This is a genomic window from Streptomyces sp. NPDC006463 (assembly GCF_042870715.1).
Classification (GTDB): Bacteria; Actinomycetota; Actinomycetes; order Streptomycetales; family Streptomycetaceae; genus Streptomyces.
The window spans coordinates 354,728-410,744 of record NZ_JBIAHP010000004.1 but is presented as its reverse complement, the minus strand read 5'-3'; the positions used below and the strand labels follow the sequence as shown (position 1 = coordinate 410,744).

The following is a 56,017-nucleotide window of genomic DNA, read 5'->3' as shown; positions in this document are numbered from 1 at the left end:
CGGGTCCGAAGACGAACGAGATCTCGTCCAGGGTGCCTTCGAGCGAGTGGACGGCGCCCACCACGCTCTCGTCGGACTTGGCGCGGTGCGCCAGGGCCACGGAGCGGGTCCGGGCGAGCGGTCCGATCAGCGGTACGGAGGCGCCGGTGACGGCACCGATGGCGGCGAGCGGGACGGTGCCGAGGCCGCCCAGGGCTCCGGCGACCAGAGCGGCGGTCGCGACGGCGTTGACGGCCGCGGCGCCGAGTACGACGGGCCGCTGCCCGTGGCGGTCGGCGAGCCGGCCCAGGACGGGGCCGAAGACCACCTGCCCGGCGGAGAGGGTGCCTCCGACGATGCCGGCGGCGGCGAGGGATCCGCTGGTCTGCGCGACCAGCAGGACGCTTCCGAACTGGGACATCGCGACGGGCAGTCGGGCGAGGAAAGAGACGAGCGGGAGTAGGGGCCCGGTCAGGGCTATGACTCTTCGATAGGTGTTGACGGTTCCAACCACTTGATCAACACTAACCCGGCGCAGTCACCCGGATGCATTGGGTAATGGCACGGAATCCGGCAGGCTGGGTACGTACGTTCTCATGAGCCAGCCGCAGTCAAGCGTCCAATCGGAATCTGATGTTCCGACACCTGTCACTCCGGCGTCGACCTACCGCCTCCAGCTGCGCCCGGAGTTCCCCTTCGCGGCGGCCGAGGCAGCCGTACCGTACCTCGCCTCGCTCGGCGTGTCGCACCTGCACCTGTCCCCCGTGCTGGAGGCGGTGCCCGGCTCGGCGCACGGGTACGACGTCACCGACCACTCCCGGGTCCGCGAGGAGCTGGGCGGCGAGGCCGGTCTGCGCTCGCTCGGCGCGGCCGCCCGGGCGCACGGGCTGGGCCTCGTGCTCGACATCGTGCCGAACCACATGGCGGTTCCCGCGCCGCTGCGGCTGAACCGGCCGCTGTGGGAGGTCCTGCGGGACGGGCCGGACTCGCCGTTCGCGCGCTGGTTCGACATCGACTGGGAGGCGGGCGGCGGCCAGGTGCTGCTGCCGGTGCTCGCCGGGCCCGTGGAATCCTGCGACCTGAGAGCCGACGGTGAGGTGCTGCGCTACGGGGAGCAGGAGTTCCCGCTGCGGGAGGGCACCGCGGGGCTGGAGCTGCCCGAGCTGCTGGCCGCACAGTGGTACCGGCCCGCCTGGTGGCGGGAGGCCCGTACTGCCCTCAACTACCGCCGGTTCTTCACCATTTCGGAGCTGATCGGGGTCCGGGTGGAGGACCCGGAGGTCTTCGCGGCCACCCATGCGAAGGTGCTGGAGCTGGTCCGGGACGGGGTGGCCGAGGGGCTGCGGATCGACCACGTGGACGGACTGGCCGACCCGGAGGGGTACTTGCGGCGGCTTCGGGCGGCGGCGGGGCCGCACTGCTGGGTGGTGGTGGAGAAGATCCTGGCCCGCCACGAGCGGCTGCCGCCCGCGTGGCCGGTGGCGGGGACCACCGGATACGACGCGCTATACCGGGTGGACGGGGTGTTCACCGACCCGGCGGGCGCCGCCGAACTGGCCCGGCGGTACGAGGAGTCGACGGCGTCCCCGGAGTGGGAGCGGACGGCGGAGGCATGCGCGCGGGAGGTGCTGACCGGTGACCTGGCCGCCGAGCTGGGCGCGCTGGAGCGCCAGGCCGGTCCGGAACTGGCCGACGCGGTGCGGGAGTTGTTGATCGCCTACCCGGTATACCGGCCGTATCCCGGCGATGACGGGCCCGATCCGCGGGCCATGGAGCGGGCAGCCTCTGCGGCCGGTCCGGCCGCGGTGACCGGCGTACGGGAGCTGCTGCTGCGCGATCCCGCCTTCGCCGCCCGCTTCGCCCAGACCTCGGCCGCGCTGCGCGCCAAGTCGCTGGAGGACCGTGCCTTCTACCGGTACGCGCCGCTGCTGTCGGCCACCGAGGTCGGCGGGGATCCGGGGCGGCCGGCGGTGCCGACCGCGGAGTTCCACGCGTACTGCGCCCGCCTGGACCGGGACTGGCCCGGGTCGGGGACGGTGCTGTCCACGCACGACACCAAGCGCAGCGCGGACGTCCGGGCCCGGATCTCGGTGCTGTCGCAGGCACCGGGGCCGATGGAGGCGGTCAGCGGCCCGGATCCCCGGCTGGCCTGGACGGCCCGGCAGACCGCGCTGGGCCTCGGGGAGGTCCCGCAGGCCGCGCCGCGGCTGGCCGAGGCACTGCTCAAAGGGGTCCGCGAGGCCGCCCTGCGCACCAGTTGGACCGACCGGGACGAGGACTACGAGGCGACCGTGGCCGGGTACGCCCCGGGCCCGCTCGATCTGCCCGCGGACCTCGCGGAGGCGGCCCGCGCCAATCTGCTCGGCATGACGCTGCTGCACCTGGCGATGCCCGGGGTCCCGGAGGTCTACCAGGGCGCCGAGACCGAGTACCGGGCCCTGGTGGACCCGGACAACCGGCGCCCGGTCCGCTTCCCGCGGGAGGCGCTGGCCCGGCTGGACGCGGGGTCCGCCCCGCAGGGCCCGGCCGAGGAGAAGCTGGCGCTGACGGCCGCCCTGCTGCGGCTGCGCCGGGCCCGGCCCGGGCTGTTCACCGGCTACGCCCCGCTTTGGGCCCGGGGTGCGGCGGCGGAGCACTGCCTGGCCTTCGCCCGCCCGCCCGGCCTGGTGGCGGTGACCACCCGCCTCTCGCACCGGCTGGCGGAATCGGGAGGCTGGCGCGGGACCGCCCTGCCGCTGCCGCCGGGCCGGTGGACCCCGCTGCCGGGCCTGCCCGGCGGGCGGCGGGACGCGGACGGGAGCACGTCCGAGAACTCGTCCGGGAACTCGTCCGGCCTCGCGTACGAGGGCGAGGCGGACCTGGCGGACCTACTGGCCCTCTCGCCCGTGGGGGTCCTGCTCCGCGACGACTAGATCCGCGAACGCCGCCGCCGCACCGGTCAGCCGGACCCTGGAGAAGACGGCCAGGGGCCGGTGCCACGGCGGGTCGAGGGAGAGCAGTACGCAGTCCTCGCCGACGGCGCCCCGGACCATGTGGGCCGGGGCCATGACGATGCCCACCCCGGCGGCCGCCATCCGTACGGCCGTCGAGGTGTGTTCCGTACGCAGCACCGTGCGCGGGGTGAAGCCCACCGTGCCGCACGCCCGGTCGAGGACGAGCCGGCCCTCGACGACCGGTTCCATCGCGCAGCGGATCCAGTCGCGGTCGGCCAGCTCACCGAGGCGGACGGCGCCCCGGCCTGCGAGGGGGTCGTCGAAGGGAACGACGATGACGAGTTCCTCCCGGCCGACCGTGAGCAGCGGTCCGGTCCACTCCTTGGGTTCGGGTCCGACGGCGACATCGGCGACACCCCGCTCCAGCTGCTCCTCCAGGGCCTCGGTGGAGCCGTACTCCCGCAGCACCAGCGACACCCCCGGGTGCACGGCGCGCCAGCGCGCGGCGATGCCCGGGAGGAGTCCGACGGCCACCGCGTGGACGGTCGCGACGTGCAGTTCGCCGCCCGCCACGCCCGCGGCGGCGCGGGCGGCCCGCTCGGCCTGCCGGGCGCTGTGGACGGCCAGCTGGGCGTGGGGCAGGAAGGCGCGGCCCATGGCCGTGAGCCGGACCCCGCGCGGCATGCGCTCCAGCAGCGCGCCGCCCACGGCCCGCTCCAGGGCTTTGACCTGGTGGGAGAGGGCGGGCTGGGTGACGTGGAGACAGTCCGCGGCCCGGGTGAAGGAGGACTCCTCCACTACGGCGAGGAAGTACTCCATCTGGCGCAGACTCATGAGCGGGAAGCATAGAGAACGTGCATGGAGTCCAGAAGATCATTTCCTTGGACCGCGGGGGAACGGGCGGGTCAGGCTGGGCACATGAGCAACGACAGCACTGACGACAGCACGGTGGACGTGATCGTGATCGGTGGCGGTACGGGCGGCTACAGCACCGCCCTGCGCGCCTCCGCCCTCGGCCTGAGCGTCCTGCTCGCGGAGCGCGACAAGGTCGGCGGGACCTGCCTGCACCGCGGCTGCATCCCCAGCAAGGCCATGCTGCACGCCGCCGAACTCGTCGACGGCATAGCCGAGGCGCGCGAGCGGTGGGGGGTGCGGGCGAGGGTGGAGTCCGTGGACTGGGCGGCGCTGACCGCCACCCGCGACGACATCGTCGCCCGCAACCACAAGGGCGTGGAAGGGCACTTGGAGCACGCCGGGGTGCGTGTGGTGCGCTGCGGCGCCCGTTTGACCGGGCCGCGGTCCATCCGGACCGAAGACGGACGGGAGTTCACCGCCGCCCGGGGGATCGTGCTGGCCACCGGGTCCCGTCCGCGCACCCTGCCCGGTCTGGAGCCCGACGGGCGCACGGTGGTGACCAGCGACGACGCCCTGTTCGCCCCCGGGCTGCCGGCGTCGGTGGTGGTGTTGGGCGGCGGGGCGATCGGGGTGGAGTACGCCTCCTTCCATCGCTCCATGGGCGCGGAGGTAACGCTGGTCGAGGCCGCGGACCGGCTGGTTCCGCTGGAGGACGCGGACGTGTCCCGGCATCTGGCGCGGGGCCTGAAGAAGCGCGGCATCGACGTCCGGACGGGGGCCCGGCTGGAAGGGGCCGTGGTGGAGGGCGGGATCGTACGGGCCTCCGTGCGCACCGCGCGCGGGGAGCTGCGCGAGGTGACGGCCGAGCGGCTGCTCGTGGCGGTCGGCCGGGTCCCGGTCACCGACGGGCTCGACCTCGCGGCGGCCGGGCTGGCCACCGACGGGCGGGGGTTCGTGGCGCCGGCCGACTGGTCCCGGCTGGAGACGGCGGTTGCCGGGATCCACGTGGTGGGCGACCTGCTGCCGCCGCCGTCGCCGGGGCTGGCGCACGCCTCCTTCGCGGAGGGACTGCTGGTGGCGGAGACCCTGGCGGGGGTTTCGACCGTACCGGTGGACTACGCGGCGGTGCCGCGGGTGACGTACTCGGCGCCGCAGACCGCGGCCGTCGGCCTCACCGAGGAGCAGGCCCGGGCCACGGCCTACGACGTGGTGGTCAACTCGATGCCGCTGACGGCGGTGGCCAAGGGGATGGTGCACGGGCAGGGCGGCACCGTGAAGGTGGTCGCGGAGCGGGGCGGACGGGTGCTCGGGGTGCACCTGGTGGGGCCGCACGTCTCGGAGATGATCGCGGAGAGCCAGCTGATCGTGGGCTGGGACGCCGAGCCGGGCGATGTGGCCCGGCACATCCACGCCCACCCGACGCTGTCGGAGGCGGTGGGCGAAGCCTTCCTGACCCTCTCGGGCCGCGGCCTGCACCAGCAGTGACCACTGGGCGGGCCGTCCTGCGGCTCCGTACGCTTCACGCCCCGCCCGGGGCCCTCCCCGGACGGAAGTACGGGAGCTGCGGAGCGGTAGGCTGCGGGCCCGGCGGGCATGGCATCCCTTGTGACCCTCCTCCGTGACATGTGCTATCCCACACCGCGCGAACTCGCCCTGGCCGCCCGCGCACTCGCGGACGAACACCCCCGTGAGGTGCGGATCCGTCAGGCCGGCACCTCGCGGGCCGGGCAGCCCCTCTGGCTGCTCTCCGTCCAAGCGGTCGGCCCGGCCGGGCCCGGCCGGAACGTCCTGGTCGTCGCCGGGGCCCACGCCAACGAACCCGTCGGCGGCGCCACCGTCCTCTCCCTCGCCCGCCGCCTCCTGTACGAGCCGGCCCCGCGGGCGGGCTGCGGCTGGCACTTCCTGCTCTGCGCCGACCCGGACGGCGCGGACCTGCACCGCACGCCCCGCCCGTACTCGCTCCTCGACTACCACCGGCACTTCTACCGGCCCCCCGGACCCGAACAGCCCGAGTGGGCGCCGTCTTTACTGGCCCCGGACCGGCTGCCGCCCGAGACCCTGGCCCTGACCGGCCTGATCGACGAACTCCGGCCCGTCCTCCAGGCCTCCCTGCACGCCACCGACCTCGGCGGCTCCTGGGTCCAGCTCACCCGGGACGTACCCGGCCTCTGCGAGCCCTTCGGCAAATCGGCGGCCGAGCTGCGCATCCCGGTGGAGAACGGGGCCTCGGACGCCGCCGGCTGGCCCTCCCCCGGGCCCGGGATCTTCGTGATACCGCAGCCGGGGAGCGGGGCGGCCGGGGCCTTCCACCCCGAGGACACCCGGCTCAGCACCTGGTACCACCCCCACCGGTACGCCGGCACCACCGCGATCGTCGAAGTCCCCATGTGGGCCTCCGACCTGGTGGACGACCCGGCCCCGCACCCCGACCCGCGCCGCGCCCTGCGGATGCTGGCGGCGCGGCTCGACGGCGACTCCGCGCTCGTCGCCCGTGTCCGTGACGGGATCCCGCCCGGGCCGCCGCCGTACGCGGACCCGGCCGCCGCGGCCCTGCTGCGCGCGGTCGACTGGACGCTAGCGCTGATCCCCCGGATCACCGCGGAGTGGACCGGCCCCGCGGCCCCCACGGAGGCCACGGCGGCCTACATCGCCAGCATCGACGCCTTCGGGCGGCGCATGTCGCTGCGCGCCGCCGCGATGCTGCTGCGGGTGCTGCGCACGCAGGGCCACCCGGCGGCGCCCGGGCTGGACCGGCTGGTCACGGGGTGGTGCGAGGACTTCGCGGCCCGCTTCCAGGCCCGCTGGGTCCCGGTGGCCACCCAGGTGGAACACCAGTCCCGGACCGTCCTGGCCACGTACGAACGCCTCACGGCGGCCGAGCGGGCGACGTAGGACGGCCTAGTCGACGTCCAGTCCGTACCGGCGCTTGGGCAGGCCGGTGGCGCCGAGCCGGTCGTAGAACCGGATCGCGCCCTCGTTCCAGTCGGGGGTCTGCCACTGGACCTGGTCGAGGCCGAGCTCGCGGGCGAGGCCGCGCACTCCGTCCATCAGGGCGGCGCCGAGCCCGTGGCCGCGGGCCTCCTCGGCCAGGTAGAGGCAGTCCATGTGGAGGTAGTGCCGGGCGTCCCAGAAGGCGAACTCGGCCGAGCAGGCGGCGTATCCGACGACCGCGCCGTCCGGGGTCTCGGCGAGCAGCACCCACTTTCCCCCGGCTACCGCTGGGGACGCCCCCGAGGCCCCCTCGGCGAACAGCTGCGGCCCGAGCCGCTCGGCGAGGTCCGGCGGCCGCGGGGCCGACTTCTCGTACGCGACGTGCTCGTGGATGAGTTCGACCAGGCGGGGCAGGTCCCGGGCGCGAGCGCGGCGTACGACGGGTGTGTGTTCGGGGCTGTGTTCCATGCCCGCCATCCTGGGCCACGGCGCGGCACGCCGGGGGGCCGCCCTCGGCCTCAGCTCGACGACAGCCGGAAGGTCATCTTCCCGAAGCTCACCTGGTCGCCGTCCCGGACCACCGCGGAGCCCGTCACTCGACGCCCGTTGACCGTGGTGCCGTTGGTGGAGCCGAGGTCCTTGAGCACCCACATCCCGCCCTGCAGGCTGAGCTCCGCGTGCGCGCGCGAGACGGTCTCGTGGCTGAGCCGCAACCCGTTGCCGGGGTCGCGGCCGATCCGCAGGGCCGCCGCGGTCGGGTGCGGCAGCAGCAGTTTGGGCAGCTTCTCGGCGGCCCAGGCACGCCGGACGCCGACCGAGACGGCGGAGACCCGTCCCACCCAGCCGAACAGCCGACGGGTCCACGGACTTGCCGCCTCCTCGCGCGTCTGGAGGTCTGCGGTGAGGACGGCCAGGTCCTCGGAGCGGCGGGCGACCAGGGCGAGTTCCATCCGGCGCAGGAAGGTGTCATGGGACAGCTTGCCGACGGCAGCGCCCTCTCTCAGCTGGCCCAGCGCCCGGTCGCGCTCGGCGTCGGACAGCCGCGGCGCGGGGAAGGGTGGGAACTCAAAACTCGACGTCACAGGGTGATTGTCGGCCCGTCGGGGCCGGAGTGTCCAGAACTCCCCCGCCACGCCCGGAATGATGGGCAGGATACGCATGCTGGACACCGCCGGAGACGAGGGGAACGTCCGTGCAGTTCGAGGTGTGGGCACCGCTGACAGGTCACGTCGCCATGCGACTCGACGACGCGACGTACGACATGGCGCGCGATCCGGAGCGGGACGGCTGGTGGACCGTCCAGGCCCCGGCCTCCGACGGAAGCCGGTACGGGTTCCTGCTGGACGGCGATTCCGCCCCGCGCCCGGACCCGCGCGGCCGGCGGCTCCCGGACGGGCCGGGTGGCCTGTCGGCGGTGGTCGACTTCGGGGCCCTCCCCTCGCCGGGGGCCGGAGCGGTGCGCATCCCGCTCCAGGACGCCGTCCTGTACGAGCTGCACATCGGCACCTTCACCCCCGAGGGCACCTTCGACGCCGCCGCCGCCCGCCTCGGGCACCTCACCACCCTCGGCGTCACGCACGTCGAGCTGATGCCCGTCTGCCCGTTCCCCGGCCGGCACGGATGGGGGTACGACGGGGTCGCCCCCTGGGCGGTGCACGAGCCGTACGGCGGCCCGGCCGGACTGGCCCGCTTCACGGCGGCCGCGCACGCCGCCGGGCTGGGGGTGGTCCTCGACGTGGTCCACAACCACCTCGGCCCCTCCGGCAACCACCTGCCCGCCTACGGCCCGTACTTCACCGACACCCACCACACCCCGTGGGGCGCGGCGGTGAACCTGGACGCGCCCGGCTCGGACGAGGTGCGCTCCTACCTCCTGGACAGCGCGCTGGCCTGGCTGCGCGACTACGGGATCGACGGGCTGCGGCTGGACGCCGTACACGCGCTGGCCGACGGGCGGGCCCTGACCTTCCTGGAGGAACTGGCCGCGGCCGTGGACGAGCTGGCGGCCGAGACCGGCCGGCCGCTGTTCCTGATCGCCGAGTCCGACCGGTGCGACCCGCGCACCACCGCCCCGCGCTCGGACGGGGGCCTGGGCCTGCACGCCCAGTGGAACGACGACTTCCACCACGCCGTGCACTGCGCGCTGACCGGCGAGTCCCAGGCGTACTACGCCGACTTCGCCGAAGCACCGCTGGCGGCCCTCGCCAAGACCCTGACCCGGGCCTTCTTCCACGACGGGACCTGGTCCTCCTTCCGCGGCCGGACCCACGGCCGGCCCGTGGACCGGCGCCGGACCCCGGCCCACCGCTTCCTCGGCTACACCCAGACCCACGACCAGATCGGCAACCGGGCGCTCGGCGACCGGCTCGCCGCCTCGCTCTCCCCCGGGCTGCTGGCGTGCGCCGCGACGCTGGCGCTGACCGGGCCTTTCGTGCCGATGCTGTTCATGGGCGAGGAGTGGGGCGCGGGCACCCCGTGGCAGTACTTCACGGACCACCCCGACCCGGAGCTGGCCGAGGCGGTACGCAGCGGCCGGCGCCGCGAGTTCGCGGCGCACGGCTGGAAGGCCGAGGAGATCCCCGACCCGCAGGACCCGGCCACCCGGGACCGCTCCTGTCTGGACTGGGCGGAGCCCGAGCAGGCCGGCCACGCCCGCCTGCTGGACTGGTACCGCACCCTCGTGACGCTGCGCCGCGCCCATCCGGACCTGCGCGACCCGGACCTCGCGGCGGTCCGGGTCGCCTACGACGAGGAGCGCCGCTGGCTCACCTTCCGGCGAGGCGACGTACGGGTGGCCGTGAACCTCTCCCCGGAGCCGGCCACGATCGCGCTCGGCCGCAACGGGCTGCGGGTGCTGGCCGCCTGGGAGCCCCTCGAACACCCGGGCCCGGACGGGCGGATCCACCTGCCGGGCGAGTCGGCGGTCGTGCTGGGTCCGTGAGGGCCGCTATTCGACGACGGCGAGCTCTCGCGGCGCGTGGTTGAAGCGCCGCGCGCCGTCCTCGGTGACGGTCACGATGTCCTCGATGCGCACGCCGAACCGGCCGGGCAGGTAGATGCCCGGCTCCACGGAGAAGCACATGCCGGGCACGAGGGGCTGCTCCTCGCCCTCGACCATGTAGGGCGGCTCGTGGGTGGTGACGCCGATGCCGTGGCCGGTGCGGTGGATGAACCGGTCGCCGTAGCCGAACTCGGTGATCACCGCGCGGGCCGCGCGGTCGACCTCCTGGCAGGAGACGCCCGGCCGGACCGCCGCCACGCCGGCCTGCTGGGCCTCGCGGACGATGTCGTGGACGCGCTGCTCCTCGGCGCTCGGCTCGCCCACGTGCACGGTGCGGGAGATGTCCGAGCCGTAGCCGTAGCGCAGCCCGCCGAAGTCGAGGACCACCATGTCGCCGTGCTGGATGACCCGTTCGCCCGCCTCGTGGTGCGGGTTGGCCCCGTTGGGGCCGGAGCCGACGACCGTGAAGTCGACCTGGGAGTGGCCGTGCACGCGCAGCAGGGAGGCCAGTTCGGCGGCGACGTCCGTCTCCCGCCGCCCGGCGAACGGAAGATGGAGGATCTGCGCGTAGGCGGCGTCGGCGGCCGCCCCCGCCGCGGCGAGGGCCTCCAGCTCCCGCTCGTCCTTCACGGCGCGCAGCATGGGCAGCGAGTCGGTGAGCGGGACGTAGGAGGTGGTGGGCAACTCCCGCTGCAGTCCCAGGAGATGCAGGGCCCATGTGTTGTCGCTCACTCCGAAGCGCCCGGCCGCGTCCAGCAGCGGGGCGGTCACCGCGTACGGGTTCTTCCCGTCGGTCCAGTCCCGCAGGGTCAGCGCGGCGGCACCGGCGGCCTTGGCCGCGTCGGGGGCCTCCAGGGTGGGCACGACGAGCACCGGCTCCTGCCCGGCGGCCAGCACGAGCAGGGTGAGCCGCTCGGTCTCGGCGGTGGGGCGGTATCCGGTGAGGTGCGTGAGGTCGGGCCCGGGGGCGATCAGCAGTCCCGCGAGGCCCGCTTCGGCGGCGGTCTCGGCGGCCGCGGCCATCCGGGCGGCGTAGTCGGCGGCGGTGAAGGGGGCGGGGCCCGCGGCGTTGTCCGTGTCATCGGTCATACGGGGGATCCTGCCGTGAGCCGCGCGGCGAGGGCAGCGGCCGCGCCGGTCGGGGCGCCGGGCGAGAGCAGTTCCGTACGGTGCACCAGGCGGGGCGCGGACAGCGGTACGGCGACCCCCGCCGCGGCCGCTTCGGCGACGCGGCGCGGCAGCAGCACGAGGCCGTGCCCGGCGGCCGCGAGGGCGCACAGGGCGAGCACGTCGGTGCCGTCGTAGCGGGCGCCGGTGCGGGCGGCGGTCAGCGGCAGGCCTGCCCCGGGGGCGTCGAGCCAGCGCGCGTCGGCGAGATCGTCGAGCCGGACGCCGGCCCGCCCGGCGAAGGGGTGCCCGGCGGGCAGCAGGACGGCCAGTTCCTCCTCGCCGACGCCCGTCACGGTGAGCGGGGCCACGTCGGGCAGCCGCAGCGGGTCGCTGGGCGCGGCCGGGCCGTCCACGAGCCCGAGGTCGCAGCCGCCGGTGGCGACGGCGGCGGGCACTTCGGCCGGAGGCAGTACCCGCAGGGTGACCCCGGTGGCGGGCAGGGCCGCGAGCAGCCGGGGGCCGACGGCGAGCGGGGACGCGGCGAGGGTGATCCGCCCGGGCGGAGCGGCGGCCAGTCGCAGGACGTCGGCCCGTGCGGCGTCGAGCCGCAGCAGCAGCGGTCCGGCGTGCTCCAGCAGGCGCGCCCCGGCCGGGGTGGGTGCCACGGGCCGGCGCGTGAACAGTTCGGTCCGCAGGTCCCCCTCCAGTGCGGCGATGTGCTGGGACACGGCGGACTGGGTGTAGCCGAGCTCGCGGGCGGCGGCGGAGAAGGAGGAGAGCCGGGCCACGGCGACGAACGTGCGGAGCAGGTGCGGGTCCATGTGATCAGGGTGCCATCAGGACTGCTTATCGATCCAGCAGGAACAATCGTTGGCGCTGAAGTGGGGTCCGGGATCACCATGAACGACATGACCACCGCACCGATCGCCCGGATCGCCCTCGTCGGCGACCGCTCCCCGCACGTGAAGTCCCACACCCGGATCCCGGTCCTCCTCGACGCCCTCGCCTCCAGGGACGGACTGGTCCTCGACGCCTACTGGATCCCCACCGGCGACGCCGGGGCCGAGGCCGCCGCCGGGACGCCGGCCCGCTTCGACGCGGTGTGGGTGCTGCCCGGCAGCCCGTACGTCAGCGAAGCCGGGGTGCTGGCCGCGATCCGGGTGGCCCGGGAGGAGGGCATCCCCTTCCTCGGGACCTGCGGCGGCTTCCAGCACGCCCTGCTGGAGTACGCCCGTACCGTCTGCGGACGGGGCGACGCCGCGCACGCCGAGAACGACCCGGAGGCCGCCGACCCGGTGATCACACCGCTGGCCTGCTCGCTCGTCGGGCACGAGGGCCTCGTACGGACCGAACCGGGCTCGCTCGCCGAGGCCGCGCTGGGCGCGGAGCGGTCGATGGAGCGCTACCACTGCAACTACGGCCCCTCGCCCCGGCACCTTCCGGAGCTCGCCGCGCACGGGCTGCGGCTCTCGGGCCACGACGAGGACGGGCAGGTACGCATCGCCGAGCTGCCCGGCCACCCCTTCTTCCTCGCCACACTCTTCCAGCCGGAGCTGCACGGGGACGGGACGCGGCCGCACCCGATCATCCGGGCCTTCGCCGCGGCCGCCGTCGCGCACGCCGCCCGCCGCACGGGCAGCCTCTCCGGCCGGCTCGCCGCCACCCTCGTCGGCAGCCGGTCCGCCGGATAACACGTCGCGGGACCACCCATCTGATCGGCTATGCTGTGCTTGCACATCGAACGGGCGGTCCGCCGCCCTTCGTGGTGGGTGTAGCTCAGTTGGTAGAGCACCTGGTTGTGGTCCAGGTGGCCGCGGGTTCAAGTCCCGTCACTCACCCTTTCGATCCCGTGGGGGGTACGAGGTTTCCTCGTACCCCCCACGGGCTTTTGCGTGCCCGCCCGGCCTACCATCACCCGGTGGAACCGACATCGCGCACAGAGCCGCTGATCATGGGTGGTTCGTTCTCACGGGCCGACGGCGCCGTGCACCCGCACCATCCCCGGTCGTACGAGATAGGCGACCCGGCGGAGGCCGCCGAGGTCCGAGCCCTGCAGCCGCCCCACCGCGAGGAAGGCGCCGACGAGTTCGAGTGCATGTGCTGGGAGGACTCGGGGAGGGCGGTCGTCACCCCCGAGTGGACCCGGCTGCTCGACCCGCTGTCCCCCGACGGCATCCCTGCCCGGCACCGGGCCCGGTGGGCGGCCGCGGCGCCCGAGGGACTGCGGGCGTACGCCGAAGCCCTCGCCGCGGGCGAGGAGGAACCGGACCTGCCACGGGGAGTGCCACTGGGCGTGGTGTTCAGCTGGCTGGGCGCCGTGAGGAAGGAGCCCCGGGACGCGGCCTGGCTGCTCGCCGAGCGGGGTCCGCAGCGGCTGCTGGCCGGGGCGGCGACGGACGAACTGGCGTGGGCGGTGCGGGAGACGGACCGGGCCGGGCTGGAGGGCGCCGTGCGGTTCTTCGCGAGCGAGGAGTTCACCACCCGCCACCCGAAGCGGCGCCGGGTCGGGGACACCTCTCGCGACCTGCTGCTCCGGCACGCCCGCAGCCACCGCCCCCAGGACCTCCCGGTCCTGGAACGGCGGCTGCTGCGCGCACCGGAGGACCGGGTCAGACGGTCTTGATCGCCGGGTCGGAGATGCCCGGGGCGCCCGTCTCCACGTGGCCGGCGAACCGGCGCAGGAAAGTGGTGTCCGCGTCGGAGACGACCTTGACGTCGTACCAGCGGCCCGTCGTGCGCAGGTCCACCGTGTGGGAGACCGTGGCGCCGGGGTTGACCCTGAAGGTCTGGGCCGCGCCGCCGTAGGCGTTGGTCACCGTGAGGTTGACCGCGGCCGCGCCGGGGTTGGTCAGGGTGAGGGCCAGGTTGCCGGTGGCGTCCACGTGGCGGGCCGTGACCTCGGGGCCGGCCTTCTTCGCCGGGCCCTTCCAGGTGCGCAGGAAGCCGTTCGGGCCCCACACGGTGAGGTCGATCTGGTTGCCGGTGGAGCTGCTGGTGCTCCAGGTGTCGACAAGGGTCTTGCCCGCCTCGACCGTGTAGGGCCAGGGGCCGTCCGTACGGTTGCCCGAGGTGCTGTGGAAGTGGGCGCCGAGGGCGGAACCGCTGGCGAACGTCAGGGTGAACTTGCCCGTGGAGAAGGTGGCCTTGCCGTCCACGTACGGGCTGTAGCCCAGGGCGCGCGTCGGCTTGGAGCCGGCCTCCTGCTTGGGCAGGGTGCCCGTGGCCGGCGGCACCGGGTGGTAGGACGGGTGGGCGTTGTGGTCCGGCGGGATGTAGCCCGCCGTGGAGGGCAGGGCCGCGGGGGTCGCGTCCGCCTGGCTGAAGTCGAAGGCCGAGGTCAGGTCTCCGCAGACGGCGCGGCGCCACGGGGAGATGTTGGGCTCCTGCACACCGAAGCGCTTCTCCATGAAGCGGATCACCGAGGTGTGGTCGAAGGTCTCGGAGCAGACGTAGCCGCCCTTGCTCCACGGGGAGACCACGATCATCGGGACGCGCGGGCCCAGGCCGTACGGGCCTGCCGCGTAGCCGCCGCCCCCGGAGTACAGGTCCTTGGACACGTCCGCCGTGGACAGGCCCCAGGCCGACGAGGCGGGCGGGTACGGCGGGACGACGTGGTCGAAGAAGCCGTCGTTCTCGTCGTAGGTGATGAACAGGGCGGTCTTCGCCCACACCGCCGGGTTCGCGGTCAGCGCGTCCAGGACCTGCGAGATGTACCAGGCGCCGAAGTTCACCGGCCAGTTCGGGTGCTCGCTGAAGGCCTCGGGGGCGGCTATCCAGGAGACCTGGGGCAGGGTGCCGTTCGTCACGTCGGCGCGCAGCCGGTCGAAGTAGCCGTCGCCCGCCTTGACGTCGGTGCCCGTGCGGGCCTTCTCGTACAGGGCGCTGCCGGGCTGGGCACTCCGGTAGTTGTTGAAGTACAGCAGCGAGTTGTCGCCGTAGTTGCCGCGGAAGGCGTCGCTGATCCAGCCCCACGAGCCGGCCGCGTTCAAGCCGTCGCCGATGTCCTGGTAGATCTTCCACGAGACGCCGGCCGACTCCAGGCGCTCGGGGTAGGTCTTCCAGCCGTACCCGGCCTCCTGGTTGCCGAGGACCGGCCCGCCGCCCACTCCGTCGTTGCCCGTGTAGCCGGACCACATGTAGTAGCGGTTCGGGTCGGTGGCGCCGATGAAGGAGCAGTGGTAGGCGTCGCACACGGTGAAGGCGTCGGCGAGGGCGTAGTGGAACGGGATGTCGTTCCGGGTCATGTACGACATGGTGGTGGCCGTCTTGGCCGGCACCCACTTGTCGTACTTGCCGTTGTTGTACGCCTGGTGGCCGCCGGCCCAGTCGTGGTTGAGGCCCTCGACGAACTGCATCCCCAGGTCGTTGACCTGCGGGTTGAAGGGGAGGATGTCCTTCGTCCCGTTGGACTGGTAGAAAACGGACTTTCCGTTGTCCTGGAGGACCGGCCGCGGGTCGCCGAAGCCGCGTACGCCCTTCATCGCGCCGAAGTACTGGTCGAAGGACCGGTTCTCCTGCATGAGGACGACGATGTGCTCGATGTCCTGGATCGTGCCGGTGCTTCCCTGCGCCGGGATGGCCGCGGCCCGCGCGATGCTCTCGTTGAGCATCGCGGCGGCGGCGGTACCGCCTGCGATCTGCAGGAACCTGCGGCGATTGAGTTCTGCCATGGCGTGACGACCTCTGCGGGTAAGGGGGTGTCGAGGGGCGCCCCAAGGACAGCGGCCCGGGGGTACCGGAGGGAGATCCTTGTCTGACACGTGGCCGTACAGCCGGAGAACGGAAAGGTGGCCCCCGAACCGGCCGCTCGGCTGGCGAAGACGGTAGGCGAACGGTCCTGCGGACAACAGCCCCCGGAGTCACTGCACTTCGGGGCCGGAACGCCGGCCGGGGTACTCATTCCGGCCTTTACGCCGATCTGAGCATCCGTACTCAGGCCCGGGAGAAGGCGGCTTGTCATCGTGTGGGCATGTCCTTTCAGCCAAGTGACCAAGGGCCGCGCGCCGGGATAACCGCCGTCGGCAGCCTGTTGCCGGAGGAGGTCCTCTCCTCGGACTCCCTCCAGCGGGAGGTGGCCCGCCGCAGCGGCCTCACCCTGCCGCCGACGCTGCTGACGCAGGCCACCGGGATCGTCTCCCGCCGCGTCGCCGGTGAGGGGGTGTACGCCTCCACGCTCGCCGTGGGCGCGGCCCGCCGGGCCCTGGACACCGCCGGCCTGTGCCCCCTCGACATCGACCTGCTGGTCTTCGCCTCGGCCTCCCGCGACATGGTGGAGCCCGCCACCGCGCACATCGTGCAGGCGGAGCTGGGCTCGCGGGCCCACGCGGTGGACGTCACCAACGCCTGCAACAGCTTCGTGAACGGGATCGACCTCGCCCGGTCGATGGTCATGGCCGGGCGGGCCCGGCGGGCCCTGGTGGTCACCGGGGAAACCCCGAGCCGGGCGGTGCGCAAGGATCCCGCCGACTTCGCCGAGTTCCGCAGCGGCTTCGCCGGCTACACCTTCGGCGACGCGGGGGCGGCGGTGGTCGTGGAGGCCGTGGAGCGGGGCGGGATCCTCGACGTGGACACCGAGACCCACTCGGAGCACTGGGAGGTCGGGGGCATCCCGGGCGGCGGTTCGCGGCACCCGCGCGGGGACGAGCACACCTACTTCCGCGGCGACGGGCACGAACTGCGCGGAGTCTTCGAGAAGGTGGGCACCGCCGTCATCGACCGGACGCTGCACCGGACGGGCATGGACTGGGACGGCTTCGCCAAGGTGCTGGTGCACCAGGTGACGGTGCCGTACCTGGAGCGGTTCGCGGAACTGACCGGGGTACCGACGGGGAAGCTGGTGGTGACGGTGCCCGAGCTCGGCAACATCGCGAGCGCGAGCATCGGGGTCCAGCTGGACCGGGTCTTCGCGGAACTCACCGCCGGGGACCGGGTGTTGTTCGTCGGCCTCGGCGGCGGGATCAGCATCATGACGATGGTCTGGGAGAAGTCGTGAACGGTCCGATGTGGGTGGTGGTGCCCGCGCACGAGGAGGAGGCCCGCCTCGCGCAGACCCTGCGGGCCCTCGCCGCGCAGCGGGACCGGGACTTCACCCTGCTGGTCGTCGACAACGCCTCGGCGGACCGGACGGGTGCGATCGCCCGCGAGTTCGCGGCGGGCGCGCCGTTCCCGGTGGAGGTGATCGAGGAGCCGCAGAAGGGGGTCGGCTCCGCCGTGGACACCGGTTTCCGGTACGCGATCGACCGCGGCGCGGCCCTGCTCGCCCGCACGGACGCCGACTGCCTGCCCCGCCCCGGCTGGACGCGCGCCGCGCGGACCGCCCTCACCCGGAGCCCCGGCCTGGTGTGCGGGCGGATCACCGCGCGGCGCGACGAGCACGGCCCGCTGGGCCGGGCCGGTTTCGGCCTGCTCGTGGCGCTCGCCGCGCTGTTCGGGCGGCTGCGGCCCGGGCACGCGCGCCGCAACGGCTTCCGGGCCCCGTACCGCATGCACGCCGGGAACAACATGGCCATCACCGCCGAGCTGTACCTGGCGGTCGGCGGCATGCCCCGGCGCCCCTCGCCGACCGACCGGCTCTTCCTCAACGCCGTACGCCGCCACACCGACCGGATCGTCCACTGCCGGCAGATGGTCGTGGAGAACTCCACGCGGCGCCTGCGGGCCTACGGGATCGCGGGCACGGCCCGCTGGTACCTCGACCAGGGAAGCGGCAGCCACGGAACGGATCCCCGCTGATGCTCGACCGTCTCGACCACGCACTGCGCAGCCGCCCCGAGCGGCCGGCCGTACTCGCCTCCACCCGTACGGGCACCTCCCGGATCCGGGCCACCCGCGGCGAACTCGCCGAGCTGTCCGACGCGTTCGCCGCCGCCCTGCACGCGCGCGGACTGCGCCCCGGGGACACCGTGGGCGTCGCCGTACGGCCCGGGCCGCGGGCCCTGGCCGTGCTGCTCGCCCTGTGGCGGCTGGGCCTGCGCGGGGCCGTGCTCGACCCCGGCGCGGGGCCCGACGTGCTGCGCGCCCGGCTCGCCCTGGCCCGGCCCTCGCTGGTGCTGGCCGACGCCGCCGCGCAGGCGGTGGCGGGCTGGGCCCGGCCGCTGGCCCGCCGGGCGCGGCTCGCACTGCCCGACCTCGCCGAGCTGGGTCCGGTGGCCACCGTCGGGCCGCGGCTGCCGGGCTGCGCGCCCGCGCTGGACCTGGCGGCGCCCCGTACGGGCGTACCCGTCCACCGGGACCACGACGGCGACGCGGTGATCGTGTTCACCTCCGGGACCACCTCCCGGCCGCGCGCCGTGGTCCACACCCGGTCGAGCCTGGCCGCCGGAATGGCCACGGTCCACGCCCTGTTCGACGCGGCCCCGGACCGGCCCGTGCTCGGCGGCACCTTCTTCGTCCTGGTCCCCTCCCTCACGCGCGGCGCCCCCGTCGCCCTCCCGGCCCGCGACCCCCGGGTACTGGCCCGCCAACTGCACCGGCTGCGGCCCCAGGACGCCTATCTGACCCCGCCCGTGCTGCGCGACGCGCTGGGCGCGGGCGCCCGCTTCCACGGCCGGGTCTGGACGGGCTCGGCCCCGGCCGGGGCCGGGCTGCTGGAACGGGTGCGGGCGGCGGGCGCGGCGCAGGCCTGGGGGGTGTACGCGCTCACCGAGCTGTTCCCGGCCGCCGCGGTCGAAGCGCGGGAGAAGTCCGCGTTCGACGGCCCGGGCGACCTGGTCGGCACCCCGCTGCCCGGCGTCACCGCCAAGCCCGACGCGGACGGGCAGCTGCTCCTGGCCGGGGCCGCGGCCCGCCACCGCTACCTGGGCGAGGAGCCCGACGCGTGGGTACGTACGGGCGACCGGGCGCGGCTGGACGGCGCGGGCCGGATCGTCCTCGAAGGCAGGGCCAAGGACATGGTGCTGCGGAGGGCGGAGAACATCTACCCGGGGCTGTACGAACCCGCCCTGCACGTACCGGGGGTGGAGCTGGCCCTGCTCGTGGGGATCCCGGCGGGCGAGGGTGACGAGCGGCTCGTCGCCGTCGTGCAGCCCGGGCGCGGGGTACGTGAACCCGCGCTGCGCGCCGCGCTGTCGGACCCGCTGCGGCGGATGGGCACCGCCCGTCCCGACGCGCTGGTGTTCGCCCGGATCCCGTTGTCGGGGCGCTCGCGCAAACCGGACCGGGCGGCGACGGCGGCCCTGGCGGCCCGACGCCTGGGCGGGTCGGCATGAGGGGGCAGGCGCGGGCCCGCAGGCGCGACCGGCGGGTCTATCTGGGCGCCCATCCGCTGCTGTTCGCCCTGCTCGCCGCCACGCGCGGGCGGGCAGTGCGCCGGCTCGGGCGGACCCTGCTGGTGCACGACGCGGGCGCCTACCGCCAGGCGTTGACCCGGCTCCCGCTCGACCGTACGGCGGCGGGGACGACGGGCGGCGCCGTGCGCTCGGCGCTGCGGGGCGATGGGGGCGTGCTGTTCGACCAGGAGGGCGGGGAGCACCGGGCCGAACGGCGCGCTCTCGCGGGCGGGCTCGGGGCGGAGGGGGTGGAGGACCTGCGGTCGGTGTGGCGGCCGTTGCTCGTGCGCCGCCTCGCTCCGCTCGCTCGCGGCGCCGAGGTGGACCTCGTCGGGCTGGCGCGGGAGCTGGCCGGGACGGTGGTGGGCGCCCTGCTGGGCTCCGCCGCCGATCCGCGGGAGCTGGCGGAAGCGGCCGGCGAGGCCGCGGCCGCCTCCGTACGCAGTCACCTGCCGGGCCCGCGCCGCCCGGGCGCCGAGGCAGAGGCCGCCCGCTGCGCGGAGCGGCTGCGACGGCTGCTCGGTGCGGGTGACGGGGCCCTGTCCGCGATGGTCGCGGTCGCCGCCGTCAACACCACGGTCGCCGCGCTGCCCCGGGCGGTGGCGTGGTGCGCCGACGCGGACCTGTGGGACCAGGCCGCCGACGAGGCGCTGCGGCCGGTGCTGGCCGAAGAGCTGCTGCGGGTCACCGCGGCCTCGCCGCTGCTGCCCCGGGTGGCCGCGGCGGACGGGACGGTCGGGGGCTGCCCGGTGCGCGGCGGCGACCGGCTGCTGCTGGTGGCCCGGCACGCCGCCCAGGCGCACCGGCGCGACCCGGACGCCCTGCGGCCGGCCGGTGCGGGTACCGCCCGGCTGGTGTTCGGGGCCGGATCGCACGCCTGTCCCGGGGCCCGGCTGGCCCAGGTCCAGCTGGCCGATGTCCTCGGGGCGCTGGCCCCGTACCGGCCGGTGGTGGCCCGGGCGCGGGTGGACCGGCGGGCCGCCCTGCCCGGCTGGCGTTCCCTGACCGTGCGGGCGGCATCGTGATCGCCGTCACGGGTGCCAGCGGCTTCTGCGGCGGGCACGTCGCCCGCGCGGCCGCGGCGGGCGGGGAGCAGGTGGTGTGCCTGGGCCGCAGACCGGGACCGGTGGGCGAACACCGCTTCTGGGACGCCGCGTCGGGCGCACCGGATCTCTCGGGCGTGGAGGTCGTGGTGCACTGCGCGGCGGCCGTGGGAGATCCGGCGCCCGGCTCGCGGGCCGAGGCTTCGATGCGGGCGGTCAACGTGCACGGTACGGAGCGGCTGCTCGCGGCGGCGGGCGGGCGGCCGGTGGTGTGGGTGAGCAGTGCCAGCGTCTACGACCCGCGCCGGGACCGGAGCCTGGTGGCCGAGGACCATCCGTGCGGCGGGCAGCTCAACGCGTACGGGAGGACCAAGGCGGCGGGCGAGGCCCTGGCGCTGGCCGCGGGCGCGGTGGTTCTGCGGCCGCGGGCCGTCTACGGGCCCGGGGACACGCAGTTGCTGCCCCGGCTGCTGTCCCGGGTCCGGGCGGGGACCCTGCTGTTGCCGGGGCCGGACGTCCGGCTGAGCCTGACGGCGGTGGAGAACCTCGCCGACGCCGCTCTGGCGGCGGCGCTGTGGCCCCCGGGCGCCTACAACGTGGCGGACGCCGAGCCGTACGGCCGCGACGAGGCCGTACGGGAGGTCCTGCGGGCCCACGGCGTACGGGCCCGGATCCGGCACCTGCCGCTCGGGGTGGCCCGTACGGCGGCCCGGCTCGCGGAGGCCCTGGCGGGCGCGGGCCTGGGCGCCGAACCGGCACTGAGCCGCTATGCGGTGGACCAGCTCGCCCACTCGGTGGTCCTGGACACGGGCAGGGCCCGGTCCCAGGGCTGGACCCCGGGCCGGAGCCTGGAGGACCACCTCCGCTCGGTGCGCAGGTGAGCCCGCGGGGCGCCGGGATCCGGTCGGGGTCGCTCCGGACGGCGGTCAGCCGGGAGGACTTCAGGCAGGATCTCCCTGACCGACCCGAGGGACAGGGAGATTCACAACGTGATCAACCGGACAACTCTCAGCGTTGCGGAGCTTGAGGAAGCGGCACGCGAGCGTCTGGACTGCGCCGCCTACGACTTCTATTCGGCGGGTTCCGGCGAGGAGATCAGCCTCGGCGAGGCCCATCGGGCCTGGCAGGAATACCGGCTGAAGCCGCGCATACTGCGCGATGTCTCCGAGCTGGACACGTCGGTCGCGATACTCGGCACCGAGCTGGCCTCGCCCGTGATCGCCGCCCCCACCGCCTTCCACTCGATGGCGGACCCGGCGGGCGAGGTCGCGACCGCCCGGGGCGTGGCCGGGGCCGGCTCGCTGCTGGTCCTCTCGTCCAGGGCCACGCGCGAGGTGGAGGACGTGGCGGCCGCTGCCGGACCGTGGTGGTTCCAGGTGTACGCCCTGCGCGACGGGAAGCTGACCCGGAGCCAGGTCGAGCGGGCCGCGGCGGCGGGCGCCCGGGCCCTGGTGCTGACCGTCGACGCCCCGTACGTGGCCGCCAAACCCCGGGTCCGGCGGCCGCTGCCGCTGTCCGCGCAGGACCGGCTCAGCCGCGACGTGGGCCTGGACACCCGCAGCAGTTCATGGGAACAGGACCCCTCGATCGGCCCGGAGACCATCGCCCGGCTCGCCCGGGAGTCCGGTCTCCCCGTGCTGGTCAAGGGCGTTCTGCGGCCGGACGACGCCACGGCCTGCGTGGACGCGGGAGCGGCGGGCGTGATCGTCTCCAACCACGGCGGCCGCCAGCTGGACCGCTCCGTGTCCACGGCCGCAGCCCTGCCCGAGGTGGTCCGTGCGGTCGGCGACCGCGTCCCGGTCCTGGTCGACGGCGGGATCCACACCGGTACGGACGTGCTGACCGCGCTGGCCCTCGGCGCGCGGGCCGTCCTGGTGGGGCGGCCCGTGCTCTGGGCCCTGGCGACCGGCGGATCCGAGGGGGTCCGATCGCTCTTCGAGTCCTACCGGGCCGGCCTCGCCGAGTCCATGGCCCTGGCGGGCGCCCCGTCGGTGCACGCGATCACGCCCGACCTGGTGTCTCCCCCGCACCGGGCCGGGTGACCGCAGGCCCCGCCCGCCCGGCCCGCCAGGCCGGTCCGGGTCCCGTCCGGCCCGTTCCTGCGGGTGGCGGGCGGCCTGGGGCCGCCCGCCGTGCCCGCGGGCCCTCAGCCCTCCGCGGGGGTGAGCCGCAGGGAGATGGAGTTGATGCAGTACCGCTGGTCCGTCGGGGTCGGGTAGCCCTCGCCCTCGAAGACGTGGCCGAGGTGGGAGCCGCACTTCGCGCAGCGGACCTCGGTGCGGACCATGCCGTGCGAGGTGTCGGCGATCAGCTCGACGGCCTCGGTGTCCTTCGGGTCGAAGAAGGACGGCCAGCCGCAGTGCGACTCGAACTTCTCCGAGGAGCGGAACAGCTCGGCCCCACAGCCGCGACAGGAGTAGACGCCTTCCGTCTTGGTGTCCGTGTACTCACCGCGGAAGGCCGGCTCGGTGCCCGCGAGGCGCAGCACCTGGTACTCGGACGGGGTCAGCTCCGCCTGCCACTGCTCGTCCGTCTTCTCGACCTCGTACGCCATGACGTTCCCGCTCCCTCAGTTCGACAGGCGGGCGAGGATCTGCGGTCCCAGATCGGTGACGTCGCCCGCGCCCATGGTGAGAACGAGATCACCGGGCTTGGCCATTCCCGCGATGACGTCGGCGACGGCCTCCTTGGAGTGCTCGGCGGTGACGTCGGCGCCCGCGGCCCGGGCGGCGGCGATGATCAGCTCGCTGGTGACGCCGGGGATCGGGTCCTCGCGGGCCGGGTAGATGTCGAGGACCACCGAGGCGTCGGCCAGGGCCAGGGCCTGGCCCATCTCCTTGCCCAGCTCCTGGGTGCGGGAGAAGAGGTGGGGCTGGAAGACGACCAGGATGCGGGAGTCCCCGGCGGCGCCGCGGATGGCCTCCAGGTCGGCGGTCATCTCCGTGGGGTGGTGCGCGTAGGAGTCGATCACCTGGACGCCGGCCGCCTCGCCCTTGAGCTGGAGGCGGCGCTTGACCCCGGTGTACTTGCCGAGGGCCGAGGCGAGGTTGTGCGCCGGGATGCCGAGGGCCACACCGGCGGCCAGCGCCGCGACGGCGTTGTGCGCGTAGTGGCGGCCGGGCACGGAGACGGTGAAGGTGAGCATCCGGCCGTCGAGGACGACCGTGACCTCGCTGGTCAGCCCGCGCGGGGTGACCTTCGTGATGCGGACGTCGGCCTCGGGCTCCTCGCCGTACGTGACGACGCTCAGGCCCTCCCGGCCCGCGACCCGGCGGGCGATCTCGGCCGCGCCCTCCTGGCCGTGGGCGACGACGAGCGTGCCGCCGGGCACGACCTTGGAGACGAAGGTCTCGAAGGACTCGTAGATCTCCTCGATCGACGCGTAGTTCGCGTGGTGGTCGAGCTCCGCGTTGAGGATGATCGCGACCTGCGGGCTGTACTTGTGGAACGTGCGGTCGCTCTCGTCCGCCTCGGCGACGAAGATGTCGCCCTCGCCGTGGTGGGCGTTGGAGCCGGGGGCGTCCAGGTCGCCGCCGATGGCGTACGAGGGGTCCAGGCCCAGTGCCGACAGGGACACCGCCAGCATCGAGGTGGTGGTCGTCTTGCCGTGCGTACCGGCGACGGCGATCGGCCGCAGCCCGTCCATCAGCGCGGCCAGCGCGTCGGAGCGGTGCACCACGGGGATGCCGAGCTCGGCGGCGCGCGCCAGCTCGGGGTTGTCGGCGCGGATGGCGCTGGAGACGACCACGCAGGTGGAGTCGTCGGCGAGGTTGCCGGGGGCGTGGCCGCCGTGGACCGTGGCGCCGTGCGCCCGCAGCGCCTGGGCGGTCTCGGAGTCCCCCTTGCTGTCGCTGCCGGCCACCTGCGCGCCGCGCTGGGCCAGGATCTTCGCGATGCCGGACATGCCGGCGCCGCCGATGCCGATGAAGTGGGGCCGTTCCATGGCGGTCGGCAGGCCGGGCTTCATTCAGGTCGCTCCAGGATCGAGTGCTGTACGTGTGCGCGTGGGCTGTGCCCGCCCAGCCTATTCGTTGTGGGCGAAGAGCTTGAGCACCGGAACGCCCACCTTGTGGCGGGCCCGGGAGGCCCAGTCCCGGTGGAAGAACTCCTCCACGAAGTGCGGGGCGGTCAGGACGATCACCTCGTCGGCCCCGCTCTCCTCCACGACGGTCTTCAGTTTGTCGAGCGGGTGGTCCCCGATGAGCTGCCCGGTGGCGTTGGCGCCCTTCTGGCGCAGGGCGTTCAGGGAGTGCGCGAGGGCGTGCGCCGCGGGGCCGCGGGCGGCCTCGCCCTCGGGCTCGTCGCCCTCGCGGATGGCCTCGGGGAGCTCGCCGAGCGCTACGTCGTCGATGGCGCGCAGCAGTCGGTCCTGGTCGCCCCGGGGTTGCATGAGGACGACGAAGGAGACCTGGTCGTCTCCGTGCAGGGTGGTGACGAAGTCCACGTCCACCGTGGTCAGCGGCTGCTCGATCATCAATACGCTCGTGAACACGGACGCCCTCTCCTTCATGGGCCGAGGCCGGCCGGCCGGCCCCTGCGGAAACCATCCTGCCCCGCTGTCGCACGGGGCCTGCGCAGGTATATGTGCCCAGCGAAAGCTAAGCGGAACGACAAATTCCGCCCCTTGTCAGATCCGACGGTAGCTCGTGAAGAGGAACCCGGCCTCTTCCAGTACACACGCCGGCGCGAGCCGGTGCGGAACCGTGACGGAGGGGCCGCCGGCGATCCGCTGGGCGTCCCCGGCGGTGAGCATCGGCGAGATCGTCAGGCACAGCTCGTCCAGCGCGTCGGCGGCCACGAACTGGCCCAGGAGCCGTGGCCCGCCCTCGGTGAGCTGGCGGCGCAGCCCCCGCCCGGCGAGCTCCCGTACCGCGCGGGCCGGGTCCACGCCCGCCCCGTCGCCCGCCACCACGACCTCGGCACCGGCCGCGCGGGCCGCGGCCACCCGGTCCGCGGGCGCGGCGGCCCCGGTGACCACCAGGGTCGGCGCGAGCGGGGAGGTGAACAGGGGCAGCGTGAAGTCGAGGTCCAGGCTCGCGGTGACCACCGCGATGGCGGGGGCGGGGCCCTGTCCGGCGGCCGCACGGCGGGCGGCGAAGGCCTCCCGCGCGCGGGCCGGGCGGTAGCCCTCCTGGCGAACCGTTTCCGCGCCGACGACCACCACATCGGCCAGCGCCCGCAGGGTGCCGAAGATCCGCATGTCGGTCTCGCCGGAGATGGGCTGCGAACGGCCGTCGTGCTGGGCCGCGCCGTCCAGGGTGGAGACCATGTTCGCCCGCAGCCAGTGGGCACCCTCGCCCAGAGCGGGGTACTCGTACGCCTCCGCGAGCTCGTCCAGCGACCACTCCCGGTCGGCCGGGGCCTGGGACGAGGCTGGTGTCTGATCGGTCACAGGGAACAGGCGTCGCATCGGTGCAGTGTGCCACGCCCCGTAGAGTTAAGTGCTGTGTCAACATCACTCTCCACCTCCGGTGCCCCGTCCGGTCGTCCCCCGATAGCCGATGCGGGACCCCAGGCCCTGTGCGCCCGCGAGCCGCGGGTGCCCGCCGAACGGCTGGTGGCCGAGATGGTGCCGCCCCCGCGTTTCGACTCGGTGCGCTTCGACACGTACAACCCGGACCCGTCCCAGCCGAGCCAGGCCGAGGCCGTCACGGTGCTCAGCGGTTTCGCGGCGGGCCTCGGCGGCGCGCACGCCACCGGCGCGGGCAAGCGGCGCTGGTTCGCCAAGAAGCCGGCCGCCCCCACCGCCCCGCGCGGGGTCTACCTCGACGGCGGCTACGGCGTCGGCAAGACCCACCTGCTCGCCTCCCTGTGGCACGCCACCCCGGCCGAGCCCGCGCTCAAGGCCTTCGGCACCTTCGTGGAGCTGACCAACCTGGTCGGCGCGCTCGGCTTCCAGCAGACGGTGCAGACCCTGGGCGGGCACCGGCTGCTGTGCATCGACGAGTTCGAACTCGACGACCCGGGCGACACAGTCCTGGTGTCCTCGCTGCTCAGCCGCCTGGTCGAGCAGGGCGTGGCGCTGGCCGCCACCTCCAACACGCTGCCCGGCAAGCTCGGCGAGGGCCGCTTCGCCGCCGCCGACTTCCTGCGCGAGATCCAGGGGCTGTCGGCGCACTTCCGGCCGCTGCGGATCGACGGCCAGGACTACCGCCACCGCGGCCTGCCGGAGGCTCCGGCCCCCTTCTCCGACGAGCAGGTCACCAAGGCCGCGTACGCGACCGAGGGCGCGAGCCTGGACGACTTCCCCGGCCTGCTCGACCACCTGGCCCGGGTCCACCCGAGCCGCTACGGCGCGCTGACCGACGGGATATCCGCGGTCTGCCTGACCGACGTCGGCCCGGTGCCGGACCAGTCGACGGCCCTGCGGCTGGTGGTACTGGCCGACCGCCTGTACGACCGCGAGGTCCCGGTCCTGGCCTCCGGGGTCCCCTTCGACCGGCTCTTCAGTGACGAGATGCTGAACGGCGGCTACCGCAAGAAGTACTTCCGCGCCATCTCGCGGCTCACCGCGCTGGCACGCGACGCGAAGCCCCTGGTCTCGCAGTAGGTTTGGGCACGCCGGGCCGTTCGTGGGGTCCGGCTGTTTCCACTTCTGCGAAGGGATCCACCATGGCCGCCACACGCAACGCACACGCCGTCTGGGAAGGCGACCTGCTCCAGGGCAAGGGCGTCGTCACCCTCGACTCGTCCGGCCTCGGCAACTACCCCGTCTCCTGGCCCGCACGCACCGACGAGGCGGCGAACGGGCGGACCAGCCCGGAGGAGCTCATCGCCGCCGCGCACTCCAGCTGCTTCAACATGGCCTTCTCGAACGTACTGGCGAAGGCCGGCAATCCGCCGGCCAAGCTGACCACCTCGGCCGCGGTCACCTTCGTGCCCGGCAAGGGCATCACCGGCATCCACCTCACCACCGAGGGCGAGGTCCCGGGTCTGGACAGCGACGCCTTTGTCGCCGCCGCCGAGGACGCGAAGAAGAACTGCCCGGTCAGCCAGGCCCTGACCGGCACGACGATCACCCTGAGCGCCAAGCTCGTCTGATCCGCCACGGCTCCGGCGGGGCGCGCCCCGCCGGAGCGTGCCCCGTGGTACCACGGGCCAGGGGGGCACCCCCAGCGGCAGCTGGGGGAACATCTCCAGTTCCGCCACGGGGAGTTGCCCATGTCCGTGACCCGACGCAGCCTGCTCGCCGCGGGCGGGATCGTCTTCAGCGGGGCGCTCGGCGCCCTCTTCACCGGACGGGCCGGAGCCGCCCGGCCGACCCGGGGGTACGGGCCGCTCCTGCCCGATCCGCGCGGGCTGCTCGACCTGCCCGCGGGGTTCACCTACCGGGTGCTCTCCCGCGCGGGCGACCGGCTGCGCTCCGGCGAGGGCGCCGTCCCCGCCAACTGCGACGGCATGGCCGCCTTCGGCGCCGGCGGCGGCCGCGTGCGGCTGGTCCGCAACCACGAGAACCGCACCACGGCCGCCTTGCGCGTCCCCGCCGTCGACGGGCTCACCTACGACCCCCGCGCCCTCGGCGGCTGCACCGTCCTGGAGCTCGACCCGGCGGGCGCGGTGACCGGCGAGCGGGTCGCCCTCGCCGGTACGGCCGTCAACTGCGCGGGCGGCCGGACCCCTTGGAACACCTGGCTGAGCTGCGAGGAGACCGAGGACCGCGCGGGCACCTCGGGCTACACCGAGGACCACGGCTACGTCTTCGAGGTGGACCCCGCGGACCCCCACCGCTGCGGCCCGGTCCCGCTCACGGCGATGGGCCGTTTCGCGCACGAGGCCGTCGCCGTGGACCCGTACCGCGGGGTCGTGTACGAGACCGAGGACGCCTTCGTCGAGCCGTTCGGTCTGTTCTACCGCTTCCTGCCCGCCCGCCCCCTCGGCGGACCCGGCTCACTGCGGGCCGGCGGCGCCCTGGAGGCGCTGCGCGTGCCGGGGCTGGCGGACCTGGCGGTGGTGGACGAGCCCGGTGCCGAGTTCCCCGTGGAGTGGGTCCCCGTACCGGATCCCTCGGCGGCCGGGACCTCGATCCGGTTCCAGGACTTCGGGCCGGGCGGGATCACCCACGCGCAGAAGCTGGAGGGCTGCTACTGGGGCACCGCCGCGCGGCGGCCGGGCGTCCACTTCGTCTCCAGCTACGCCCGTACCCGAGAGGGCGCGGGAGCCGACCACCACGGGCAGGTGTGGTTCTACGACCCGCTGCGGGCCCGACTCCGGCTGGACGTGCTGTTCGGCCCGGCCACCGACGTCCAGCTGCCCGGGGACTCCCCAGACAACATCTGCCTGGCCCCGGACGGCGGGCTGATGGTGTGTGAGGACGGCGGCGGGGCGCAGTACGTGTTCGGGGTGACGGTCGGCGGCGAGGTCTATCCGGTGGCCCGCAACGCCGAGGACATCGGGCGGCCGGGCACCCCGGAGTGGGGCGAGTTCGCCGGGGTCACGTTCTCCCCCGACGGGCGGACGATGTACGTCAACGCCTACGCCCCGGGGACCACGTTCGCGGTGACCGGCCCCTGGCAGTGACAGGGTGACGTCCGTTTGACCGCCTATCGTGAGGCTTCTTATCGGATAGTCATATAGTTTGCGTACGTGACCATTTCCGTACGAAAAGTTGCTGCCACGGCTGTCACGGCGGCGCTGGGTGCCGCCCTCGCGGGCTGCGGGGGCGGCACCGCGTCGGACGCCGGCCGCGAAGCCCGTATGGGCACCCCCGCCGCCTCGGCCCCCGCCGCCCCTGCCTCCGGCGCGCCCACCGCGTCCCCGCAGAACAGCGCCTCCGCCGCCCCGCAGCCCGGCGCACCCGGCAAGGCCCCGACCATGGCACCCGGCCCGGGCGGCCTGACCCCGGTGTTCGAACGGGCGAAGCAGAGCGGCGACAAGACCGTGGCGCTGACCTTCGACGCCGACATGACCGCCGATCAGGGGCCGCGCGCCGCGGACGGGGAGCACTTCGACAACCCTCAGCTGATCTCCACTCTGCGCACCCTGAAGGTGCCGTCGACGATCTTCATGACGGGCCGCTGGGCCGAGGAGTACCCGGACCAGGCGAAATCCATCGGCACGGACGCGAACTTCGAGATCGCGAACCACTCGTACAGCCACTACGCCTTCAAGTCCCCCTGCTACGGGCTGCCCGCGCTCGACGGCGCCGCCGCCCGCGCCGACGTGGACCGGGCCTTCGCCGCCTTCCACAAGGCGGGGGCGGTCAACACCGTCCCGTACTTCCGCTTTCCCGGCGGATGCTACGACGACCAGGCGTTGCGGGCCCTGTCCACGGCCAAGGTGACGGCCGTCCAGTGGGACGTGGTCAGCGGGGACGCCTTCGCGAAGGACCCGGCCGCGGTGGCCGAGCAGGTGCTCGCGGGCGTGAAGCCCGGCTCGGTGGTGGTCATGCACTGCACGCGCAGCGCGGCGCCGGTCACCGAGGAGGCCGTCCGGAAGATCGTCCCGGAGCTGCGCAAGCGCGGCTACCGCTTCGTGAAGGTCTCCGAGCTGATCGGGAAGTAGCGAGCCGGTTTCAGCCGGAGCAGGCAGTGCGCTGCGCTTCCTGCCATTCGCACACGGGGCAGAGCACCACGCCCGGGGTCGCGACCCCGTACTCGGTGGGCCGGCCGCACTCCACGCAGTCGGCGTACGGCGGCCCCGCCACGGCCGGGGCGGGGGCCGCCGGGGCGGGGCAGTACGACGCGTCCTGTTCAGGCTGGTCCATGCGTACGAGCGTACTCAGCCCCGCCGCGCGGCGGCCCGGCAGGCCAGGGCGCCCGCAGCGCAGGCCAGCGCCAGCGCCCCGGCCAGGGCGCCCGCCGCCGGCTGCGCCGAGCCCGTGACCAGCCCCGTCACCGCCACCCGGGCCGGGGAGCCCGCGGTGACCACGGCCAGCAGGCAGCCGAGGCCCGCCGCCGGGACCGCGTAGCCGGGGGCCCTCAGCAGCGGCCGGCTGCACAGCGCGCCCACGGCCACCCCGGTCAGGGCGCACACCAGTACGCCCGCGGCCCCGGCCAGGGCGGCCGCGGCCGGGCCCGCCCCGGGCTCCCGCCGGCCGATCAGCAGCACCGCGGCGGTGGCCGCCGCCCCTGCGAACAGAGCACCGCCCAGCGCGGTGAGCAGGGCCGCCGCGTGCACCCGCAGCGGACCGGCAGCGGCGGCGGCGCAGTCACGGGCGGCGTCGGGTTCGTTGGTCACGCAGACCCGCACCAGCCAGGCGGCCACCGGGACCAGCGCCGCGGCCGCGTACCCCAGCGAGTCGAGCACCGGGTCCCCCGGGCGCACCCCGACGGCCACGAAGGCGGCGTACAGCAGCACGGGCGCGAGCCAGCGCTGCGAGCGCAGCAGCAGGGCGCCCTGGTAGCGCAGCAGACCGGTCACGCCGGCTCCCGGACGTCGCGGATGTGCCAGGACGGGCGGGCGGTGAGCAGTTCGCGCAGCACCGCGTCGGACCGGGCGGCGGGCACGGTCAGCCGCAGGCCGCCGCCGGGCGCGGGCTCGGCGGCCAGGCCGGGGGGCGGTTCGGCGCCGGGCGGTCCGACGGCCTCGATCCGTACGTACGGCCCCGCATGGGCGGGCTCCCGTACGGGGACCAGCGCGACCCCCTCGACCCGGTGGTGCGCATCGGCCGCCCCGGCGAGCCGCGCGGGGTCGTGGTCGACGAAGACCACGGTGCCTCCGGCGGCGGTCCGCTCGGCGACGGCCCGGTCCAGCTCGGCGCGGGCCGGCGCGTCGAGCCCGGTCCACGCCTCGTCGAGGACGAGCAGCCCGGGTTCGGCGAGCAGGGCCTGGGCGACGGCCACCTTCTGACTGCTCCCCTTGGAGAGTTCGGCCAGGGGGGTGTGCGCGTACGCGGCGGCCCCGAACCGCTCCAGCCACTCGGCAGCCCGGTCCGCCGCCGCCGCGCGAGCGAGCCCGTGCACGCGGCCCATGTGAATCAGGTAGGCCGTCGCGGTCAGCGGCAGCGCCGCCGGGAAACGCTCGGGCACGTACGCCGTGCGGCGCGGGCGCCCGATGATCCGCCCCTCGGTCGGGGTGTCGATCCCGGCCACGAGTCGCAGCAAGGTGGACTTGCCGCCGCCGTTGCGGCCTTCGATGCGCACCAGGGCGCCGGGCGGCAGGTCCAGTGCGACCCCGCGCAGCACCCAGGGCCGCCGCAGTCCGTAGCGGCGGCCCACTGCGGTCAGCTTCAGTGTCCCGCCGCCACTTCGGTCACCTCGCTGGGCCGGACGATGACGAAGCCCTCGCCGCTCAGCTTCAGCTGGACGGCCTCGCCGGAGCCGCCGCGGATCATCGAGCCGACCGACTGGGAGCGGTGCAGGCCGGTCTCCAGCTTGGCGCTCCAGCCGACCACCGCGTCCGTGTCCACGTACACGGGGGCCTGCGGGGTCACCGGGATGATGATCGGGTTGCCGTCGCAGACCACGGCGAGCTTGCCGGTGCCGGTGAAGACGCTGTTGAAGAGTCCGCCGCCGGTCATGCCGGCGCCCTTCACCATCTTGATCTCGTAGGACAGGGTCGGGTCGAAGCAGAGCACGTTGCGGCCGTTGATGGTCAGCGCGTCGCCCGGCTCGAAGTCGATGATGAAGCAGTTGCCCGCCTCGTGGGCGAACCAGGCCTCGCCCTGGCCGCGTACGGACATCAGCGCCAGGCCCTCGCCCGTGACGGCGCGCTTGAGCATGCCGCCTATGCCCTGACCCTTGCGCTCGAACTGGAGGTTCCCGCGGAAGGCCACCATCGAGCCCTGACGAGCCAGCATCTCGCCGTTGACGGCGTACTTCACGGACTTGGCGTTCTGCAGGGTCATCCCGGGGGCGACGGCTGCCTGGACGAGGTTCTCGGACGCGAAAAGATCACTCTTCATGGACCCGATCCTCACCCGGAGCGCCCACCCGGGGCATCATCCTGAAGGCGGAGCCTGGCATCCTTGGCGGGATGAGCAGCCAGCACACCGACGACACCACCGGCGTACCCGCGGTCGGGGCGGACAGCCCCTTCCGGCAGGAGCACGTCCTGCGCGACGAGGCCCCGCAGTTCGTCCTGCCGCTGGTGGTGCGGATCGAGAAGACCGAGCCGCCCGCCCGGACGGACGCCCTTCAGACGGCGGCCCGCGCGGTGCTGGTCCTGCTGGCCGACGAGCGGTCGCGGGGCGAGGGCGAGTGGGCCGAGGTCGTCCGTGACTGGCAGGACGCTCGGATCCGCAAGGTGGTCCGGCGGGCGCGCGGGGCGGAGTGGCGCAAGGCGCAGACGCTGCCCGGCGTCACGGTGCACGGTGACACCTCGGAGGTACGGGTCTTTCCGCCGGTGCCCCTGGACGGCTGGCCCAAGGAGCTCGCCAAGCTCCAGGTGTCGGGCACCGACCTGGACGATCCGGAGCCGGTCACCGCGGCCACCGGGCCGGACCTGCCCGTGCTGTGGCTCAACCCCGATGTCGACATGTCGGCGGGCAAGGCGATGGCCCAGGCCGGGCACGCGGCGCAGCTGGCGTGGTGGGAGCTGACGGAGGAGGAGCGGGCCGCCTGGCAGGAGTCCGGCTTCGCACTGGCCGTACGGACGGCGTCACGCGAGCGGTGGGCGGAGCTGAGCACCAGCGGTCTGCCGGTCGTCCGCGATGCCGGTTTCACCGAGATCGCTCCCGGCAGCGCCACGGTGATCTCCGACCACCCGGCCCTGCGGGCCCGGCTCTGACGCACTTCCCCGTTCGAACGGACTTCCCGGTCCGGACAGACTTCCCGGTCCGGCGGAACCTCAAATGTTGCTCTGAACGTCCCTCTTCGCGGTTGGCTCGACTCCGCCGGGGCCATCACTTCGGCACACGGCGCGATGAGATGCGCCGGGAGGGGGGCGAAAGAGATGAAGCCCATGGCACACCTGGGGGTGGGCATCGGCTGGCGGCCGGAGATCGCTGACGCCGTCGAGCGGCTGCCCGGCCTTGACTGGGTCGAGGTGGTGGCCGAGAACATCTGCCCGGGCCACCTGCCCGAGGCTCTGCTGAGGCTGCGCGAGCGGGGCACCCGCGTCGTACCGCACGGGGTCTCGCTGGGCCTCGGCGGCGCCGACCGCCCCGACCCGGCGAAGCTGGCTGCGCTCGGGGAACGGGCGGTGGCGCTGGGGGCGCCGCTCGTCACCGAGCACATCGCCTTCGTCCGCACCTCCTCGCCCGCGCTGGAGGCCGGCCACCTGCTGCCGGTGCCGCGCACGCGCGACGCGCTGGACGTGCTGTGCGAGAACGTACGCGTCGCGCAGGACGCGCTGCCCGTACCGCTCGCGCTGGAGAACATCGCCGCGCTGATCTCGTGGCCGGGCGAGGAGCTGACGGAGGGGCAGTTCCTGACGGAGCTGGTCGAGCGCACCGGCGTGCGGCTGCTCATCGACGTGGCCAACCTGCACACCAACCGGGTCAACCGGGGCGAGGACCCGGCCGCCGTGCTGGAGGCGATCCCGCTGGAGGCGCTGGCGTACGTGCACGTGGCGGGCGGGGTCGAACGGGGCGGTGTCTGGCACGACACGCACGCCCACCCGGTGCCGCCGGTGGTCCTCGACGTGCTCGCCGAGCTCCGCTCCCGGGTTGACCCGCCGGGCGTCCTCCTGGAGCGCGACGACGACTTCCCGCCGGAGCCGGAGCTGGCGGGCGAGCTGGCGGCGATCCGCGCGGTACTGACGGCGGGTCCGGCCACGGCACCCGCCGCCCCTGCCGGACCCGCCGCCTCCGTCGCACCCTCCGCACCCGACCGGCCCGTTGCCGCAGCGGAGCCCCGCCCTGCCGGGGACGACGGGGCCGCGCGTACCCGCGTAGGGCTCGGGCAGGCCGCGCTGCTGTCGGCGCTGGTGGCCGGAACCCCCGTGCCCGAGGGGTTCGACCGGCAGCGGATCCGGGTGCAGGCCCGGGCACTGGCCGCCAAGCGGGCCGACGTGGTGGCGAGGCTGGCTCCGGAGCTGCCCTCGATCCTGGGCGGTGACGAGCCGTACCGCACCGCCTTCCTCGCCTACGCCAAGGGCCGTCCCATGACCGGCGGATACCGCCGGGACGCGCTGGACTTCGCCGAGCACCTGCTGATCCAGGACCTGCCGGCCGACCCGGCCGCCCGGCGCCGGCTCACGGCGTGGTGGCGCGACCGGGCAGGGGCGCGACCGCCCCGCCGGATGACCCGCTGGGCCCGGGCCCTCGTGGGGAGGGCGGCATGAACGTCCTCGCCCTCGCCATCTGGATCGCCGTCGCCGCCTCCAGCGGCGTGCTGTTCCTCGGCCTGCGCCGGGCCCGGCCCCGGTCGGCCGGACCGGCGCCGGTCCTCCACGACCTGTCCGAGGCCGCGTTCATGACGGGCGGCCCCGGCAACGTCGTGGACACCGCCCTCGTCTCGATGCTCGGGGACGGCAGGCTGATCATGGGCGGCCCCGGGATCGTCCACGTGAGCCCCGGGGCGCGGGCGGGCGACCCCGCCGAGCGCGCCGTCCTGCAGGCCCACCACGGCGCGCCCTCGGGATGGCTCTACCAGCTGCGCTACGCCGCCATGCTCGACCCGGCCGTCCAGGAGACCGGAGACGCGCTGGCCGCCCGCGGGCTGCTCTCGCCGCCCGGATGGGGGCGGACGTGGCGGCGCTGGGGTCTGACCCAGGCCGTGGTCTGCGGATTCCTCGTGCCGATGTCGCTGCCGCTCACCTTCGTCGGGTTCGCCGTCGAATCCGGCACGCAGGTGCCGTTCATCGTCAAGGTGCTGCCCGTCCTGCTGCTCGGAATCGTGGTGGGCGGGATCTGCGCGGCGCGGGCCCGGCAGCGGACCACCCCGGCCGGGCGGCGGGCGCTGCGCGACATCCGCGCGCGCCACGTGAACGACCGCACCCCGCACGTGCAGACCGCGTTGTTCGGCCTGCGGGGCCTGCGGGACCCGTACCTGCGCGGGCACCTGGTGCCCGCCGCGCGCGGCACCCGGCTGGCCGCGGCCCAGTCGCGGTCCCGTCCGCACGACTCGGACCGGGGATCCTCGTACACGTCCTCCGCCGAGGTCCTGCCGGTGGTCTGGTGTGCCGGCAGCGACGGCGGCGGGAGCGGCGGGGGCGGTTCGAGCTGTGGCTCGGGATCGGGCTGCGGCTCGTCCGGCAGCAGCTGTGGGGGCAGCGGCTCCAGCTGCTCCGGAAGCAGTAGCTCCAGTTGCTCGGGCGGCAGTTCCAGCTGTTCCGGGGGCAGCAGTTCCAGTTGCAGCAGTTCGTCCGGCTCCAGCTGTTCCAGCAGCAGCTCCTGATCCCCGTACGGCTTTCCGGTACACGGCGCCGCCGATCCGCCAGTATCGCCGAGCTCGACGGCCTGAAGGAGGAGCGCTACGGCAACCGGGGGCGGATCGCGTGGCAAGGGGGGGTACGGATCCCGACACCCGGCGCCGGGCCTGTACAGGGAGGCGGCCCTGGAATTTCATCGGACGGACCGATGAGATGAAGGGGTCGCCATGTGGACGGCACTCGTACGCCACGGAGCCGCAACGGCGGTCCTCTCCCTCACGCTGTGCGCCACCGCCACCGCCACCGCCCCCGCCACCGCCGCCGAACCCCACCCCGCCGAGTCGGCCGGCGCCGGCCTCGCCGCCCGCCGCGCCGCCGCCTCCGGCCTCCGCTTCGGGGCCTGCCCCGCGGCCGAGGAGCTGCCCGCGCCCGTGCGCTGCGCGATCCTGCGCGTACCGCTCGACTACGCCCGCCCCGACGGCCCGCAGATCTCCCTGACCGTCAGCCGGGTACCGGCGAGCGGTGCCCGCGGCGCCGCCCGCCAGGGCGCGCTCGTCCAGAATCCCGGCGGACCCGGCGCCTCCGGCATGTACTTCCCGCTCGTCGCCGGACTCCCCGGGTGGGAGCGGATCGCCGCCGCCTACGACCTCGTCGGCTACGCCCCGCGCGGCGTCGCACGCTCCGCCCGGCTGTCCTGCCGGGACCGCGCCGCACGCGCCGGGGGCCCCACCCAGGTCCCGGTCCGGCCCTCCCCCGCGTACAAGGAGCGGCGCGTCGCCGAGGCGCGGGCGTACGGACGCGGCTGCGCGCGGCGGGCCGGCGCCGCCCTGCCGTACTACACGACGCCGGACAACGTCCGCGATCTGCACGTGCTGCGCGCCGCGCTCGGCGAGGAGAAGCTGACCTTCATGGGCGCGTCGTACGGGACCTACCTCGGCGCGGTGTACGCCACCCTGTACCCGGGTCACGTCCGCCGCATGGTCTTCGACTCGGCGGTCGACCCCGACCCGCGCCGCGTCTGGTACCGCAACAACCTCGACCAGGCACTCGGGTTCGAGCGCCGCTGGTACGACTTCCGGGCCTGGGTCGCCCGCCACCACGCCACGTACGGCCTCGGCTCCACGCCGGAGGCCGTGCGGGCGAGCTACGAGCGCGTCCGGGACGCGGTGGCCCGCACCCCCGCCGACGGCCGCGTCGGCACCGGCGAGCTCCAGGGCGCCTACCTCAAGGCCGCGTACTACGACGACGTGTGGCCGGACCGCGCGGCGGCCCTGGCGTCGTTCCTGCACGGTGATCCGGCGGAGCTCGTACGGCAGGCGGCTCCCGACCCGGCGGCCGCGGCCGAGGCCGAGAACGCGACGGCCGTCTACACGGCGGTGCTGTGCAACGACGCCCCCTGGCCCGCGGACTGGGAGACCTGGGACCGCGACAACACCGGACTGGCCCGTACGGCCCCCTTCGAGACCTGGGCCAACGCCTTCCTGAACCTGCCGTGCGCCGACTGGCCGGTGCGCGCGCGGCAGCGGCCGGTGGACGTCGGGGCGCAGCCGGACCGGCTTCCTCGCACGCTGATCGTCGCGGCGGAACGGGACGGGGCGACCCCGTACCCGGGCGCGCTGGAGCTCCAGCGGCGGCTGGGCGCCGAGGCCACGCTGGTCACGGAGAAGGGGTCCGGCACCCACGGAGTGGTCGGCGGACGCAATGACTGCGTGGACCGTCACGTGGAGCGGTATCTACTGACAGGTGACACGGCGGGATGGCGTGTCACGTGTCCGCCGCATCCGGAGCCCGCACCGGTGTCGCTGGACGACCGGGCAGCGAGCGCCCACAGGGCACCGCTGCCGCCAGTCGTCTGAACTTCCGGGCGGGATCTCCGGCTGCGTCGTTTCGGGGGCAGGGCCTCCCGATCCGCCGGAGGAGTCAGTCAGTTCCTCCGGCCCTTCCCCCCAGGGGAGGTATCAGGCGAGCCCGGCCACCAGATCGGCGACGGACTTGCGGCGTCCGGTGTAGAAGGGCACCTCTTCACGGACGTGCATACGGGCCTCGGAGGCACGCAGGTGACGCATGAGGTCGACGATGCGGTACAGCTCGTCGGCCTCGAAGGCCAGCAGCCACTCGTAGTCGCCCAGGGAGAACGAGGCGACGGTGTTGGCGCGCACGTCCGGGAAGCCACGGGCCATCTTGCCGTGGTCGGCGAGCATGCGGCGACGGTCCTCGTCGGGCAGCAGGTACCAGTCGTAGCTGCGCACGAAGGGGTACACGCTGACGTAGTCGCGGGCGGTCTCGTCGGCCAGGAAGGCCGGGATGTGCGACTTGTTGAACTCGGCCGGGCGGTGCAGGGCCATGTTCGACCACACCGGCTCCAGCGCGCGGCCCAGCTTGGTGCGGCGGAACAGGTTGTACGCGGTCTGCAGCTCGTCCGCGGTCTCCGCGTGCCACCAGATCATGATGTCCGCGTCGGCGCGCAGGCCGGAGACGTCATAGGTGCCGCGGACGGTGATGTCCTTGGCGGCCAGCTGGTCGAACAGCTCCTGGACCTCGTCGGCGAAACCGGCGCGGTCCTCCGGGAGTACGTCCTTCAGCTTGAAGACGGACCACAGGGTGTAGCGGATGACCTCGTTGAGGTCCTTCGCCTTCTTCCCCGCGTTGGGAATCTTCTCTGGAGCAGTCATGTGCCTATTGTCCCGTGTGCCGATCAGTGGTCTGTGCCAGGGGTACCGAACCCGCCCCCAGTGAGACGATCACCGCGTCCGCCGCCTTCTCCGCGCTGGCGATGCACGCCGGGATGCCCACCCCGTCGTAGAGCGCACCGCACACCGCGAGGCCGGGCAGGGCCGCGACGGCGGTGCGGATCCTGGCCACCCGGCCGAGGTGGCCGACCGGGTACTGGGGCAGCCCGCCGTCCCAGCGGGTGACCGTCGAGGCCACCGGCCGGGCCGCGAGGCCCACGGCTGCGCCCAGGTCGCCGAGCGAGACCTCGACCAGCTCCCCGTCCTCCCGTTTCAGATCCGCCTCGTCGGCGTACCGGCCCACGGAGGTGCGCAGCAGGAAGAGCTCGGGATCGGCCCCGGCCCAGGCCCACTTGTTGCTGGAGAAGGTGGAGGCCTTGATGGTCCGGCCGTCGACGGGCGGTACGAGGAACCCGCTCGCGTCGCCCCCGGTAACGGAGACCGGCAGGTCGGAGCGCCGGAAGGCCATGGTGACCAGGGCCATGGAGGCGTACTCGACCCCGCGCAGCTCGGCCGCGGCGGCCGGTGCGAGCCCGTCCAGCAGCCGGGCGGCGGGGCCGGCGGGGGTGGCCACGATCACACCGTCGGCCTCGATGGCCTCGGAGCCCGCGACGACCCGCCAGCCTTCAGCCGTACGGAGGACCTCGCGTACGGGGGTACCGGTGGCGATCCGGGCTCCGGCGGACCGGCAGGCCTCGGCCACGGCGAGCGGGAGCCGTCCGACACCGCCGTCGATGCCGGCGAAGACCGGACCGGCCGACTGGGGCTGTGCCTGCACCCGGAGCTGCAGTTCCCGTACTCCGTCGCCCAGCAGCGCGTGCGTCCGGGCGGCCTCGAAGAGCTGGGGCACCGCCGCCCGCATGGAGATGCGGTAGGCGTCGCCCGCGTAGACCCCGCCGAGCAGGGGCTCCACCAGCCGGTCGACGACCTCGCGGCCCAGGCGGGCGGCGACGTACTCGCCGACGGCGACGTCCTCGCCGATCTCGGCGGGCGCCAGCGTGCGTTCGGCCTCGGCCCGGGCCAGGCCCTCCGCGGAGAGCACCCCGGAGGCGGCGAGCGGCGCCAGGTCGCCCGGCACCCCCATGACGTGCCCGCGCGGCATGGGCCGCAGCGCGCCGCGCGTCCACAGGTGGGCGGTGGCCGTGGCGGGCGGCTGCAGGGCGTCACCCAGGCCCACGGCCCGGGCGAGGGCCACGGCTTCGGGGCGGCGGGCGAGCACGGATTCGGCGCCGAGGTCGACGGGAGCGCCGACGAGCTCACCGGCGTACAGCTTGCCGCCGAGCCGCGGTCCGGCTTCCAGCAGCGTGACCCGCACGCCGTCGGCGAGCAGCCGGTGGGCCGCCGCCAGGCCTGCGATGCCGCCGCCGATGACCACGACGTGCCGGGCCCGGCCGGGGCGATCCGTACGCATGTCCGCTTCGTGCATGGACACATCGTCTCAGACCCATCACCGACGCCGGACCGTGACCGCATCGGGACCGGCCCGGGACCGTGGAGGTGAAACCCGCGACGGGACTCTGTACGTCGAAACGGCAACACCAGCCGAACCTCGGGGGTTTGACACGATGCGCACTCCGCACAGACAGCGCTCCGCGGCGGCCCTGGCCGCCCTGTCCCTGGCCGGGGCCCTCGCGCTCACGGGCTGCGGCGCCGACGGGAGCCGGGCCGGCGTCGCCGGCGACAAGGCGGCGGCCCGGCCCGCCCAGGGCGGCAAGGCCCAGGAGGGCGCGCAGGGAGCGGCGGCGGCTCCCCCCGCCTCGGCGCCCGGAGCGGCCGACAAGAACGGGCAGCAGCAGCCCGCGGTCCGCCCCAACGTCATCCGTACGGCGACCCTCGGCATCGAGACGGCGGACGCCCAGAAGACCCTCGCGGCGGCCCGTTCGGCGGCCGACGGCGCGGGCGGCTACGTCGGCAACGAGTCGACCCGGCGCGGCGCGGACGGCCGGATGACCTCCACGCTGACCCTCCGGGTGCCGGGCGAGCGCTACGACGCGGTGCTCAGTGCCATGGAAGGCAGCGGCAAGCTCCTGCACCGCAAGGTCGACGCGCAGGACGTCACCGAGAAGGTCGCCGACATCGGCAGCCGCGTCGCGTCCCAGCAGGCCAGCGTGGCCCGGGTGCGGGAGATGATGGGCAAGGCCTCGGCGCTGAGCGAGGTGGTGATGCTGGAGAGCGAACTCAGCCGGCGCCAGTCCGATCTGGAGTCGCTGCTCGCTCAGCAGACGGCGCTGAAGGACCAGACCTCGCTGGGGACGATCACCCTGGAGGTCTCGGAGCCGGCCCCGCCGCGGGTGGAGAAGGAGAAGAAGGAGGAGCCGGGCTTCGGCGACGCCCTCAGCGGCGGCTGGAAGGTGTTCTCCACGCTCGTGCGGTACCTGGTGCTCGCCGCGGCCGCCGTGCTGCCGTTCGCACTGGCGGCGGGCCTGCTGGCGCTCGGGTTCCGGGTGTACCGCAAGCTGCGCCCGGCGGAGCCGAAGGCGACGACGGGGCTCGCCCCGGCCCGGCTGCCCCGCCAGTCCGCCCCGGCGGCGCCGGCCGCTGCGGAACGGACCGGGGCCGAAGTGGAGGACTGAGCGCACCCGCGCCCGTAGCGTGTCCCCCTAGACGACGACGGCGGCTGAGGACGGTGCGGGCGATGGCGACGGAACGACTCGTGGTGGTCGGAGGTGACGCGGCGGGCATGTCCGCCGCGTCACAGGCCAGGCGGCTCAAGGGCTCGACGGAGCTGGAGATCGTCGCCTTCGAGCGCGGGCACTTCACCTCGTACTCGGCATGCGGTATCCCGTACTGGATCGGCGGCCTGGTCGGCGAGCGGGACGACCTGATCGCCCGTACCCCCGAGGAGCACCGGGCGCGCGACATCGACGTGCGCACCCGGACCGAGGTGGTGGACCTGGACCTCGCGGGCGGCCGGGTCCGCGCCCGCGATCTGGACAGCGGATCCGAATCCTGGACGAGCTACGACAAACTCGTCCTCGCGACGGGCGCCCGCCCGGTCCGTCCCCGGATCCCGGGCATCGGCGCGCACGGGGTCCACGGCATCCAGACCCTGGACGACGGCCGACGCCTGATGGACACACTGGAGCGCACGGAGGGCCGCCGGGCGGTCGTCGTCGGCGCGGGCTACATCGGCGTGGAGATGGCGGAGGCCCTGGTCGGGCAGGGTTACGAGGTCACCGTCCTGCACCGCGGCGAGCAGCCGATGGCCACGCTGGACCCGGACATGGGCGGCCTGGTGCACAGCGCGATGAACGGCATGGGGATCCGTACGGTCTCCCGCGCCGAGGTCACGAAGGTCCTGACCGACGAGGAGGGCCAGGTCCGCGCGGTGGCCACGGCGACGGGGGACGAGTACCCGGCGGACGTGGTCGTGCTCGGCATCGGCGTGGAGCCGCGCACAGCCCTCGCGCGCGCCGCCGGTCTCCCGCTCGGCCCGTCGGGCGGCATCCTCACGGACCTCTCCATGCGGGTCCGCGGCCACGAGAACATCTGGTCGGGCGGTGACTGCGTGGAGGTCCTGGACCTGGTCGCGGGCCGCACCCGGCACATCCCGCTGGGCACGCACGCCAACAAGCACGGCCAGGTCATCGGCGCGGGCGTGGGCGGCGGATACGCGACCTTCCCCGGAGTGGTCGGCACGGCGGTCAGCAAGGTCTGCGACCTGGAGATCGCCCGTACGGGGCTGCGCGAGCGGGACGCGCTGGAGGCGGGCCTGCGCTTCGTGACGGCCACGATCACCTCCACCAACACCGCGGGCTACTACCCGGGGGCGGTGGAGATGACGGTGAAGATGCTGGCGGAACGCCGCACGGGCCGCCTCCTCGGCGTCCAGATCGTCGGCGGCGCGGGCTCGGCGAAGCGGGTGGACATCGCGGCGGTCGCCCTGACGGCGGGCATGACCGTGGACCAGATGGTCACCCTGGACCTCGGCTACGCCCCGCCGTTCTCGCCGGTCTGGGACCCCGTCCTGGTGGCGGCCCGCAAGGCCGTCTCCGCCGTCCGGGCCGTGGGCGTCTAGCGCTCCGCCCGGAGTTCGGAGCGGACCAGTTCCAGGAGGCGGCCCGTCCAGTTCCGGCCGCCGCGGGGGCCCTCGTCACGCCAGAAGGGGGCGTCGGAATGCCCGGTGTAAAGGATTCCGGCCTCCCCGGTGGCGATCAGGAGTTCCGCGAGCCGCTGGTGCTGCCCGAACTTGGCCCGCAGCAGTCCGGCCATGACGGCGAGGCGCACGGCGGCCCAGTCCTCGCGCCGCGCCGCCCGGCCGCCCCTCTCCTGCGCCTCGCGGGCGGTGACGGCGGCGCGGACGCGGTCGTGGTCGTCCCGGCGGGCGGCGGAGCGCGCCCAGTACCCGTGGACCACGGTGGGGTAGGTCTCCCCCTCGTACGTGAAGGGGGCGTCGTAGTCGTTGCGCAGCGCGAAGTCGCCGAGCTCGTCCGGCCAGCCGTTCGGGTAGGTGGTCTCGTGGAGGACTACCGGGGGCTGCGGGGCGCCGGCCGGGTCGTCCGCGTACCGGAGGGCCTGCTGTTCCTCGGCCAGAGCGACGTTCTGGTCCCGGTCCGTGAAATAGGCGAGCGCGTCGTGGTACATCGCCCGCGTCACCACCGGACCGTCCCCGTCCACGGACTCGCCGAGGTCGGTCACCAGGATCCGCAGCGGCCGGTCCTGGCGGTCATGTCGCCCAGGACGTAGACCCGCAGGTGAGCGGGGACGGCGAGGTACGCCGCCCGGAGCAGGGCCCGGTTGGTCTCCGTCGTCTCCCGCTGGTAGCACCGGATGGCCTCGCGGAGCAGGTCGCCGGCCGTCGGACGGCCCGCGAGCCGGGCGATCTCGTCGGCGGTCTCCAGGAGGAAGCTCTCGTCCGTCCGCGGCTCGGGCGAGCGGGACTCCCACTTCGACGGCTCGGCGGGCCACTCGCGCGCGTCCGGCCGGTCCAGTGCGATCTTCCCCGAGGCCAGCTGCTTCGCCAGCCCGGCCAGGTCCGTCGCCGCGTACTGCCCGAGGGTGATCCTTCCGTCCGCGTAGACGAAGAGGTGCTCGGGGTAGTGCTCGTCCAGTCGGTCGTACTTGCGCCAGACGAGGCACCAGGCCCCGGCGATGGTCCGTCCGTCGGATATGCGAAACGTCGGCCTGCGCCATGTCATGCACGGCACAGTACCGACGTTTCGATCTTGTTCGCTCCGGGCCGTCCGGCTCAGCGGGCCGTCTTGGTGTGGACGTAGTCCACCAGGCGGGTGAGGGCGTCCGGGTCCGTCGTCGGGAGGACGCCGTGGCCCAGGTTGAAGACGTGCCCCTCCAGGCCGGCCGCGGCGGCGAGGACCTCGTCCGTCTTGGCCTCCACGGCCTCCGGGGTGGAGAAGAGCACCGCCGGGTCCAGGTTGCCCTGCAGCGCCTTGCCGGGGCCGACCCGGCGGACGGCCTCGTCGAGCGGGACCCGGTAGTCGACGCCCATGACGTCCGCGCCGGCCTCGCCCATCAGACCGAGCAGCTCGCCGGTGCCCACGCCGAAGTGGATGCGCGGGACTCCGTACGAGGCGACGGACTGCAAGACCTTCGCCGAGGCCGGCATCACCGAGCGGCGGTAGTCGGCCGGGGGCAGCGCGCCGACCCAGGAGTCGAAGAGCTGCACCGCGGACGCGCCGGCCTCGATCTGGACCTTCAGGAAGGCGGAGGTGATCTCCGCGAGGCGGTCCAGCAGGTCGGCCCACAGCTCCGGGTCCCCGTACATCAGGGCCTTGGTGTGCTCGTGGTTCTTCGAGGGACCACCCTCGACCAGGTAGCTCGCAAGAGTGAAAGGCGCACCCGCGAAACCGATCAACGGCGTGGAGCCCAGTTCACCCGTGAGCATGCCGATAGCCTCGGTGACGTACGAGACGTCTTCCGGGGTGAGGTCGCGCAGCTGTGCGAGGTCCTCGCGGCGGCGGATCGGCTGGGCCACGACCGGGCCGATACCCGGCTTGATGTCCAGATCGACGCCGATGGCCTTCAGCGGGACCACGATGTCGGAGAAGAAGATCGCCGCGTCCACCTTGTGGCGGCGCACCGGCTGCAGTGTGATCTCGGTGACCAGGTCGGGCCGCATGCACGACTCCAGCATCTGGGTCCCCTCGCGCACCTTGCGGTACTCGGGGAGCGAGCGCCCGGCCTGCCGCATGAACCACACCGGGGTGTGAGGCACCGGCTCCCGCCGGCACGCCTTCAGGAAGGCGGAATCGTACGTCTGACTCGGCTGGCCCTTGGGGCGTTCGTTGGCACTCACGACCCAAATCTTCGCACGTATGAAGAGTTGCCCGGCTCGGCGCGGGTGTCCCTGCGCCGTACGGGCGCTCGTTCCGCCTAGTCTTCCCCGCATGGCTGCGGCTCAGGGACGATTTTCAGATGGCGCTGACGGTATGGACAGCGCGAAGGAGAGCTCCGTCCCGCTCCCGTTCCGGCGGGCGGTCGACGGCTTGAAGAAGGCGAGGCTGCGTCCGGGAATCGAGATCGACCCGACGAAGCCGCCGCAGAGACTGGCCCCGTACGCCTACGCGCTGGAGGCGGCGGTGGTGGACGGCGAGGACGATCTGGCGGACGGCCGCCTCATCCTGCTCCACGATCCGGCCGGGCACGACGCCTGGCACGGGACCTTTCGGCTCGTGACGCTGGTACGGGCGGAACTGGAGCCCGAGATGGCCACGGACCCCCTCCTCCCGGAGGTGTGCTGGTCCTGGCTGACGGGGGCGCTGGAGGCGCGCGGGCTGGCGTACGGGGAGGCGAGCGGGACCGTGACCATGGCGAGCTCGCACTACTTCGGCGGGCTCGCGGAGCGGCGGCCGGCGACGCAGATCGAGATCAGAGCCTCCTGGACGCCGCGCGAGGGCGTGGGCGGGGTGCCGGACACCTCCGGGCACCTGTCCGCCTGGTGCGAGCTGCTGTGCCAGATCGCCGGGCTGCCGCCGGTCGGGCCCACGGACAGCGTCACGGGCGTGGTCTCCCTGCCACAGCGCCGCGGCCCGCACCACCCGTAGGACGGGGACCGTACGGCCGCGCGAGCCGACCCGAAAGAGCGCCCACGGCGGGGAACGCCCGAGCGAAGTCCGTAACGGAGTGTCGCAACGGGGCATCCATTGTGGGGTTCTGATCACCCTATGATCGATCGTGCGTCCGAATTGCCCGAATTGTTACTCACCAAATCGTGATCATTCCCTAAAGCCGGGCGGGTGACGTGCCGAAGGAGTCAGTGACCATCCGCACGGTTCGCACCGGCTTCCTTCCCCGAGCCGGCCGTGCCGCCACTCCCCCAGGAGGCCTAGGTGTCCGTTCTTCTCGAGCAGCCCGCAAGCCTGGTCGCCTACCGCCCGAACAAGCCGACGGCCATGGTCGTCGTGGCCGACCCGCGCGTGCGTTCCACCGTGACCCGCCATCTGTGGGCCCTCGGAGTACGTGACGTGATCGAGGCTTCGTCCATCGCGGAGGCCCGCCCCCGAGTCGGCAGCCCGCGCGACATCTGCGTGGCCGACGTCCACCTGCCCGACGGTTCCGGTCTCACCCTGCTCTCCGAGACCCGCGCCGCGGGCTGGCCGAACGGCCTGGCCCTGTCCGCCGCCGACGACATCGGCGCCGTACGCAACGCCCTCGCGGGCGGGGTGAAGGGCTACGTCGTCACCGGCACCCGGACCAACATCGGGCTCCCCAGCCGGCCCGGCGCCGCCCCCATCGGCGCCGCCGCCGCCCGTATGCACCGCCGCCCCCCGGGTGCCCCGAGCCACCCGGGCGGCTACCGAGAGCTCTCCGGCCGCGAGGTCGAGGTCCTGCGCCTCGTCGCGGAGGGCCAGTCCAACAAGGCCATCGGTGTCTCGATGGGCCTGTCCGCCCTGACCGTCAAGTCCCACCTCGCCCGGATCGCCCGCAAGCTGGGCACCGGCGACCGGGCCGGCATGGTCGCCGTCGCCCTGCGGACCGGAATCATCCACTGACCCCTGCCCCGAGGTTCCCGGGCAAATCCCCGGTGAACCCCGGGCGAACGTCCGCCCCGCCACCCCGCGCCCGTCGCCGGAACGTTCCGGCGACGGGCGCATTGCATCCACGGATACCCTTGACCGGTGACCGACGCCCAAGAGACCGCAGCAGACCTGCGCACCACCACCGGGGGCGGCCCCCCGGACGAAGTCGTCAGTTCGTCCGATGGGCCGCCGATTCCGTTGCTCGAACCCCGTGAGGGGATCCCTCCGGTGGTCGCCGACGCCGACGCCCTCGCCGAAGTGGTCGCGGCCTTCGCCGCGGGCACCGGCCCCGTGGCCGTCGACGCCGAGCGCGCTTCCGGATACCGCTACGGCCAGCGCGCCTATCTGGTACAGCTGCGCCGCGAGGGCGCGGGCTCCGCGCTCATCGACCCGGTGGGCTGCCCCGACCTCTCCTCACTCGGCGAGGCCCTGACCGGCACCGAGTGGATCCTGCACGCCGCCACCCAGGACCTGCCGTGCCTGCGCGAAATAGGCATGCTGCCCACCTCCCTGTTCGACACCGAACTGGCCGGCCGCCTCGCCGGGTTCCCGCGGGTCGGACTGGGCGCGATGGTCGAGAGCGTGCTCGGCTACGCCCTGGAGAAGGGCCACTCCGCCGTCGACTGGTCGACCCGCCCGCTTCCCGAGCCGTGGCTGCGCTACGCCGCGCTCGACGTGGAGCTGCTGGTGGACCTGCGGGACGCGCTGGAGGAGGAGCTGGACCGGCAGGGCAAGCTGGAATGGGCCCACCAAGAGTTCGCCGCCATCGCCGCCGCCCCGCCCGCGCCGCCGCGCAAGGACCCGTGGCGCCGTACGTCCGGCATGCACAAGGTGCGCCGCCGCCGGCAGATGGCGGTCGTACGGGAGCTGTGGGAGTCGCGGGACCGGATCGCGCAGCGGCGTGACGTGTCGCCCGGCAAGGTGCTGGGGGACGCCGCGATCGTCGAGGCCGCCCTCGCCCTCCCGGCGAACGTGCAGGCCCTGTCCGCCCTGCCCGGTTACGGGCAGCGGATGGGCCGGCGCCAGCTGGAGCAGTGGATGGCCGCCGTGGACCGGGCGAAGGCTCTGCCCGAGAACGAGCTGCCGCAGCCCGGGGCGACCCCGGCCGGTCCGCCCCCGCCGCGCTCCTGGGTCGACAAGGACCCGGCCGCCGCCGCGCGGCTGTCGGCGGCCCGCGCGGCCGTCTCCGCACTGGCCGAGGGGCTGAACCTGCCCCAGGAGAACCTGATCACCCCGGACACGGTCCGCCGGCTGTGCTGGGAACCCCCGGTGCGGGTGGACGAGGACACGGTGGCGCAGGCCCTCACCGCGTACGGCGCCCGCCGCTGGCAGGTCGAGCAGGTGACCGCGCTCCTGGCGACGGCCCTCCGCGAGGCCGCGGTCTGAGCCGATGTCCGCCGGGCGCCCGGTGCGGGGTCCTCACTCCAGAGGGGTGAGGACCCCGTCCTCGTCCCTGTCGTAACTTCCGCTGGTGGCGCCCTCGACCTTGCCGTGCTTGAGCCATTGCTCCGACATGCGGTGCACCGTCTTCTCCATCACGAAGACGTCGAAGCCGGCCTTCGCCAGCTCCTCGGCCCAGCTGTACTTCTTGTACTGCAGGTCGCAGCCCGCCAGGGCCGGGACACTTCTGCCGTGCAGCATGAGAACGGGTTTGCGCGGGCCGCCGTTGGCGCCGTTGCGCACCGGCATTCGCCGGGATGGTCGACGTCCATGGGACGAGATGGTCGGTGAGGACAGGTGCGGGCATCGCGTTGCTCCGTTCCGTGATCCGGCCCGGGATGGGCACCCGGGCCGGCCCAGGGTCGGCGCGGGCGGGCGGCCGATGCCGTTGACGTGACCGTGCCGACGGGCGGCCAACCCGATCGGGTAGGCCGCGTGCGCTCCGATCGGCCGGGCGCACGGCGGGGCGTACGGGGGAGGGCCGCGCGGCGCCGCGCCGGGCCCGGATCCGACCCCGTCGGGGTGGCCCGCCGTCCTGATCGGACGCCGCCCCGGGTGTGACCTTCGCCGCTCCTCGGGGAGGGGGTGTGCACATTGGTTACCCGCAAGTAGCATGGTCGGGTGAGCGGGCGCTCAGTGACGTAAGCCGAGCATGCCCCCGCGCAGCAGTGCACACCCGCACCTGGAGGAGAGCCAACGTGCCTCGTACCGTCAGGGACGTCGTCTTCGTCGACGGCGTCCGCACCCCGTTCGGCAAGGCGGGCCCGAAGGGCATCTACCACGAGACCCGCGCCGACGACCTCGTCGTGAAGGCGATCCGGGAGCTGCTGCGCCGCAACCCGGACCTGGACCCCAAGAAGATCGACGAGGTCGCCATCGCCGCGACCACGCAGATCGGTGACCAGGGCCTGACGCTGGGCCGTACCGCGGGCATCCTCGCGGGCCTCCCGCAGTCCGTCCCGGGCTACTCCATCGACCGCATGTGCGCCGGCGCGCTGACCGCCGTCACCGCCGTCGCGGGCGGCGTGGCCTTCGGTGCGTACGACGTCGCCCTCGCCGGCGGTGTCGAGCACATGGGCCGCCACCCCATGGGCGAGGGCGTGGACCCGAACCCGCGATTCGTCTCCGAGAAGCTGGTCGACGAGTCCGCCCTGTTCATGGGCATGACCGCCGAGAACCTGCACGACCGGTACCCGACGATCACCAAGCTCCGTGCCGACGAGTACGCCGTGCGCTCGCAGGAGAAGGCCGCCAAGGCGTACGCCGACGGCAAGATCCAGCAGGACCTGGTCCCGATCTCGGTGCGCAACACCAACGAGGCGGCCGGTGAGACGGGCTGGGGCCTGGTCACCACCGACGAGCCGATGCGCCCGGGCACCACCCTGGAGAACCTGGCCGGCCTGAAGACCCCGTTCCGTACCCACGGCCGGGTCACCGCGGGCAACGCCGCCGGTCTCAACGACGGTGCCACCGCTGCGATCATCGCCTCCGAGGACTTCGCCCGGGAGAACAACCTCCCGGTCAAGATGCGCCTGGTCTCGTACTCCTTCGCGGGTGTCGAGCCGGAGGTCATGGGCTACGGCCCGATCCCGGCCACCGAGAAGGCCCTGGCCCAGGCCGGCCTGTCCATCGAGGACATCGGCCTCTTCGAGATCAACGAGGCCTTCGCCGTCCAGGTGCTCGCCTTCCTGGAGCACTACGGCATCGCCGACGACGACGCCCGCGTGAACCAGTACGGCGGCGCCATCGCGTTCGGCCACCCGCTCGCCTCCTCCGGCGTCCGTCTGATGACGCAGCTGGCCCGCCAGTTCGAGGAGCAGCCGCACGTCCGCTACGGCCTGACCACCATGTGCGTCGGCTTCGGCATGGGCGCCACGGTCATCTGGGAGAACCCGCACTTCACCTCCGAGGGAGACGCCAAGTGAGCACCACCACTGAGCTCCTGAAGGGCGCGGCCGAGCTGTTCCCGGACGAGGTCGTCACGTCCGCGCACGTCCGCCACCTGGACCTGCCGTTCGGCGCCGGGCGCTTCGCGCTCATCACGCTGGACAACGGCTTCGACCACACCAAGCCGACCACCTTCGGCCCGCAGTCCCTCGCCAACCTGAACGCGGCGATCGACCAGGTCGAGCAGGAGGCCCTCGCGGGCTCCATCGTCGGCGCCGGCATCACCGGCAAGCCGTTCATCTTCGCGGTCGGCGCCGACCTCAAGGGTGTCGAGCTGCTGAAGAAGCACGACGAGGCGCTCGCCATCGGCAAGGGCGGCCACGACGTCTTCAAGCGTCTTTCCGCGCTGGCGGTCCCGACCTTCGCGTACTACAACGGTGCGGCGATGGGCGGCGGTGTCGAGGTCGGTCTGCACTGCACCTACCGCACCGTCTCGAAGGCCATCCCGGCCTTCTCGCTCCCCGAGGTCTTCCTCGGCCTGGTTCCCGGCTGGGGCGGCTGCGCCATCCTGCCGAACCTGATCGGCGCCGAGCGCGCGGTCTCGGTGATCATCGAGAACTCGCTCAACCAGAACAAGCAGCTGCGCGGCAAGCAGGTCTTCGACCTGGGCATCGCGGACGCGCTGTTCGAGGGCGCGGACTTCCTGGAGCAGTCGCTCCTGTGGACCGCGAACGTCCTGAACGGCACGACCGAGGTCGTCCGCGCCGAGATCGACCGCGGCGAGGCCTGGGACGCGGCCGTCGCCAAGGGCCGCTTCATCGCGGACTCCAAGGTGCACGGCGCCGCTCCGGCCGCCTACCGCGCGCTGGACATCATCGCCGCGGCCAAGGACGGCGACCTGCAGGCCGGCTTCGACGCCGAGGACACGGCCCTGGCCGACCTCATCATGGGCGGCGAGCTGCGCTCGGGCATCTACGCCTTCAACCTGGTCCAGAAGCGCGCCAAGCGCCCGGCCGGAGCCCCGGACAAGTCCCTGGCCCGTCCGGTCACCAAGGTCGGCGTCGTCGGCGCGGGCCTGATGGCCTCGCAGCTGGCGCTGCTCTTCCTGCGCCGCCTGGAGGTGCCGGTGGTCCTCACCGACATCGACCAGGAGCGCGTGGACAAGGGTGTGGGCTACGTCCACGCCGAGATCCAGAAGCTGCTCGGCAAGGGCCGCATCAACCAGGACAAGGCCAACCGCCTGACCGCCCTGGTGACCGGTGTCCTGGACAAGGCCGAGGGCTTCGCGGACGCGGACTTCATCATCGAGGCCGTGTTCGAGGAGATGTCCGTCAAGCAGAAGGTGTTCGCGGAGGTCGAGGCGGTCGCCCCGGCGCACGCGATCCTCGCCACCAACACCTCCTCGCTGTCGGTCTCCGAGATGGCCTCGAAGCTCCAGCACCCGGAGCGCGTGGTCGGCTTCCACTTCTTCAACCCGGTCGCGATCCTCCCGCTGCTGGAGATCGTCCGCGGTGAGCAGACCGACGACGCCTCGCTGGCCACGGCCTTCGGTGTCGCCAAGAAGCTGAAGAAGACCGCGGTCCTGACGAAGGACGCTCCGGCGTTCGTCGTGAACCGCATCCTGACCCGCTTCATGGGCGAGATCCAGAACGTCATCGACGAGGGCACCCCGGTCGTCACGGCGGAGAAGGCCATCGAGCCGCTCGGCCTGCCGATGTCCCCGCTGGTGCTGCTGGAGCTCGTCGGCCCGGCGATCGGTCTGCACGTCTCCGAGACCCTGAACCGCGCCTTCCCGGAGCGCTTCACCGTCTCCCCGAACCTGGCTGCCGTCGTCAAGGCCGGCAAGCGCGGCTTCTACGTCTACGACTCCGGCAAGCCGGAGCTGGACCCCGAGGTCGCCGCCCTCCTGGTGCAGGGCGACTCCGTCCTGACGGAGGAGCAGGTCCGCGACCGCGTCCTGGACGCGGTGGCGCAGGAGATCGGCCTGATGCTGGAGGAGGGTGTCGTGGCCGAGGCCCAGGACATCGACCTCTGCCTCATCACCGGCGCCGGTTGGCCCTTCCACCTGGGCGGCATCACGCCGTACCTGGACCGTGAAGGCGTCTCGGAGCGCGTGAACGGCAAGAAGTTCCTCGCTCCCGGTCTGGCGAGCATCCCGGCCTAGTCCGGCTCGCAGACGGGCATCTGACGGCCTGGCCCGCCCCTTCCCGGGGGCGGGCTTCGGCCGTTCGAATATCTGTCTAAGATTCACCCCCATGACGGACACGCACGCGCGGCCCAGGCGCCGCCGACGCCGCATTCTGCGGATCACCCTGTTGCTGGTCGCCGTGCTGATCCTGGGCGCCGCCGGGGCCGGCTGGTGGACGTACAGCCATCTCAACGGCAACATCGACAGCGTCGACCTGGACCAGGCCATCGGCGTCGACAACCGGCCGCCGAAGGTGGTCGCCAACGCCCAGAACATCCTGGTGCTCGGCTCCGATTCGCGTGCCGGAGCCAACGCCGACCTCGACCACGGCGATGTCAGCGGCGCCCGCTCGGACACCGCGATGCTGGTGCACATACCCGAGGGCCGGGCCAAGGCCACCGCGGTGAGCATCCCCCGCGACACCCTGATCACCCGGCCCGAATGCAAGGACGCAGACGGCAAGACCGTGCCGTCCGCGAAGCGGGTCATGTTCAACTCCGTCTACTCGCTGGCCGGTCCGGCCTGTGTGGTCAACACCGTGGAGCAGATGTCCGGCGTTCGCGTGGACCACTTCGTCGAGGTGGACTTCGCCGGCTTCAAGGGCCTGGTGGACGCGCTCGGAGGGGTCACCGTCACCCTGGACAAGCCGATGAGCGGGGCCAAGGGCGGGCTGAAGCTGGACGCGGGCACGCACCGGCTGAACGGCACGGACTCGCTCAAGTTCGTCCGTACCCGCTACGGCTACGGGGACGGCAGCGACCTCGGACGCATAGGCCTGCAACAGCAGTTCATGATGGCGATGCTGACCGAGATCAAGAAGCAGGACGCGCTCGGCAACCCGGCGCGGCTCTACAAGCTCGCCGACGCCGGTACCAAGTCGCTGACCACCGACTCGGACCTCGCCTCCCTCACCGCGCTCTCCGACTTCGCCAAGAGCATGAAGGGCGTGGACCCGGACACGATGGAGACCATCATGCTGCCGGTCGCCTACGACAAGGTGGACCCGAACCGGGTGGTCGTGGCCGAGCAGCAGGCCACCCAGTTGTGGGAAGCCCTCCGCACGGACCAGAAGGTCCCGGCCTCCGCGAAGGACTCCCCCGCCAAGGGCTGACGGAGCCGGCACCGGCGAAGCCGGCCGTACGGGTGACCCGTACGGCCGGCTTCGCCGTTCCGTGCCCTGCTCCGCAACTAGAACTTCGCGTCCTGGCCGAGCTTGCCGAGGCGGCTGTGGCTGCGCCCGTACAGGAAGTAGACGATGAAGCCGACGACCATCCAGATGCCGAACCGGATCCAGGTCTCGGCCGGCAGGTTGAGCATCAGCCAGAGCGAGGCCGCGATCGACAGGATCGGGACGACCGGCACCCACGGGGTGCGGAAGGCCCGGTGCAGGTCGGGGCGGGTCCGGCGCAGGACGATGACGCCGAGGGCGACCACCACGAAGGCGAACAGGGTGCCGATGTTCACCAGTTCCGCGAGCTTCTCCAGGCTGGTGAAGCCCGCGACGACGGCGATGATCCCACCGAGCAGGAGGGTCGCCCGGTACGGCGTGCGGTACTTGGGGTGGGTGACGGAGAAGACGCGCGGCAACAGTCCGTCACGGCTCATCGCGAAGAACACGCGCGTCTGGCCGAGCAGCAGGATCATGCACACGGTGATCAGCCCGACGGCCGCCCCGAGACTGATGGCGCCGGAGAAGAACGGCTGGTTCACCGATTTGAAGGCTTCGGCGAGCGGAGCGCTGGGCGACATCTCCGTGTACTTCTGCATGCCGGTGACCACCAGCGTCACGGCGACGTAGAGCACCGTGCAGACCAGCAGCGAGCCGAGAATGCCGCGCGGCATGTCCCGCTGGGGGTTCTTGGTCTCCTCGGCCGCGGTGGCCACGACGTCGAAGCCGATGAACGCGAAGAAGATGAGGGAGGCCGCGGTGAAGATGCCCATGACACCGAAGTTGGTGGGCGCGTATCCGAACATCAGCTGGACCAGTGGTGCGTGCAGGCCGCCGCCCGCTTCCTGTGGCTGCGCCGGGGGGATGAACGGCGAGTAGTTGTCGCCCTTGATGAAGAACAGGCCCGCGATGATGACCAGCAGGACCACGGTGACCTTGATGGCGACGACGACCGCGGTGATCCGGGCCGAGAGCTTCGTCCCGATGACCAGGATCGCGGTCAGCACCAGGACCAGCAGGAAGGCGAACAGGTCGAAGGATCCTCCCGCGTCGGGCCCGGAGAGCGCGGCGGGCATGTCCCAGCCGAGGTTCGTCGACATGAGGTGGCGCACGTACCCGGACCAGCCCACCGCCACGACGGCGGTGCCGAGCGCGAATTCGAGCACCAGGTCCCAGCCGATGATCCAGGCGGGCAGCTCACCGATCGAGGCGTACGAGAAGGTGTACGCCGAGCCGGCCACCGGCACGGTGGACGCGAACTCGGCGTAGCAGAGCGCTGCGAGGGCGCAGACGATGCCCGCTGCCACGAAGGAGAGGGCGGTGGCGGGTCCGGCGTTGTTCCGGGCCGCGATGCCCGTGAGGACGAAGATGCCGGTGCCGATGATGACGCCCACACCGAAGACCGTCAGGTCCCAGGCGGAGAGCGACTTGCGGAGCGCGTGTTCCGGCTCTTCCGTGTCGCGGATGGACTGCTCCACCGTCTTGGTGCGGAAGGGGCTGTTCAGATCCTTACTCACCGACGCACCTCCGGCAGGTGATGACGCACGCGAACGGGCCGGGAGGCCCACCCCTTCAAGGGTGATCTCCCGGCCCGTGACGTGCAACCGCGCGGCGGTGGGCCTGCGCTGTCCGGCCTAGTCGACGGTGGCGGCCGGCTCGCTGTCGTAGCGCCCGTCCAGCTTGGCCACCAGGCCGGTGACCTGCCGGGCGATGTCCGGAGCGGTCAGCCCGATCTCGGCCATCACCTCCTTGCGGGAGGCGTGGTCCAGGAAGCGCTGCGGAATGCCGAAGTCGCGCAGCGGTACGTCGACCCCCGCGTCCCGGAGCGCCTGCGAGACGGCGGAGCCCACGCCGCCGGTACGGCCGTTGTCCTCGACGGTGACGACCACGCGGTGGCGTTCGGCGAGCGGGGCCAGGGCCTCGTCCACGGGCTTGACCCAGCGGGGGTCCACGACGGTCGTGGTGATGCCCTGCTTGTCGAGCAGGTTCGCGATCTCCAGGCACATCGGGGCCAGCGCGCCGACGGAGACCAGGAGTACGTCCGGCTGCGTGACTTCGGGGGCCGGGGTGCGCAGCACGTCCATGCCACCGATCCGGCCGACGGCCGGGACGGCCGGGCCGACGACACCCTTGGAGTAGCGCACGACGGTCGGCGCGTCCTTGACCAGGACGGCCTCGCGCAGCTGGGCGCGCAGCTGCTCGGCGTCGCGCGGGGCGGCGAGCCGCAGACCGGGTACGACCTGCATGATCGACATGTCCCACATACCGTTGTGGGAGGCGCCGTCGGTGCCGGTGACACCGGCGCGGTCCAGGACGAAGGTGACCCCGCACTTGTGCAGGGCGACGTCCATCAGGACCTGGTCGAAGGCGCGGTTGAGGAAGGTGGCGTACACCGCGAAGACCGGGTGGGCGCCGCCGGTCGCCAGGCCCGCTGCCGAAGTGGCGCCGTGCTGCTCGGCGATGCCGACGTCGAAGATCCGGTCGGGGTAGGCGTCCGCGAACTTCTTCAGGCCGACCGGCTGGAGCATGGCCGCGGTGATGGCGACGATGTCCTTGCGCTCCTTGCCGAGCTTGACCATCTCGTCGGCGAAGACGGAGGTCCAGCTGGCGGCGTCGGTGCTGACCGGCAGGCCGGTGTCCGGGTGGATCACGCCGACCGCGTGGAAGCGGTCCGCCTCGTCCTGGACGGCCGGCTCGTAGCCCCGGCCCTTCTGGGTGAGGCAGTGCACGATGACCGGACCGCTGAAGCGCTTGGCGCGCTGCAGGGCGGACTCCAGGGCCTCGATGTCGTGGCCGTCGATGGGGCCGATGTACTTCAGGCCCAGGTCCTCGAACATGCCCTGGGGGGCGATGAAGTCCTTGAGGCCCTTCTTGGCACCGTGCAGGGTCTCGTAGAGCGGCTTCCCGACGACCGGGGTGCGCTCCAGAATGTCCTTGCCGCGGGCCAGGAAGCGCTCGTAGCCGTCCGTGGTGCGCAGGGTCGCCAGGTGGTTCGCGAGGCCGCCGATGGTGGGGCCGTACGAGCGCTCGTTGTCGTTGACGACGATGACCAGGGGGCGGTCCTTGGCGGCGGCGATGTTGTTCAGCGCCTCCCAGGCCATGCCGCCGGTCAGCGCGCCGTCGCCGATGACGGCGGCGACGTGGTGGTCCTCGCGGCCGAGCACCTCGTTGGCCTTGGCGATGCCGTCGGCCCAGCCGAGCACGGTGGAGGCGTGCGAGTTCTCGATCACGTCGTGGTCGGACTCGGCGCGCGAGGGGTAGCCGGAGAGGCCGCCCTTGGAGCGCAGGTTGCCGAAGTCCTGACGGCCGGTGAGCAGC

Annotated in this window: 50 protein-coding genes, 1 tRNA gene and 1 pseudogene (2 of these 52 cut by a window edge); 29 read left to right on the top strand and 23 right to left on the bottom strand. The window is 73.5% G+C overall.

All coding sequences use genetic code 11. The annotated features are described in order from the left end of the window. A protein-coding gene (locus tag ACFYOB_RS10825) for an MFS transporter (protein WP_388557608.1) crosses the window boundary here: on the bottom strand, positions 1–493 show its 5' end (the start). Its footprint begins 782 nt before the window's first position; the window shows 493 of its 1,275 coding nt (coding positions 1–493); its start codon is at positions 491–493; its stop codon lies beyond the left edge, outside the window. A gap of 82 nt (positions 494–575) precedes the next feature. On the opposite strand from ACFYOB_RS10825, the gene treY reads away from it, so the two are divergent. Beyond that, entirely contained in the window at positions 576–2,891 is a 2,316-nt protein-coding gene (treY, locus tag ACFYOB_RS10820) for a malto-oligosyltrehalose synthase (protein WP_388557605.1), read from the top strand. On the opposite strand, the gene ACFYOB_RS10815 is transcribed toward treY, so the two are convergent. Next, on the bottom strand, positions 2,847–3,746 hold the full coding sequence (locus tag ACFYOB_RS10815) for a LysR family transcriptional regulator (protein WP_388557602.1): 900 nt from the start codon (positions 3,744–3,746) through the stop codon (positions 2,847–2,849). The two genes, treY and ACFYOB_RS10815, sit on opposite strands and share 45 nt — an antisense overlap. A gap of 84 nt (positions 3,747–3,830) precedes the next feature. On the opposite strand from ACFYOB_RS10815, the gene lpdA reads away from it, so the two are divergent. Further along, positions 3,831–5,252, top strand: a complete 1,422-nt coding sequence (gene lpdA / locus ACFYOB_RS10810) for a dihydrolipoyl dehydrogenase (RefSeq protein WP_388557599.1) — start codon at positions 3,831–3,833, stop codon at positions 5,250–5,252. Between the two features lie 120 nt (positions 5,253–5,372). After that, positions 5,373–6,659 carry a M14 family zinc carboxypeptidase gene (locus ACFYOB_RS10805; RefSeq protein WP_388557697.1) on the top strand — a complete coding sequence of 429 codons (1,287 nt, stop codon included), beginning with the start codon at positions 5,373–5,375 and terminating at the stop codon, positions 6,657–6,659. Between the two features lie 6 nt (positions 6,660–6,665). Here the strand turns inward: ACFYOB_RS10805 and ACFYOB_RS10800 are convergent, their stop codons facing one another. Then, the gene (locus tag ACFYOB_RS10800) at positions 6,666–7,166 is read right to left on the bottom strand and encodes a GNAT family N-acetyltransferase (protein ID WP_388557596.1); all 501 of its coding nucleotides are present in this window, start codon (positions 7,164–7,166) and stop codon (positions 6,666–6,668) included. A 50-nt stretch (positions 7,167–7,216) separates the two neighbouring features. Then, the gene (locus ACFYOB_RS10795) at positions 7,217–7,780 is read right to left on the bottom strand and encodes an FHA domain-containing protein (protein WP_388557593.1); all 564 of its coding nucleotides are present in this window, start codon (positions 7,778–7,780) and stop codon (positions 7,217–7,219) included. 110 nt (positions 7,781–7,890) lie between these two features. On the opposite strand from ACFYOB_RS10795, the gene treZ reads away from it, so the two are divergent. Continuing rightward, complete coding sequence (gene treZ, locus ACFYOB_RS10790; protein ID WP_388557590.1) at positions 7,891–9,639, top strand: malto-oligosyltrehalose trehalohydrolase; 1,749 nt, start codon at positions 7,891–7,893, stop codon at positions 9,637–9,639. 6 nt (positions 9,640–9,645) lie between these two features. Here the strand turns inward: treZ and ACFYOB_RS10785 are convergent, their stop codons facing one another. Together ACFYOB_RS10785 and ACFYOB_RS10780 are read right to left on the bottom strand one after the other, a co-directional pair. Continuing rightward, positions 9,646–10,788, bottom strand: coding sequence for a M24 family metallopeptidase (locus ACFYOB_RS10785; protein WP_388557587.1), 1,143 nt, complete (start codon positions 10,786–10,788; stop codon positions 9,646–9,648). Further along, positions 10,785–11,630, bottom strand: coding sequence for a LysR family transcriptional regulator (locus ACFYOB_RS10780; RefSeq protein WP_388557584.1), 846 nt, complete (start codon positions 11,628–11,630; stop codon positions 10,785–10,787). The genes ACFYOB_RS10785 and ACFYOB_RS10780 overlap by 4 nt, the downstream gene beginning before the upstream one ends. A 78-nt stretch (positions 11,631–11,708) precedes the next feature. On the opposite strand from ACFYOB_RS10780, the gene ACFYOB_RS10775 reads away from it, so the two are divergent. The 3 genes from ACFYOB_RS10775 (at position 11,709) to ACFYOB_RS10765 (ending at position 13,432) form a co-directional block, all read left to right on the top strand. Beyond that, on the top strand, positions 11,709–12,500 hold the full coding sequence (locus tag ACFYOB_RS10775) for a hypothetical protein (RefSeq protein WP_388557581.1): 792 nt from the start codon (positions 11,709–11,711) through the stop codon (positions 12,498–12,500). 74 nt (positions 12,501–12,574) lie between these two features. After that, positions 12,575–12,647 (top strand) — tRNA-His (locus ACFYOB_RS10770). An 80-nt stretch (positions 12,648–12,727) separates the two neighbouring features. Then, the gene (locus ACFYOB_RS10765; protein WP_388557577.1) at positions 12,728–13,432 is read left to right on the top strand and encodes a hypothetical protein; all 705 of its coding nucleotides are present in this window, start codon (positions 12,728–12,730) and stop codon (positions 13,430–13,432) included. Here ACFYOB_RS10765 and ACFYOB_RS10760 read toward each other — a convergent pair. Then, on the bottom strand, positions 13,419–15,479 hold the full coding sequence (locus tag ACFYOB_RS10760) for a phosphocholine-specific phospholipase C (protein ID WP_388557574.1): 2,061 nt from the start codon (positions 15,477–15,479) through the stop codon (positions 13,419–13,421). The genes ACFYOB_RS10765 and ACFYOB_RS10760 overlap by 14 nt on opposite strands. A gap of 299 nt (positions 15,480–15,778) precedes the next feature. Here ACFYOB_RS10760 and ACFYOB_RS10755 point away from each other — a divergent pair, with 299 nt between their 5' ends. The 6 genes from ACFYOB_RS10755 (at position 15,779) to ACFYOB_RS10730 (ending at position 22,161) form a co-directional block, all read left to right on the top strand. Continuing rightward, positions 15,779–16,801, top strand: coding sequence for a 3-oxoacyl-ACP synthase III family protein (locus ACFYOB_RS10755; RefSeq protein ID WP_388557571.1), 1,023 nt, complete (start codon positions 15,779–15,781; stop codon positions 16,799–16,801). Continuing rightward, a complete protein-coding gene (locus tag ACFYOB_RS10750) occupies positions 16,798–17,541 on the top strand; it encodes a glycosyltransferase (protein ID WP_388557568.1) in 744 nt (247 codons plus the stop codon). Before ACFYOB_RS10755 ends, ACFYOB_RS10750 begins: the two co-directional genes overlap by 4 nt. After that, a complete protein-coding gene (locus ACFYOB_RS10745; RefSeq protein ID WP_388557565.1) occupies positions 17,541–19,016 on the top strand; it encodes a class I adenylate-forming enzyme family protein in 1,476 nt (491 codons plus the stop codon). Before ACFYOB_RS10750 ends, ACFYOB_RS10745 begins: the two co-directional genes overlap by 1 nt. Next, positions 19,013–20,101 carry a cytochrome P450 gene (locus ACFYOB_RS10740; protein WP_388557562.1) on the top strand — a complete coding sequence of 363 codons (1,089 nt, stop codon included), beginning with the start codon at positions 19,013–19,015 and terminating at the stop codon, positions 20,099–20,101. The genes ACFYOB_RS10745 and ACFYOB_RS10740 overlap by 4 nt, the downstream gene beginning before the upstream one ends. After that, a complete protein-coding gene (locus tag ACFYOB_RS10735; RefSeq protein WP_388557559.1) occupies positions 20,098–21,000 on the top strand; it encodes an NAD-dependent epimerase/dehydratase family protein in 903 nt (300 codons plus the stop codon). Before ACFYOB_RS10740 ends, ACFYOB_RS10735 begins: the two co-directional genes overlap by 4 nt. 108 nt (positions 21,001–21,108) lie before the next feature. Further along, positions 21,109–22,161 carry an alpha-hydroxy acid oxidase gene (locus ACFYOB_RS10730; RefSeq protein WP_388557556.1) on the top strand — a complete coding sequence of 351 codons (1,053 nt, stop codon included), beginning with the start codon at positions 21,109–21,111 and terminating at the stop codon, positions 22,159–22,161. Positions 22,162–22,265: 104 nt separating this feature from the next. Here ACFYOB_RS10730 and msrB read toward each other — a convergent pair whose 3' ends face one another. The 4 genes from msrB to ACFYOB_RS10710 all read right to left on the bottom strand — a co-directional run bounded on the left by msrB (position 22,266) and on the right by ACFYOB_RS10710 (position 25,529). Next, entirely contained in the window at positions 22,266–22,673 is a 408-nt protein-coding gene (gene msrB / locus ACFYOB_RS10725; protein ID WP_388557553.1) for a peptide-methionine (R)-S-oxide reductase MsrB, read from the bottom strand. Between the two features lie 15 nt (positions 22,674–22,688). After that, positions 22,689–24,086, bottom strand: coding sequence for a UDP-N-acetylmuramate--L-alanine ligase (gene murC / locus ACFYOB_RS10720; RefSeq protein ID WP_388557550.1), 1,398 nt, complete (start codon positions 24,084–24,086; stop codon positions 22,689–22,691). A gap of 57 nt (positions 24,087–24,143) precedes the next feature. Continuing rightward, positions 24,144–24,611 carry an indole-3-glycerol phosphate synthase gene (locus tag ACFYOB_RS10715; RefSeq protein ID WP_388557547.1) on the bottom strand — a complete coding sequence of 156 codons (468 nt, stop codon included), beginning with the start codon at positions 24,609–24,611 and terminating at the stop codon, positions 24,144–24,146. A 135-nt stretch (positions 24,612–24,746) separates the two neighbouring features. Further along, on the bottom strand, positions 24,747–25,529 hold the full coding sequence (locus ACFYOB_RS10710; RefSeq protein WP_388557544.1) for a pyrimidine reductase family protein: 783 nt from the start codon (positions 25,527–25,529) through the stop codon (positions 24,747–24,749). A 36-nt stretch (positions 25,530–25,565) separates the two neighbouring features. On the opposite strand from ACFYOB_RS10710, the gene zapE reads away from it, so the two are divergent. The 4 genes from zapE (at position 25,566) to ACFYOB_RS10690 (ending at position 29,620) form a co-directional block, all read left to right on the top strand. Beyond that, positions 25,566–26,669, top strand: coding sequence for a cell division protein ZapE (gene zapE / locus ACFYOB_RS10705; protein WP_388557541.1), 1,104 nt, complete (start codon positions 25,566–25,568; stop codon positions 26,667–26,669). A 62-nt stretch (positions 26,670–26,731) separates the two neighbouring features. After that, on the top strand, positions 26,732–27,160 hold the full coding sequence (locus ACFYOB_RS10700; RefSeq protein ID WP_328928247.1) for an OsmC family protein: 429 nt from the start codon (positions 26,732–26,734) through the stop codon (positions 27,158–27,160). A 120-nt stretch (positions 27,161–27,280) separates the two neighbouring features. Further along, complete coding sequence (locus ACFYOB_RS10695) at positions 27,281–28,636, top strand: alkaline phosphatase PhoX (protein ID WP_388557537.1); 1,356 nt, start codon at positions 27,281–27,283, stop codon at positions 28,634–28,636. 66 nt (positions 28,637–28,702) lie between these two features. Further along, positions 28,703–29,620, top strand: a complete 918-nt coding sequence (locus ACFYOB_RS10690; RefSeq protein ID WP_388557534.1) for a polysaccharide deacetylase family protein — start codon at positions 28,703–28,705, stop codon at positions 29,618–29,620. A gap of 10 nt (positions 29,621–29,630) precedes the next feature. On the opposite strand, the gene ACFYOB_RS10685 is transcribed toward ACFYOB_RS10690, so the two are convergent. From ACFYOB_RS10685 to ACFYOB_RS10670, 4 genes are read right to left on the bottom strand one after another with little or no spacing between them, the layout of a single operon-like run. Then, positions 29,631–29,822, bottom strand: a complete 192-nt coding sequence (locus ACFYOB_RS10685; RefSeq protein WP_388557531.1) for a hypothetical protein — start codon at positions 29,820–29,822, stop codon at positions 29,631–29,633. Positions 29,823–29,836: 14 nt separating this feature from the next. Beyond that, the gene (locus tag ACFYOB_RS10680; protein WP_328928243.1) at positions 29,837–30,478 is read right to left on the bottom strand and encodes an ABC transporter; all 642 of its coding nucleotides are present in this window, start codon (positions 30,476–30,478) and stop codon (positions 29,837–29,839) included. Continuing rightward, on the bottom strand, positions 30,475–31,290 hold the full coding sequence (locus tag ACFYOB_RS10675; RefSeq protein ID WP_388557694.1) for an ATP-binding cassette domain-containing protein: 816 nt from the start codon (positions 31,288–31,290) through the stop codon (positions 30,475–30,477). The genes ACFYOB_RS10680 and ACFYOB_RS10675 overlap by 4 nt, the downstream gene beginning before the upstream one ends. After that, positions 31,287–31,961 carry an AIM24 family protein gene (locus ACFYOB_RS10670; protein ID WP_328928242.1) on the bottom strand — a complete coding sequence of 225 codons (675 nt, stop codon included), beginning with the start codon at positions 31,959–31,961 and terminating at the stop codon, positions 31,287–31,289. Before ACFYOB_RS10670 ends, ACFYOB_RS10675 begins: the two co-directional genes overlap by 4 nt. A 71-nt stretch (positions 31,962–32,032) precedes the next feature. On the opposite strand from ACFYOB_RS10670, the gene ACFYOB_RS10665 reads away from it, so the two are divergent. From ACFYOB_RS10665 to ACFYOB_RS10650, 4 genes are all read left to right on the top strand, one after another. Continuing rightward, the gene (locus ACFYOB_RS10665; protein WP_388557528.1) at positions 32,033–32,785 is read left to right on the top strand and encodes an aminoacyl-tRNA hydrolase; all 753 of its coding nucleotides are present in this window, start codon (positions 32,033–32,035) and stop codon (positions 32,783–32,785) included. Positions 32,786–32,950: 165 nt separating this feature from the next. Further along, complete coding sequence (locus tag ACFYOB_RS10660) at positions 32,951–34,282, top strand: DUF692 domain-containing protein (RefSeq protein WP_388557525.1); 1,332 nt, start codon at positions 32,951–32,953, stop codon at positions 34,280–34,282. Further along, positions 34,279–35,337, top strand: a complete 1,059-nt coding sequence (locus ACFYOB_RS10655; RefSeq protein ID WP_388557522.1) for a TIGR04222 domain-containing membrane protein — start codon at positions 34,279–34,281, stop codon at positions 35,335–35,337. The genes ACFYOB_RS10660 and ACFYOB_RS10655 overlap by 4 nt, the downstream gene beginning before the upstream one ends. A 201-nt stretch (positions 35,338–35,538) precedes the next feature. After that, complete coding sequence (locus ACFYOB_RS10650) at positions 35,539–37,167, top strand: alpha/beta hydrolase (protein ID WP_388557519.1); 1,629 nt, start codon at positions 35,539–35,541, stop codon at positions 37,165–37,167. A gap of 102 nt (positions 37,168–37,269) precedes the next feature. Here the strand turns inward: ACFYOB_RS10650 and hemQ are convergent, their stop codons facing one another. Both hemQ and hemG read right to left on the bottom strand, forming a co-directional pair. After that, on the bottom strand, positions 37,270–37,983 hold the full coding sequence (hemQ, locus tag ACFYOB_RS10645; protein WP_362390629.1) for a hydrogen peroxide-dependent heme synthase: 714 nt from the start codon (positions 37,981–37,983) through the stop codon (positions 37,270–37,272). Positions 37,984–37,987: 4 nt separating this feature from the next. Further along, positions 37,988–39,466: a protoporphyrinogen oxidase gene (gene hemG, locus ACFYOB_RS10640; RefSeq protein WP_388557515.1), complete on the bottom strand. Its 1,479-nt coding sequence runs from the start codon at positions 39,464–39,466 to the stop codon at positions 37,988–37,990. 139 nt (positions 39,467–39,605) lie between these two features. On the opposite strand from hemG, the gene ACFYOB_RS10635 reads away from it, so the two are divergent. Next, on the top strand, positions 39,606–40,613 hold the full coding sequence (locus ACFYOB_RS10635; protein ID WP_388557512.1) for a DUF4349 domain-containing protein: 1,008 nt from the start codon (positions 39,606–39,608) through the stop codon (positions 40,611–40,613). 62 nt (positions 40,614–40,675) lie between these two features. Next, positions 40,676–42,058: an FAD-dependent oxidoreductase gene (locus ACFYOB_RS10630; protein ID WP_388557509.1), complete on the top strand. Its 1,383-nt coding sequence runs from the start codon at positions 40,676–40,678 to the stop codon at positions 42,056–42,058. Here the strand turns inward: ACFYOB_RS10630 and ACFYOB_RS10625 are convergent. Genes ACFYOB_RS10625 through hemE form a run of 3 tightly spaced genes read right to left on the bottom strand, consistent with a single transcriptional unit; the run spans position 42,055 to position 44,293 of the window. Beyond that, on the bottom strand, positions 42,055–42,678 hold the full coding sequence (locus ACFYOB_RS10625) for an NADAR family protein (RefSeq protein ID WP_388557507.1): 624 nt from the start codon (positions 42,676–42,678) through the stop codon (positions 42,055–42,057). The genes ACFYOB_RS10630 and ACFYOB_RS10625 overlap by 4 nt on opposite strands. Further along, on the bottom strand, positions 42,675–43,178 hold the full coding sequence (locus ACFYOB_RS10620; RefSeq protein ID WP_388557504.1) for a hypothetical protein: 504 nt from the start codon (positions 43,176–43,178) through the stop codon (positions 42,675–42,677). The genes ACFYOB_RS10625 and ACFYOB_RS10620 overlap by 4 nt, the downstream gene beginning before the upstream one ends. A gap of 50 nt (positions 43,179–43,228) precedes the next feature. Then, complete coding sequence (hemE, locus tag ACFYOB_RS10615) at positions 43,229–44,293, bottom strand: uroporphyrinogen decarboxylase (RefSeq protein ID WP_388557501.1); 1,065 nt, start codon at positions 44,291–44,293, stop codon at positions 43,229–43,231. A gap of 91 nt (positions 44,294–44,384) precedes the next feature. On the opposite strand from hemE, the gene ACFYOB_RS10610 reads away from it, so the two are divergent. The 3 genes from ACFYOB_RS10610 (at position 44,385) to ACFYOB_RS10600 (ending at position 47,402) form a co-directional block, all read left to right on the top strand. After that, the gene (locus ACFYOB_RS10610) at positions 44,385–45,041 is read left to right on the top strand and encodes a DUF3000 domain-containing protein (protein ID WP_388557498.1); all 657 of its coding nucleotides are present in this window, start codon (positions 44,385–44,387) and stop codon (positions 45,039–45,041) included. Positions 45,042–45,326: 285 nt separating this feature from the next. After that, positions 45,327–45,989 carry a response regulator transcription factor gene (locus ACFYOB_RS10605; protein WP_069922445.1) on the top strand — a complete coding sequence of 221 codons (663 nt, stop codon included), beginning with the start codon at positions 45,327–45,329 and terminating at the stop codon, positions 45,987–45,989. Positions 45,990–46,115: 126 nt separating this feature from the next. After that, positions 46,116–47,402, top strand: coding sequence for an HRDC domain-containing protein (locus ACFYOB_RS10600; protein WP_388557494.1), 1,287 nt, complete (start codon positions 46,116–46,118; stop codon positions 47,400–47,402). A 144-nt stretch (positions 47,403–47,546) separates the two neighbouring features. Here the strand turns inward: ACFYOB_RS10600 and ACFYOB_RS10595 are convergent. Then, a pseudogene (locus tag ACFYOB_RS10595) lies at positions 47,547–47,763 on the bottom strand (alpha/beta hydrolase); the annotation flags it as partial. A gap of 391 nt (positions 47,764–48,154) precedes the next feature. On the opposite strand from ACFYOB_RS10595, the gene ACFYOB_RS10590 reads away from it, so the two are divergent. The 3 genes from ACFYOB_RS10590 (at position 48,155) to ACFYOB_RS10580 (ending at position 52,642) form a co-directional block, all read left to right on the top strand. Further along, positions 48,155–49,381: a thiolase family protein gene (locus ACFYOB_RS10590; protein WP_388557491.1), complete on the top strand. Its 1,227-nt coding sequence runs from the start codon at positions 48,155–48,157 to the stop codon at positions 49,379–49,381. After that, positions 49,378–51,507 carry a 3-hydroxyacyl-CoA dehydrogenase NAD-binding domain-containing protein gene (locus tag ACFYOB_RS10585; RefSeq protein ID WP_388557488.1) on the top strand — a complete coding sequence of 710 codons (2,130 nt, stop codon included), beginning with the start codon at positions 49,378–49,380 and terminating at the stop codon, positions 51,505–51,507. Before ACFYOB_RS10590 ends, ACFYOB_RS10585 begins: the two co-directional genes overlap by 4 nt. Positions 51,508–51,598: 91 nt before the next feature. Then, positions 51,599–52,642, top strand: a complete 1,044-nt coding sequence (locus tag ACFYOB_RS10580) for an LCP family protein (protein ID WP_388557485.1) — start codon at positions 51,599–51,601, stop codon at positions 52,640–52,642. A 77-nt stretch (positions 52,643–52,719) separates the two neighbouring features. On the opposite strand, the gene ACFYOB_RS10575 is transcribed toward ACFYOB_RS10580, so the two are convergent. Both ACFYOB_RS10575 and dxs read right to left on the bottom strand, forming a co-directional pair. Then, complete coding sequence (locus ACFYOB_RS10575; RefSeq protein ID WP_388557482.1) at positions 52,720–54,216, bottom strand: amino acid permease; 1,497 nt, start codon at positions 54,214–54,216, stop codon at positions 52,720–52,722. Positions 54,217–54,333: 117 nt separating this feature from the next. Then, positions 54,334–56,017, bottom strand: the 3' portion of a protein-coding gene (gene dxs / locus ACFYOB_RS10570; protein WP_388557479.1) for a 1-deoxy-D-xylulose-5-phosphate synthase. Its footprint extends 233 nt past the window's final position; 1,684 of the gene's 1,917 nt are visible here — the last part of the coding sequence; the start codon falls outside the window, past its right edge; its stop codon occupies positions 54,334–54,336.

Excerpts from the sequence above, each read along its gene's own strand:
- murC (WP_388557550.1), bottom strand. The coding sequence starts at position 24,086 with ATGAAGCCCGGCCTGCCGACCGCCATGGAACGGCCCCACTTCATCGGC.
- msrB (WP_388557553.1), bottom strand. The coding sequence starts at position 22,673 with ATGGCGTACGAGGTCGAGAAGACGGACGAGCAGTGGCAGGCGGAGCTG.
- ACFYOB_RS10755 (WP_388557571.1), top strand. The coding sequence starts at position 15,779 with ATGTCCTTTCAGCCAAGTGACCAAGGGCCGCGCGCCGGGATAACCGCC.
- ACFYOB_RS10660 (WP_388557525.1), top strand. The coding sequence starts at position 32,951 with ATGAAGCCCATGGCACACCTGGGGGTGGGCATCGGCTGGCGGCCGGAG.
- ACFYOB_RS10710 (WP_388557544.1), bottom strand. The coding sequence starts at position 25,529 with ATGCGACGCCTGTTCCCTGTGACCGATCAGACACCAGCCTCGTCCCAG.
- ACFYOB_RS10665 (WP_388557528.1), top strand. The coding sequence starts at position 32,033 with ATGAGCAGCCAGCACACCGACGACACCACCGGCGTACCCGCGGTCGGG.
- ACFYOB_RS10635 (WP_388557512.1), top strand. The coding sequence starts at position 39,606 with ATGCGCACTCCGCACAGACAGCGCTCCGCGGCGGCCCTGGCCGCCCTG.
- ACFYOB_RS10580 (WP_388557485.1), top strand. The coding sequence starts at position 51,599 with ATGACGGACACGCACGCGCGGCCCAGGCGCCGCCGACGCCGCATTCTG.
- ACFYOB_RS10620 (WP_388557504.1), bottom strand. The coding sequence starts at position 43,178 with ATGACATGGCGCAGGCCGACGTTTCGCATATCCGACGGACGGACCATC.
- ACFYOB_RS10800 (WP_388557596.1), bottom strand. The coding sequence starts at position 7,166 with ATGGAACACAGCCCCGAACACACACCCGTCGTACGCCGCGCTCGCGCC.
- ACFYOB_RS10740 (WP_388557562.1), top strand. The coding sequence starts at position 19,013 with ATGAGGGGGCAGGCGCGGGCCCGCAGGCGCGACCGGCGGGTCTATCTG.
- ACFYOB_RS10785 (WP_388557587.1), bottom strand. The coding sequence starts at position 10,788 with ATGACCGATGACACGGACAACGCCGCGGGCCCCGCCCCCTTCACCGCC.
- ACFYOB_RS10700 (WP_328928247.1), top strand. The coding sequence starts at position 26,732 with ATGGCCGCCACACGCAACGCACACGCCGTCTGGGAAGGCGACCTGCTC.
- treY (WP_388557605.1), top strand. The coding sequence starts at position 576 with ATGAGCCAGCCGCAGTCAAGCGTCCAATCGGAATCTGATGTTCCGACA.
- ACFYOB_RS10655 (WP_388557522.1), top strand. The coding sequence starts at position 34,279 with ATGAACGTCCTCGCCCTCGCCATCTGGATCGCCGTCGCCGCCTCCAGC.
- ACFYOB_RS10670 (WP_328928242.1), bottom strand. The coding sequence starts at position 31,961 with ATGAAGAGTGATCTTTTCGCGTCCGAGAACCTCGTCCAGGCAGCCGTC.
- ACFYOB_RS10775 (WP_388557581.1), top strand. The coding sequence starts at position 11,709 with ATGAACGACATGACCACCGCACCGATCGCCCGGATCGCCCTCGTCGGC.
- ACFYOB_RS10745 (WP_388557565.1), top strand. The coding sequence starts at position 17,541 with ATGCTCGACCGTCTCGACCACGCACTGCGCAGCCGCCCCGAGCGGCCG.
- ACFYOB_RS10760 (WP_388557574.1), bottom strand. The coding sequence starts at position 15,479 with ATGGCAGAACTCAATCGCCGCAGGTTCCTGCAGATCGCAGGCGGTACC.
- ACFYOB_RS10650 (WP_388557519.1), top strand. The coding sequence starts at position 35,539 with ATGTGGACGGCACTCGTACGCCACGGAGCCGCAACGGCGGTCCTCTCC.
- ACFYOB_RS10780 (WP_388557584.1), bottom strand. The coding sequence starts at position 11,630 with ATGGACCCGCACCTGCTCCGCACGTTCGTCGCCGTGGCCCGGCTCTCC.
- lpdA (WP_388557599.1), top strand. The coding sequence starts at position 3,831 with ATGAGCAACGACAGCACTGACGACAGCACGGTGGACGTGATCGTGATC.
- ACFYOB_RS10815 (WP_388557602.1), bottom strand. The coding sequence starts at position 3,746 with ATGAGTCTGCGCCAGATGGAGTACTTCCTCGCCGTAGTGGAGGAGTCC.
- ACFYOB_RS10610 (WP_388557498.1), top strand. The coding sequence starts at position 44,385 with ATGGCTGCGGCTCAGGGACGATTTTCAGATGGCGCTGACGGTATGGAC.
- ACFYOB_RS10685 (WP_388557531.1), bottom strand. The coding sequence starts at position 29,822 with ATGGACCAGCCTGAACAGGACGCGTCGTACTGCCCCGCCCCGGCGGCC.
- hemQ (WP_362390629.1), bottom strand. The coding sequence starts at position 37,983 with ATGACTGCTCCAGAGAAGATTCCCAACGCGGGGAAGAAGGCGAAGGAC.
- ACFYOB_RS10695 (WP_388557537.1), top strand. The coding sequence starts at position 27,281 with ATGTCCGTGACCCGACGCAGCCTGCTCGCCGCGGGCGGGATCGTCTTC.
- ACFYOB_RS10630 (WP_388557509.1), top strand. The coding sequence starts at position 40,676 with ATGGCGACGGAACGACTCGTGGTGGTCGGAGGTGACGCGGCGGGCATG.
- hemG (WP_388557515.1), bottom strand. The coding sequence starts at position 39,466 with ATGCACGAAGCGGACATGCGTACGGATCGCCCCGGCCGGGCCCGGCAC.